The 57671-nt window shown below is 33.5% G+C and carries 45 protein-coding genes (1 of these 45 running past the window's edge); 16 read left to right on the forward strand and 29 right to left on the reverse strand.

The window, feature by feature from the left end; genetic code table 11:
• The 7 genes from ABW636_RS13325 to ABW636_RS13355 all read left to right on the forward strand — a co-directional run.
• A partial coding sequence (locus ABW636_RS13325; protein ID WP_367590528.1) for a beta strand repeat-containing protein occupies nucleotides 1-2601 on the forward strand: 2601 nt, incomplete at its 5' end.
• A 66-nt stretch (nucleotides 2602-2667) separates the two neighbouring features.
• Complete coding sequence (locus ABW636_RS13330; RefSeq protein ID WP_367590529.1) at nucleotides 2668-3324, forward strand: hypothetical protein; 657 nt, start codon at nucleotides 2668-2670, stop codon at nucleotides 3322-3324.
• A gap of 10 nt (nucleotides 3325-3334) precedes the next feature.
• Nucleotides 3335-4483, forward strand: coding sequence for a T9SS type B sorting domain-containing protein (locus tag ABW636_RS13335; protein WP_367590530.1), 1149 nt, complete (start codon nucleotides 3335-3337; stop codon nucleotides 4481-4483).
• A 144-nt stretch (nucleotides 4484-4627) separates the two neighbouring features.
• Nucleotides 4628-5080 (forward strand): T9SS type A sorting domain-containing protein, encoded by a 453-nt coding sequence (locus ABW636_RS13340; protein ID WP_367590531.1) that lies wholly within the window; start codon nucleotides 4628-4630, stop codon nucleotides 5078-5080.
• An 11-nt stretch (nucleotides 5081-5091) separates the two neighbouring features.
• Complete coding sequence (locus tag ABW636_RS13345) at nucleotides 5092-6513, forward strand: Lcl domain-containing protein (RefSeq protein ID WP_367590532.1); 1422 nt, start codon at nucleotides 5092-5094, stop codon at nucleotides 6511-6513.
• 1173 nt (nucleotides 6514-7686) lie between these two features.
• Nucleotides 7687-8031 (forward strand): hypothetical protein, encoded by a 345-nt coding sequence (locus ABW636_RS13350; protein WP_367590533.1) that lies wholly within the window; start codon nucleotides 7687-7689, stop codon nucleotides 8029-8031.
• Complete coding sequence (locus ABW636_RS13355; protein ID WP_367590534.1) at nucleotides 8032-8226, forward strand: hypothetical protein; 195 nt, start codon at nucleotides 8032-8034, stop codon at nucleotides 8224-8226.
• Between the two features lie 238 nt (nucleotides 8227-8464).
• Here ABW636_RS13355 and ABW636_RS13360 read toward each other — a convergent pair whose 3' ends face one another.
• Nucleotides 8465-8929 (reverse strand): DinB family protein, encoded by a 465-nt coding sequence (locus ABW636_RS13360; RefSeq protein WP_367590535.1) that lies wholly within the window; start codon nucleotides 8927-8929, stop codon nucleotides 8465-8467.
• Nucleotides 8930-9007: 78 nt separating this feature from the next.
• On the opposite strand from ABW636_RS13360, the gene ABW636_RS13365 reads away from it, so the two are divergent.
• Both ABW636_RS13365 and ABW636_RS13370 read left to right on the forward strand, forming a co-directional pair.
• Complete coding sequence (locus ABW636_RS13365) at nucleotides 9008-9361, forward strand: arsenate reductase family protein (RefSeq protein WP_367590536.1); 354 nt, start codon at nucleotides 9008-9010, stop codon at nucleotides 9359-9361.
• Nucleotides 9354-10250 carry a DMT family transporter gene (locus ABW636_RS13370; RefSeq protein ID WP_367590537.1) on the forward strand — a complete coding sequence of 299 codons (897 nt, stop codon included), beginning with the start codon at nucleotides 9354-9356 and terminating at the stop codon, nucleotides 10248-10250. Before ABW636_RS13365 ends, ABW636_RS13370 begins: the two co-directional genes overlap by 8 nt.
• Here ABW636_RS13370 and ABW636_RS13375 read toward each other — a convergent pair.
• Entirely contained in the window at nucleotides 10247-10798 is a 552-nt protein-coding gene (locus ABW636_RS13375) for an acyl-CoA thioesterase (RefSeq protein WP_367590538.1), read from the reverse strand. The two genes, ABW636_RS13370 and ABW636_RS13375, sit on opposite strands and share 4 nt — an antisense overlap.
• A gap of 43 nt (nucleotides 10799-10841) precedes the next feature.
• A complete protein-coding gene (locus ABW636_RS13380; RefSeq protein WP_367590540.1) occupies nucleotides 10842-11258 on the reverse strand; it encodes a T9SS type A sorting domain-containing protein in 417 nt (138 codons plus the stop codon).
• A gap of 1004 nt (nucleotides 11259-12262) precedes the next feature.
• Between ABW636_RS13380 and ABW636_RS13390 the strand changes: the two genes are divergently transcribed.
• Nucleotides 12263-12634 carry a carboxypeptidase-like regulatory domain-containing protein gene (locus ABW636_RS13390; RefSeq protein ID WP_367590643.1) on the forward strand — a complete coding sequence of 124 codons (372 nt, stop codon included), beginning with the start codon at nucleotides 12263-12265 and terminating at the stop codon, nucleotides 12632-12634.
• 426 nt (nucleotides 12635-13060) lie between these two features.
• On the opposite strand, the gene ABW636_RS13395 is transcribed toward ABW636_RS13390, so the two are convergent.
• Nucleotides 13061-14047 (reverse strand): hypothetical protein, encoded by a 987-nt coding sequence (locus ABW636_RS13395; protein ID WP_367590542.1) that lies wholly within the window; start codon nucleotides 14045-14047, stop codon nucleotides 13061-13063.
• A 440-nt stretch (nucleotides 14048-14487) separates the two neighbouring features.
• Entirely contained in the window at nucleotides 14488-15240 is a 753-nt protein-coding gene (locus ABW636_RS13400) for an ISAs1 family transposase (protein WP_367590543.1), read from the reverse strand.
• A gap of 481 nt (nucleotides 15241-15721) precedes the next feature.
• Between ABW636_RS13400 and ABW636_RS13405 the strand changes: the two genes are divergently transcribed.
• Nucleotides 15722-16723 carry a bestrophin family protein gene (locus ABW636_RS13405; protein ID WP_367590545.1) on the forward strand — a complete coding sequence of 334 codons (1002 nt, stop codon included), beginning with the start codon at nucleotides 15722-15724 and terminating at the stop codon, nucleotides 16721-16723.
• Nucleotides 16723-17688, forward strand: a complete 966-nt coding sequence (locus ABW636_RS13410) for a YheT family hydrolase (RefSeq protein WP_367590547.1) — start codon at nucleotides 16723-16725, stop codon at nucleotides 17686-17688. Before ABW636_RS13405 ends, ABW636_RS13410 begins: the two co-directional genes overlap by 1 nt.
• Before the next feature lie 43 nt (nucleotides 17689-17731).
• Here the strand turns inward: ABW636_RS13410 and ABW636_RS13415 are convergent, their stop codons facing one another.
• The 10 genes from ABW636_RS13415 to hemB all read right to left on the reverse strand — a co-directional run bounded on the left by ABW636_RS13415 (nucleotide 17732) and on the right by hemB (nucleotide 26615).
• Complete coding sequence (locus tag ABW636_RS13415; protein ID WP_367590548.1) at nucleotides 17732-18442, reverse strand: 3'-5' exonuclease; 711 nt, start codon at nucleotides 18440-18442, stop codon at nucleotides 17732-17734.
• On the reverse strand, nucleotides 18432-19592 hold the full coding sequence (locus ABW636_RS13420; RefSeq protein ID WP_367590549.1) for a serine hydrolase domain-containing protein: 1161 nt from the start codon (nucleotides 19590-19592) through the stop codon (nucleotides 18432-18434). The genes ABW636_RS13415 and ABW636_RS13420 overlap by 11 nt, the downstream gene beginning before the upstream one ends.
• Before the next feature lie 214 nt (nucleotides 19593-19806).
• Entirely contained in the window at nucleotides 19807-20571 is a 765-nt protein-coding gene (locus ABW636_RS13425; protein ID WP_367590550.1) for a LytR/AlgR family response regulator transcription factor, read from the reverse strand.
• Nucleotide 20572: 1 nt separating this feature from the next.
• Nucleotides 20573-22492: a tetratricopeptide repeat-containing sensor histidine kinase gene (locus ABW636_RS13430; protein WP_367590551.1), complete on the reverse strand. Its 1920-nt coding sequence runs from the start codon at nucleotides 22490-22492 to the stop codon at nucleotides 20573-20575.
• Nucleotides 22493-22606: 114 nt separating this feature from the next.
• Entirely contained in the window at nucleotides 22607-23089 is a 483-nt protein-coding gene (locus ABW636_RS13435; RefSeq protein WP_367590552.1) for a methylated-DNA--[protein]-cysteine S-methyltransferase, read from the reverse strand.
• On the reverse strand, nucleotides 23082-24170 hold the full coding sequence (locus ABW636_RS13440) for a CNNM domain-containing protein (protein WP_367590553.1): 1089 nt from the start codon (nucleotides 24168-24170) through the stop codon (nucleotides 23082-23084). The genes ABW636_RS13435 and ABW636_RS13440 overlap by 8 nt, the downstream gene beginning before the upstream one ends.
• Before the next feature lie 113 nt (nucleotides 24171-24283).
• A complete protein-coding gene (locus tag ABW636_RS13445) occupies nucleotides 24284-24802 on the reverse strand; it encodes a DinB family protein (protein ID WP_367590554.1) in 519 nt (172 codons plus the stop codon).
• Nucleotides 24803-24813: 11 nt separating this feature from the next.
• Nucleotides 24814-25224 (reverse strand): c-type cytochrome, encoded by a 411-nt coding sequence (locus tag ABW636_RS13450; protein ID WP_367590555.1) that lies wholly within the window; start codon nucleotides 25222-25224, stop codon nucleotides 24814-24816.
• Nucleotides 25225-25229: 5 nt separating this feature from the next.
• Nucleotides 25230-25619, reverse strand: coding sequence for a tellurite resistance TerB family protein (locus ABW636_RS13455; RefSeq protein WP_367590556.1), 390 nt, complete (start codon nucleotides 25617-25619; stop codon nucleotides 25230-25232).
• A 21-nt stretch (nucleotides 25620-25640) separates the two neighbouring features.
• The gene (hemB, locus tag ABW636_RS13460; protein WP_367590557.1) at nucleotides 25641-26615 is read right to left on the reverse strand and encodes a porphobilinogen synthase; all 975 of its coding nucleotides are present in this window, start codon (nucleotides 26613-26615) and stop codon (nucleotides 25641-25643) included.
• Between the two features lie 177 nt (nucleotides 26616-26792).
• On the opposite strand from hemB, the gene ABW636_RS13465 reads away from it, so the two are divergent.
• From ABW636_RS13465 to ABW636_RS13480, 4 genes are all read left to right on the forward strand, one after another.
• Nucleotides 26793-27683 carry an ABC transporter ATP-binding protein gene (locus ABW636_RS13465; RefSeq protein WP_367590558.1) on the forward strand — a complete coding sequence of 297 codons (891 nt, stop codon included), beginning with the start codon at nucleotides 26793-26795 and terminating at the stop codon, nucleotides 27681-27683.
• Nucleotides 27684-27862: 179 nt separating this feature from the next.
• Entirely contained in the window at nucleotides 27863-31462 is a 3600-nt protein-coding gene (locus ABW636_RS13470) for an ABC transporter permease/M1 family aminopeptidase (RefSeq protein WP_367590559.1), read from the forward strand.
• Nucleotides 31463-31625: 163 nt separating this feature from the next.
• Nucleotides 31626-33116 carry a carboxypeptidase-like regulatory domain-containing protein gene (locus ABW636_RS13475; protein ID WP_367590560.1) on the forward strand — a complete coding sequence of 497 codons (1491 nt, stop codon included), beginning with the start codon at nucleotides 31626-31628 and terminating at the stop codon, nucleotides 33114-33116.
• Between the two features lie 464 nt (nucleotides 33117-33580).
• Entirely contained in the window at nucleotides 33581-34684 is a 1104-nt protein-coding gene (locus ABW636_RS13480) for a hypothetical protein (RefSeq protein WP_367590561.1), read from the forward strand.
• Nucleotides 34685-34802: 118 nt separating this feature from the next.
• On the opposite strand, the gene ABW636_RS13485 is transcribed toward ABW636_RS13480, so the two are convergent.
• The 14 genes from ABW636_RS13485 to ABW636_RS13550 all read right to left on the reverse strand — a co-directional run.
• Nucleotides 34803-34982: a hypothetical protein gene (locus ABW636_RS13485; RefSeq protein ID WP_367590562.1), complete on the reverse strand. Its 180-nt coding sequence runs from the start codon at nucleotides 34980-34982 to the stop codon at nucleotides 34803-34805.
• 44 nt (nucleotides 34983-35026) lie between these two features.
• On the reverse strand, nucleotides 35027-35245 hold the full coding sequence (locus tag ABW636_RS13490) for an HTH domain-containing protein (RefSeq protein WP_367590563.1): 219 nt from the start codon (nucleotides 35243-35245) through the stop codon (nucleotides 35027-35029).
• A 75-nt stretch (nucleotides 35246-35320) separates the two neighbouring features.
• Nucleotides 35321-35983, reverse strand: a complete 663-nt coding sequence (locus tag ABW636_RS13495) for an ABC transporter ATP-binding protein (protein ID WP_367590564.1) — start codon at nucleotides 35981-35983, stop codon at nucleotides 35321-35323.
• Nucleotides 35984-36036: 53 nt separating this feature from the next.
• Nucleotides 36037-38544, reverse strand: coding sequence for an ABC transporter permease (locus ABW636_RS13500; RefSeq protein WP_367590565.1), 2508 nt, complete (start codon nucleotides 38542-38544; stop codon nucleotides 36037-36039).
• Between the two features lie 24 nt (nucleotides 38545-38568).
• On the reverse strand, nucleotides 38569-40956 hold the full coding sequence (locus ABW636_RS13505; RefSeq protein WP_367590566.1) for an ABC transporter permease: 2388 nt from the start codon (nucleotides 40954-40956) through the stop codon (nucleotides 38569-38571).
• A gap of 50 nt (nucleotides 40957-41006) precedes the next feature.
• The gene (locus ABW636_RS13510; protein ID WP_367590567.1) at nucleotides 41007-43424 is read right to left on the reverse strand and encodes an ABC transporter permease; all 2418 of its coding nucleotides are present in this window, start codon (nucleotides 43422-43424) and stop codon (nucleotides 41007-41009) included.
• A 69-nt stretch (nucleotides 43425-43493) separates the two neighbouring features.
• Nucleotides 43494-45917, reverse strand: coding sequence for an ABC transporter permease (locus ABW636_RS13515; protein WP_367590568.1), 2424 nt, complete (start codon nucleotides 45915-45917; stop codon nucleotides 43494-43496).
• Between the two features lie 42 nt (nucleotides 45918-45959).
• On the reverse strand, nucleotides 45960-48362 hold the full coding sequence (locus ABW636_RS13520) for an ABC transporter permease (RefSeq protein WP_367590569.1): 2403 nt from the start codon (nucleotides 48360-48362) through the stop codon (nucleotides 45960-45962).
• A gap of 54 nt (nucleotides 48363-48416) precedes the next feature.
• On the reverse strand, nucleotides 48417-50801 hold the full coding sequence (locus tag ABW636_RS13525) for an ABC transporter permease (RefSeq protein WP_367590570.1): 2385 nt from the start codon (nucleotides 50799-50801) through the stop codon (nucleotides 48417-48419).
• A 24-nt stretch (nucleotides 50802-50825) separates the two neighbouring features.
• A complete protein-coding gene (locus ABW636_RS13530; RefSeq protein WP_367590571.1) occupies nucleotides 50826-53255 on the reverse strand; it encodes an ABC transporter permease in 2430 nt (809 codons plus the stop codon).
• Nucleotides 53256-53403: 148 nt separating this feature from the next.
• Nucleotides 53404-54156, reverse strand: coding sequence for a head GIN domain-containing protein (locus tag ABW636_RS13535; protein WP_367590572.1), 753 nt, complete (start codon nucleotides 54154-54156; stop codon nucleotides 53404-53406).
• Nucleotides 54157-54185: 29 nt separating this feature from the next.
• Nucleotides 54186-54881, reverse strand: coding sequence for an ABC transporter ATP-binding protein (locus tag ABW636_RS13540; protein ID WP_367590573.1), 696 nt, complete (start codon nucleotides 54879-54881; stop codon nucleotides 54186-54188).
• Between the two features lie 260 nt (nucleotides 54882-55141).
• Nucleotides 55142-56392 carry an efflux RND transporter periplasmic adaptor subunit gene (locus ABW636_RS13545; RefSeq protein ID WP_367590575.1) on the reverse strand — a complete coding sequence of 417 codons (1251 nt, stop codon included), beginning with the start codon at nucleotides 56390-56392 and terminating at the stop codon, nucleotides 55142-55144.
• Nucleotide 56393: 1 nt separating this feature from the next.
• Nucleotides 56394-57671, reverse strand: the 3' portion of a protein-coding gene (locus tag ABW636_RS13550; protein ID WP_367590576.1) for a TolC family protein. 84 nt of this gene lie beyond the right edge of the window; 1278 of the gene's 1362 nt are visible here — the last part of the coding sequence; its start codon lies off the right edge, out of view; it ends in the stop codon at nucleotides 56394-56396.

The following is a 57671-nucleotide window of genomic DNA, read 5'->3' on the forward strand; positions in this document are numbered from 1 at the left end:
ACCCTAAATGTGACAGATGCTGGGGGTGATAAAGGTGTTGATTTGGATACTACTTTTGCTACCAATGCACAACTTACGGCTTCAGATGCAGCAGATCTGGATAAAGATGCGACTAATGAATTGAACACAGCGGTAGCACTTGACGGTACTACCCTAAATGTGACAGATGCTGGGGGTGATAAAGGTGTTGATTTGGATACTACTTTTGCTACCAATGCACAACTTACGGCATCAGATGCAGCTGATTTGGATAAAGATGCGACTAATGAATTAAACACAGCGGTAGCACTTGACGGTACTACCCTGAATGTGACAGATGCTGGGGGTGATAAAGGTGTTGATTTGGATACTACTTTTGCTACCAATGCACAGCTTACGGCATCAGACGCAGCAGATCTGGATAAAGATGCGACTAATGAATTAAATACGGCTGTTGCTCTTGACGGTACTACCCTAAATGTTACCGATGCTGGGGGTGATAAAGGTGTTGATTTGGATACTACTTTTGCTACCAATGCACAACTTACGGCTTCAGATGCAGCAGATCTGGATAAAGATGCTACTAATGAATTAAACACGGCTGTTGCGCTTGACGGTACTACCCTAAATGTGACAGATGCTGGGGGTGATAAAGGTGTTGATTTGGATACTACTTTTGCTACCAATGCACAACTTACGGCATCAGATGCAGCAGATCTGGATAAAGATGCGACTAATGAATTGAACACAGCGGTAGCACTTGACGGTACTACCCTAAATGTGACAGATGCTGGGGGTGATAAAGGTGTTGATTTGGATACTACTTTTGCTACCAATGCACAACTTACGGCTTCAGATGCAGCAGATCTGGATAAAGATGCGACTAATGAATTAAACACGGCTGTTGCGCTTGACGGTACTACCCTAAATGTGACAGATGCTGGGGGTGATAAAGGTGTTGATTTGGATACTACTTTTGCTACCAATGCACAGCTTACGGCTTCAGATGCAGCTGATTTGGATAAAGATGCGACTAATGAATTAAACACAGCGGTAGCACTTGACGGTACTACCCTGAATGTGACAGATGCTGGGGGTGATAAAGGTGTTGATTTGGATACTACTTTTGCTACCAATGCACAGCTTACGGCTTCAGATGCAGCTGATTTGGATAAAGATGCTACTAATGAATTAAACACAGCGGTAGCGCTTGACGGTACTACCCTGAATGTGACAGATGCTGGGGGTGATAAAGGAGTCGATTTGGATACTACTTTTGCTACCAATGCACAGCTTACGGCTTCAGACGCAGCTGATTTGGATAAAGATGCTACTAATGAATTAAACACGGCTGTTGCTCTTGACGGTACTACCCTAAATGTTACTGATGCTGGGGGTGATAAAGGTGTTGATTTGGATACTACTTTTGCTACCAATGCACAACTTACGGCTTCAGATGCAGCTGATCTTGATAAAGATGCGACGAATGAACATAATACTACTTTTTCTGTTTCTGGAGCAAATCTTCAAATTATTGATGGTGGTGGAACGTTATCTGTTCCTTTGACCAATTTAGATTCTGAAGTTACACAAGTGGTCACTACCGGAAATACCATAGCAACGCATAAAAGTGTTTCGGGTACATCAACAAATATTATAGAAACCATCACAGATCTTAATGATGATAACACTATTAGTGGCACCAATACCTCTTCATCTACTACTGCATTTAGAATTTTAGAATACGAAGACGAAAATGGAGCTTCAGAACAGTTTACTACTTCTATTACCGGACAAAGTTTTGATGAAAATACCGATGTGCTAACCATTTCAGAAAATAATATACTTACAGAATTTGATTTAAACCATTTAGGAGATACTTGGGCAAAACAAGGAACAATCTTATCCGCAGATCTCAGTGATACTAATATATACAAAAATGGAAATGTAGGTATAGGGGATTTTTCAGGAAATAGCATCGATGCTAACTTACATGTTGATGGAACAGGAACCCTGGTAAGAATTGGAGAAACCTCCGGCACTAAATTAGACGTCATAACTGCTGGTAACAATACTACTCTTCAGGCAACTTCTGCGGCAGGAACAGGAAACATGACAATTAGTACCGACGGAGGTGACTATATCATTAAAGGAACACCTGCCACAGAAAACGGACAGTTACAAATGCAGCCTTACCAAAATGAAAACACCGATTTTTCAACAAATAAAGTTCCCCAAGCAGGATTAGCTGTAGAAACCGATGGAGACGTTATTATGGTACCCGTTATATATGCTGCTGGTAAAATAAATGGTGACGGGTCTGTTGCATCCATTTATAATGCATCTATTACCAGAGACAATACCGGAGATTATACAGTGACATTTAGTACGCCTTTATCAAGCGCTAATTATATTATTCAGGTTTCACATCTTGATTGTGGTGGTAATTGTCCTCCAGCTGGAGGCAATAATTATGATGATCCCGGAATCTCCTATTATAATCAATCCGTAAATGGGTTTAGTGTTAATATTGGAGATAGCGATAATGGAGGTAATGCTAAGGTAGATGTTGATCTCGAGTTTATGTTTTCAGTTATTAGACTCCCAGGAATAGGTTTTTAAAACTATATCACAACAACAATGATCGTGTAATAAAAGAACATATATAAGTTAATAAACACCAAAACAATGATTAAAAAGACCCTACTTATTGCATTACTTTTTATTTCCTGGATAGTGTCCTCTCAGTTAGATCCCAATACCTTATTACGGCTACCCGTTGCTAATGATACCGATATCAATCTAACTACGCCAACTTCTGGATCTGTAGTGTACAGTTTGGATACTAACCATATATATATTTATACGGGTAGTGGCTATGAAAAAATATCTACAGGACCACAGGTATATGTGGGTTCTTTTCAAATTTCGGCTACTGGTGATCTGGATATTACTGGGTTACCGTTTCAACCTTCATCCATCATATTTACCGCTTATGCCAATATTGAATCAAGCGATATTAATGATGATAATGATGCAATTCCTGATGCTGATAATGACAATACTTTGGCTAATTCTTTTGGTAGTATGAAAGGTTATGCCAGAGATGATGGCGCTACCATTTCTGAACAGGTCATCTGTAACGGAGGTAACGGAAACTCGATCAACGATATATCTCGATATGCGTCCAGCTCACATTGTATTGGAGTGAGATACGGAAACCAAAACGGAGATCAAGTGGGATTAACGACTGCAACCTTGTCAAGTTTTAATACAGATGGGTTTACTATTAATACAGATAATTTTTCTGATGGGCTTTTGGTAATCTTTGAAGCACATCGCTAATAAAAAAACTATGAAATATGATACTTTACTTAGATTTAGCCGGATTCTAATGATCTTTTCGTTAACAGCTCATAGCCAATTTCATATAAAGGGCACTTTACATATTGCAGAAAAAGGACAATTATCATTTCATACAGATTTGATTAATAATGGAGATTTTGATGATAATTATGGAAGAACCTTTTTCTATCATGCAGATCGAGAACTAACAGTTTCAGGAAACAACAAACCTGTGTTTTATGATATGACAGTTCACGTCATAAACGATTTATATCTGGAAGTACCAGTAGGTATAACGCGATTCAAAGAGTTTATTAGCGGAAGAATACATACGCCAAGGGATATACCTACAATTTATTTAGGTTTTAAAAATGATGCCCCATACCTGGGTGAAACCAATACAGCCCATATTGATGGGTATTCATCTAATAAGGGATTACTAGACTTTACTTTTCCTATTGGAGATGAATACATGCTTCGCCCCATGAAGATCGAAGCAGGAGGATCTTTGGGAAAAGCATTAGGTGCTTATTTTTCTGAAAACCCCAATATTCCGTCTACGTTTACTCATAATTTTGACACCTCGAAACATGACCCTTCTATTGCTATAATAAGCACTTATGAGTTTTGGGATCTAAATAGCACAACAGAAACTAAGGTAACACTTACCTGGAACACCGATAGTCATATTGCCTCTATGGCTGGTGATCTTTCGCATTTGCGAGTGGTAGGATGGAGCATACAAGAACAAAAATGGGTAAATCTGGGGAATACTTCTTTTTCAGGAGACTTTACCAATGGAACACTTACCTCTTCTTCTTTTTTACCCGACAATTATGAAGTATTAACCATTGGATCGGTTTTAAAAAACGGAGATAACATTTTGGTGTATGCAGCTATGAGTCCAAATGGTGATGGTAGTAACGATACTTTAATCATTAGAGGTATCGAATCAGATCCTAATAACGAAATTACCATTTACAATTTATGGGGAGTGCAGGTATATCATAAAAAAGGATATGATAATAGCTGGACAGGAGTCTCTGAAGGTCGTGCTACCATTCCCTCTAAAAAAGATCTCCCAGCAGGAACTTACTATTATATTCTAAAACTAAGTGACCAACCCAATCAAGCAGGATATATCTATATACATAAGTGATTCTATAAGTCTGAAACAATGATAGTTAATATTTTGTATGGGGGCATTTTATAAATTACTAACTAAACCAGTACAGCTACAGACATCATCTACTTTGCGTAATTACCTAAAATACATTAATTTAGCAGTCCCAAAACATACTATATGCCCAAATTTACTTTAGGATTTTTTTTGATAATAACGTTCATAACCACCTATGCTCAGGAAGTTATATCTACTCAAGGAGACTCTTACATTAATGAAAGTGGAACTATGGACTTTACCATTGGAGAAGTTGTGATTCATACTTCCACCAATCTTACCCAGGGATTTCACCAAACGAATTGGAATTTTGTCGGCCAGGAATATCACGTTTCAAGCTTTGATGTAGTTATATTTCCTAACCCAACTGAAGATATTTTAAATATTCAAACCACTGCTTTCAAGAATGTTACTTATTCAATTTATGATGCGCTTGGCAAGCTAGTTTTACGAGATAAACTTTTTGTAGAACAAACTTCTATAGGTACGAGTCATTTATCGTCTGGATTTTATTCGTTGATATTAAGTTATGAAGAAAAACGTCTAAGAACATTTAAACTGGTTAAAGTAAAATAAACGAGATGATTATGAGAAAAGTTATACTATTATTCTTTATTATACTAACTGTTTCTTTTAGTGCATACAGTCAAACTCCAGAAGGGTTTAAATATCAAGCTGTTGTGAGAAATTCAGAAAACTTGATTCTTAATAATCAAGATGTTGGTATACGATTAACGATTCAACAAGGTGCGATTGGTGGTACGGTGGTCTATACCGAAACGTTTGCAACAACTACCAATACCTATGGATTGGTAAATCTTGATGTTGGTTCTGGCACTACCACAGATAGTTTCGCTAATGTAGATTGGTCAAACGGTCCGTATTATATTGAAACAGCGATTGATATTGAAGGAGGAACAAAATTTGTAGTAATGGGCACTAGCCAACTTATGAGTGTTCCGTATGCGCTACACTCCAAAACTGCAGAAAATGCTATTAATGACCTGGTAACTGATGCTGATGCAGATCCTACAAATGAAATCGAATTACCCACAGGAGGAACTAACGGACAGGTATTAGCAACCGACGGAAGCGGAAACTATAGCTGGGTAAATGATAACGATACAGATGATACCAATGAAATTGAATTACCCACAGGAGGAACCAACGGACAGGTATTAGCAACCGACGGAAGCGGAAATTATAACTGGGTAAACGATAATGTAAATGATAACGATACAGACGCTACCAATGAAATTGAATTACCCACAGGAGGAACTAACGGACAGGTATTGGCAACCGATGGAAGCGGAAACTATAACTGGGTAAACGATAATGTAAATGATAACGATACAGACGCTACCAATGAAATTGAATTACCCACAGGAGGAACCAACGGACAGGTATTGGCAACAGATGGAAGCGGAAACTATAGCTGGGTACATGATAATTTAGGTGTTTATACTGCCGGAACGGGAATAGCCATTAGCGGTGGTAATGTAATAAGTACCACTAATGCTTGTGGATTGTTAATAGGAGATACACATCAGGGAGGTATTATATTTTATCTTGATCCTTCGGGTTGTCATGGATTAATTAGTATGGCAACAGATCAAAGTATGGGAATCCAATGGTATAACGGAAGTAACATAGATACTTATGCCTACGGAAATGGTATTGGAAGTGGAGAGGGAAATGCCCAAGGAATACGCAGGTGGCAAGGTGAATGTACTTCTTGTTATGCAAGTGAGTTATGCCAGGACTTAGACTCGGGTGGTTTTACAGATTGGTATTTACCTTCTAGATACGAATTAAACTTAATGTATCAGAATATCGGTCAGGGAAATGCTTTAGGGCTTGGCAACGTAGGTAATTTTGCTGATTCTCCTTATTGGAGTTCTACAGAGTATGATACTAACGAAGCTTGGTTACAGATTTTTAACACTGGTTTTATTGGCAAAATACTTAAACTTAATACCTTTAATGTGCGTGCTATACGTGCTTTTTAAGAATATATAGCGCTATCCCTCGTCTTCGAATGAGTACGGTTAACAATCGGCTGTTATACCTTGTCAGATAAGTGTGATAAAATAAAAATAAGGGGTCAGTTACATTTTTTGATGTAGCTGGTTTTTTATGAGTTAAGAAAAAGCTTTTTATATGTGAATATACTACGAAGTTAAAAACTTCTTAGAGCAATGAGGTGTGTCCATAAGGTAGGTAGCATTTCACTATGGGGGGGGGGCTTGCAGAACTACTTTGATGGATTAAACAAGTACTTCGAGCAATTATTTTAATACTTGTCATCCCTTCTTGAAATACTTCGAAGCATTAATCTTATGCTTATAAGCGTTACTTTAGTACTTAAAAGTCCTAAAAAACTGGTTAGAAGCATTATTTTATGGGGTCATAACTAGTATTTTGATCCTTCGAATTACTAAAGTAACACTTCGAACTACTTTGGGTAGGGGTAATATGTATTACAATACCTCATCTTTGTATTTATATAATGTTTAGAAGTGTTACTCTATTGGTTAGCATCATTATCTTTCCTTACTTTTATATATAGCTATGCTACAAAGTTGCAAACTGTATAAAGCCATCATCAAAACTCATAAAGCAATACGGCTTTTATATTTGATCAAATTCACTAAAAATCAAATTTTTATAAATTAAGCGTAGATCGGTACAAGTCAACTACCTCGGAGCAAGCTCACGAGGCATCCAGCTGAAAAACAGTTTTTACATTTCGAGGAAAGCCTCTGAGAATTAAACTCCACAATGTGGATTAAATATTAACCTTAGTTCGATTAATCTGAAATGCGTCAGTTTGAGTGAAATTCTGTTAAGAATTTTGCCCTTCGACAGACTCAGGGTGACTAGGTTTTTTGTTCTGAAAACTTTGTCATCTTGAGCTTGCCGAAAGACCGATACAATTTTTCTCCGCTTCACTATGAAAAATCACTACCATTGACGCTTTTTATAGAATACTTGATATTAATCGAACTCGGGTTATTAAGATAAAAAAAACACCGATTTCAGGGATTTATTATTAGGGAAAATCCTCCTATTTTTTCGTGATTTACTAGTAAAAAACAGTTTATAGTTTTGGTTTTCTAAAATCAAAAGCTACTACTGTGGTAGCTTAAAGAAAAATGTTCAACTTAAATTTAAATAAAAGTATGAAAAAGCTAAAACTATTTACACCAATCGCCATGATTTTATTATTGGGCTCCTGCGAAAAAGATCAATTGAATACCAATGATGAGCCTGTAGAATCCAATGAAAATATCAAAGAAATTGATGAATTGTATTCTGCTAAATCTTCTAATCGCCCATTTTTAATTGGCCATAGCTTTCAAGGATCTCCAGGATGGGTACGTTCGGGAGATTTTAATGGAGATGGTAGAGATGATATCATTTCGCCAGGAGGACAAACCATGCATATCAAACAATCTACAGGTTCAGGATTTGTAAGCAAACAACATACAACTACTCATCGTTGGGGCGGTAGTGGTTATACCTGAATGGCAGATACTGACGGAAATGGAAAAGATGAATTAATCACTGCTATGGGTATTACCATTATAAAAAGAGAGTGTATCAAAGGAAATGAATGGTCTTATACAACATTAACTACTGAGCAGCATTGGGGCTCAACTGCCTACAATTTTGTAATGGACTACCTAGGTGATGAAAGTGATCAGACTATTGTTTTGTAGATAATTGGACCAGATGGTTATCATAATTTAGATCTTCATACATTTAATAGCCCGTTTCAATAAAAAATATGAAGATGGGTTTATCGCAAATTAATTCGCCCATAATCCCCAAAAAGTTAACAACTCACTGATGTTCGAATGCATGTGACTTCGCATGGTAAACAACAAATACAAAAAAATCCCCAAAGGTTTTCGAAACCTTTGGGGATTATATCCTAACCTATATTTTAAATACGGGTTACACTGCTTTCTTAAGTGCCAATATATAACCTAAATGAATGCCCTCATGAAAATTATTAAAATGGATGGCATCTTCTAGAGATTTTAATACAAATCCCGTACTGGTTTCATATGCATTGTAGTTTTCAAAAATACCTTTGGCAATATCTTTTTCTGTTTGGTCCAAAGTGGTAAACAACAATTCTTTTACTTTGGCCACTTCTTCTGCAGTAACCTCCCCTTCTGCTTGTGTACCTTTACGGTATTTGTCTACCATCTCGTCATCAACCATCATAGGCAATCCACTTAATTTATACGCTAATAATTGTTGTGTGACTACAATATGAGCAATGTTCCAGATCAGGTTGTTTTTAAAACCCTCTGGGACTTTATTAAGTTGGTCTAAGGTATGATTATCCAGAATTTTTTCTACTATTTTTCGGTTCACACGAGTGATTACTAATGGATCTTGCATGGCGGTCATAATTTTTAGCCAAAAATATAAGTTTTATTGAGAAAAGAATTTCCTTTGTGGTGTTTTTAACAATGTAAATACATCCTCATGAAAAAAATATATCACCTGTCTACCTGCGATACTTGTAAGCGCATCATAAAAGAGTTGCAACCTTCTTCTGATTTTATACTACAAGATATTAAAACAGAAGTTATTACCGAAGATCAAATAGAAGAAATGTATCGTTTGACAGGGAGTTATGAAGCTTTATTTAGTAAAAGAGCACGCCTATATAAAGAACGTGATCTTAAAAATAAAAATTTGTCTGAAGAGGATTATAAAAATCTAATCCTAGAGCATTACACCTTCTTAAAACGTCCTGTGATCTTTGTTAATGACCAAATTTTTGTAGGTAACAGTAAAAAAGTGGTTGAAGCAGCAAACAGTGCTATTAATGGATAAAAGAGTACTTGCACTTCTTGCCGCTCTTGGTGCCAGTTTGATTTATGCCATTAATCATACGGTTGCCAAAGGTGTTATGCCCACTTATATTAAACCCTTTGGATTTATTATGTTACGAGTAGTAGGTGCATCTCTATTGTTTTGGATAGCTTCGATTCGTGTTCCCAACCAAAAAATAGAACGAAAAGACTGGCCAAGACTATTTGTTTGCGCCATTTTTGGAATGGGTATTAATATGTTGATGTTTTTTAAGGGTTTACAACTATCTACTCCTATCAACAGTTCTGTAATGATTACCATTTCACCAATTTTGGTATTTATTTTATCGGCTATCTTTATAAAAGAAAAAATCACAGTATTAAGAACTCTTGGAATTATTCTTGGTTTTACAGGAGCTTTGGGACTTATTTTATTTGGTGCCGAAATTCGACAAGATGCACCCAATATCCCTTTGGGAAACATTATGTTTATTATTAACGCAGCATCCTATGGAGTATATCTATTGCTGGTTAAACCCCTCACCCAAAAATATCATGGAATAACGTTAATGAAATGGTTGTTCCTAATAGGAATAGTTGTCAATTTTCCGGTTACCTTTTCTGAATTTAGTGAGGTTGCATGGACCTCCCTGCCTTTTGAAGCCATTTGGAAAATGACTTTTGTAGTGGTATGTACCACTTTTCTAACCTACCTGCTTAATATATATGCTTTAAAGAGCTTAAAAGCTTCTACCCTAGCGGCCTTTATCTATTTACAACCGCTATTGGCTATTGTCTTTGCTATTACAATGAAAGCAGATTCGTTAAATCTGGTAAAAATTGTATCTGCTTTACTAGTTTTTATTGGAGTTTATCTTGTAACCAAGCCTACAAAAAAATTAGACTCCTAAATCTGATTTAGGTCAATTGGTTTTTTAGCAAATTTTCTGGTATGCTCTTTGGTCAAAACCTTGAAATCACTAGGTCGTTCTACAGCATCTAACAATTTACTTATTTCTTCTGGCAATGGGATTAATTTTCTTGTTCCAAGATCCATCCAGGCTCCCATCATCTCACATTGCGCAAAATTTCGGCCTTTATAATCATAGTAATTATGTCTAAATTCGAAGAACATTCCATCTTCACTTAGTCCAGGAATTTCTAGCGAAACTTTAACTGGTTTTCCATAAAAAACTTCCTTAAAATAATAGATATGCTCATAAAATACTACAGGCCCAATATTAAATTTGGCAAGCAGACGTTGATCAAATCCCTTCTCGGTCAAAAATGACATTCGAGTGTGCGCTGCAAACTCTATATATGCTTTGTTAGCTAAATGACGGTTGGCATCAATGTCATTCCATCTAATTTCAAAATCTTTTATGTACATTTTTTGTGATTTAGAATACAAAAGTACAAAACATTTGCTATGCGTGCATATAAAATAGTTAAACATCATTTATAAATGTTTTACTGCAACATACTTATTGTAGTGTTTTACTTTAATGTCTTACCACAATTCTTCTAAAGACTGATTGCTTCGGAAAGAAATACCCTTTTATCCAATACACACCATTTTCAAGATCTTCGACCCCAATTGATCTTGTTAAATTTGCACCAAAATAAGTTTTTTTCTTCTTTCCTCCTTTATCGTAAATCTCAAGTGCTTTAAGACCTTCAAAACCGGTTATGGTAAAGTAATCAGATACCGGATTAGGATATATCGCAAAAACTACATCTGAAGAATCCAAAAATTTAACCGTCCTCGTTAGTTCTGAAATACTTAGCTGAAAATTTTCTGATTCAGTACCAGAAATTTCATCCTGCGTGTTCATGGTTTGAGCTGTTATATTCGAAACCGCAATAATTGCTATCAGCGTTACTTTTTTACAAAACGCATAAGTGTAATTTCCCCTCATAAAAAATATGGTTTTACCGTAAAAAATTAAAATGTAAATAAACATCTTTTTTCATCAAGTATAAAAGCTTTAAACTTAAAATTTAACCTGATTTCAATAAAAGTTTATTTTATTAAATATTCATTATTTATATATGTTTTTAACGTTAAGCAGAATATCATCTTTTAATCAAAAAGTATCATCAAAGACAATAATAGTATAGAATATAACAAGCACGAAACGGCTTATATGGGGAGTGTTATTTTTATTCTATACTGTTAAGATACAAAAAAGATTACTAATAATTTATAACTCTTCTAAGTTTCTTATTTCTTACAAAAATAATCCATTTACCTAAAATAAAATATTAGTTATCATCTTATTTTTCTATTTATTGGGAAAATGCTATTTTTTAAGTTAAAATTCCATACATCTACATTTTATGGTGTCATTTTTTATTGATATTACAATAGTATCTTAACAGATTACTTCCATTTAATGCTTGATAACAACTTTTCTTAGCAAGGATTCCTTTGGAAAAAAGTATCCCTTTAACCAATATAACCCTTCCTGAAAATCTTCGACAGAAATAGATCTGGTAAGACTCTCTCCTATGTAAGAGCGTATTTTTAAGGGCGCAAATAAACATCTTTTTATCAAGTAAAAAACTTTATCTACGAAACAACAGGGCAAACACATTTAAAATCTCATTAGTTCACTTCTGTATTTTCTATTTACAAGTGCTTCCAGTTTCTTGTGAGATAATGGTTTGTTCATAGATTTATCATTTTTCAATATGCTTAATGCCGATTTGAAAATGATATTGAAGTTTTCAGCAGAATTTCCTGCTCTTTTTCTAGAGTAGTCTTCATTGAAAGATACGTCTAATATCCAATGTAATTGGTTTTCGGTAGACCAATGTTAGAGAGCTAAAAAGTACTTTATGAAAAAAAACACTCCTTTTTTTAACCTTACTTACATCCTGGTTAGGTTTTGCTCAAGAAAAATTTACGATAAGCAGATAGATAAAAGATCAATCTAATGGCAAGACGCTTTCGGGAGCATCTATTTTCTTGGAAGGCAGTTCTATCGCAACTGTAACAAACGAATATGAATTTTATTCACTAACCGCCCCTGAAGGTAATTATACCTTGATCATTTCATATCTGGGCTATAAAAACTTAGAGGAGCCTGTTGTTTTAAATAAAAATATAAAGTTCAATTCTGAACTTTTGGAAGATGCCGGGCAATTAGATCAAGTAATTATTACTGCAGAAGAATCCAAAAAAGTCGACCTACGTACTCCACAAATGAGTGTGGCAACCAAAGCTAAGCTTGTATTTACTAATGATAGACATTGTTCAAGTTTGTTTACTTCGCAACTAAAAATATTCTGAAGAAATAAACAACTCCTTTACATAACTGGAACTTGATTAACAATTACATATTAAACACCTATTATGCAATAGAAAATCTATTACATCTTTGAATTATTGCAAATACAAAAGTTACACTTGGTTTTTTAATTTAACCATAGTATTTCTGCTCAAGATAAACTGTTAAGCTAAAACTAAGAAAATCATTACATTTATGATATATCAAAGTTTCATACCGAAGTTCTAATGCATAATCTAGGTTGCATTGAGAGATCGCTTAGCTCTTGATTTAGAAACTAATCCCCAAGAGAGCACTCCTGGGGATTACCCCTAAGACGGGGGTTATAATTAAAAAAATCGTCACTTATGGAGCGGTTCCTTTATAACTTTAGACACCATAAGCATAATTACAGTAAAATCAATATAAGGTATGCTAATTGACTCCTCTTAAAATGGGTTTAGTATGGATTCTTGGGTACGTACATAAAAATTACGCATGATAGTCGCTATTCGTCCTTGAGAATCCGTGGCTCGAACACTAAATCGATATGTTCCTAAACGGCTACCACCCGATAATCCCAGCGTTTCTTGAATGTTCTCGTTTTGTCCCCATTCATATGGCGCATATCGTTCTGTTCTAATTTTGTTACCATCAATCCAAAATTCCACTTGTGTTATGGTAGCTCCCCCAAAAGAGCGTGCATCTACTTCTAGAGGTAGGAAATCATACCCTTCAATCATAAGGCTTGGAATATTAGTTGCAAAATTCACATAGAAGAACCCTAAATCTTCATTCTCAGAAGTACTGGCAAAAAGAACCGTTCTTTTAATAAATTCCTCATACTCTTCTGTAAGATTTGTAATAGGCGTGGTATGCCAATTAACTTTTCTATTAGTAAAACCGATTCGCTCTAAATTATTTACATTCATTTCCATTCCTGGTATTATGCGCAACCAAATTGTACCTTGAAGAAAATTACCACTATCTAATAAAAAATAGGAATTTCCGTCAATTGTATGCCATCGATTTACATTGGGTGTTAATCTATTAAAACCATCTAGTGGATCCGTAATTAATTGCCATCTTCCATTCGTAACAAGTCTGTATCGATCTGATTGTAATTGACCATTTCTCGGGTATGACAAAATTCCATTGCTGAATACAGGAAGCAGCAACGCTCCATTAGCAAGACGATCAATAGGAATGGATTCGTCGTTTACGTCTGTAAATATTTGAGAATACCTACTTCCCTCAATCAAGCTATTTGAATCAATTGTTACGGGATTTAATGCAGTGATCGCCCCGTTAGATTTAATTTCCTGAGCAAGCTTTTGTGAGACTTCTGCAGTATCTACTAAATCCGAATTAATTTCTTCTGTAGAACATGCCACGAACGCTAAGGCTAACCCAAATACTAAAATTCTGTTTTTCATAATTTGTGTAATTTATTTTTGGTTAAGTATGTAAAGTCTGTAAAGAAATTAAAAACTTACAGTTATTATGTTTTTTAACTTTTTATTTGTAATATTTTAACAATTTGCAATAAATAATCGATTAGAAAATAAAGCGGGTGATTATCCATAATTTTGCTATCTTCTCATGACATCCCGCACAACCACACCTGACAGTTTTATAAATTTTGAAAAACAATAAGCATCCCTATCGAATCCACCTAGTAAAGAAAACAGCTTTTAAATGAATTTCACATTATTGTTAAGTTTCGCTACAATTTCGAATGGTGTGCTTTTCCTTATTTCTAAATATCATGATTTACTGTATAGATTTTGAATACTATTTTTAGAGCACCTTCTTCTAAACTAGTGATGTAATACCTTGTTTGTGTAGTAGTCTTCTTTGTTGACTTACAGAATACTTAACTTTCAATTCTGACAAATTGCTTTAACCCTTGCCATGAATTTTTTGGATATAAGTGAGATAAGCCCCTATAAATACTGCAGGTCCTTTTTTCCACTCTTCCATGTCCTATGTCCTCTTTAACCGAAACATCATCTGGTTTTTCTAATAAAGCCGTGTCTTTTATAGCTATCTCTAACGACTTTTGGTTGCCTTTTACTGCAATAATATAATCGGCTTGATGGCTTGTAATTTCACTTACAATATCCTTTTGACAACCCATTGCATCAATAGTGAATACACTTCCTTTGACAACTAGCTTCTTTATTAATTCTGGAATTGCTGTAATTTCATTGCTTTTGTCATCTACTCGAAGTTGAACAAGGGCTATCCCTAGTTCACTTGCCCAAACTGTTAAAATATGAAGACTAATAGAATTAGGATTACTTTTTGTTGAAGCTCCTCGAATAGTTTTACCATCAATAACAATAGATTGTACTTCGTCTAAATCACACAATGAACCAATCCAATTGGAGTAACATTCTTGAAAAGCCGCAGTATCTAAAACGGTTAAAAACCTTCGAATTGTCTCTGAAGAGGGAATGCCATTATGAAATTCCACATATTTTTTAAACCATTCAAGCTCGTTTTTGGCAAATTGAACCATCAATGAATATTTTTCCAAACCGCATAAAGCACTAACTAATACAATTAGTAGAATATCATAAAATGTGTGTTGTAGGTTACCTTTGTTTGTTCGTCTAGTTTCCAATGATTGAGTCAACTACCTCGGAGCAAGTTCACGAGGCATCCAGCGGATAAAGAATTTTAACATTTCGAGGCAAGCCTCGGAGAATTAAACTCCACAATGTGGATTAAAAAATTTCGAAACAGAATACGTGTTAAATTTTGAAGACGGTTGGAAAATCATTATTCTTTTATCCTCTACAGCAATTGGAAAAAGATTCCTAAGATGGCTTTAAAATAAAACTTCTAACCAAAAGTAACAACATTTTTTAAATGTGTTTGCGCTGACAAAACAACAAATTGATTTCTCTTTAAAATGTTTCAGCTTAAATCAATATATTTTTGAAACATTAGCATAATAACCACTAAAAACCAAAAAAGTTAGTACAACCATTTATCTGGTTGTTTTATAAGGATAAATAACGATTCCAATCCTGAATAAGATGCAAAAAGATGAACATAGTTCAAAAATCAGTTATCTTTCCTATTTTTAACAAAAACAACTTATGTATATAAAACGAAATATTAGCTGGGGGCTTATTATAAGATTTGCCTGGAAAAATATTATTTTCTTCACCCTATATTCTGCAATTATTTTTTCTGTATATCACTTTTGGGGATGGAAATTTATAGATATTCCGTTTCAGCCATTATCAGTTATCGGTATCGCAGTAGCTTTTTACATGGGTTTTAAGAACAGCCAAAGTTATGATCGCTTTTGGGAAGGTCGTAAAATTTGGGGAGGTATTGTAAACTATTCTCGAACCTGGGCAAATCAAGTATTATGTTTGGTCGAAGATGATCACAAAACCAAGCAAACTCTTATTTACAGACATCTCGCATGGATTAACGCGCTTAGGATTCAGTTAAGACAACCCACTTCTTTTTCAATAAAAGAAAATAGTGCTATTGAAAAACTTTTCAAAAAACACGGAGAGCAAAATCCCGCTTGTGACGTCACCACAAAATTTGTATCTGATGAAGAATACAATGATCTTTTGCAACGAAAAAATACAGCAACTCACCTAGTAAAAAATCAAGGATTACATCTAAAAAAATTACTCGAAGAAGGTAAAATATCCGAATTCGACAAACAAACGTTTCATAGTATTCTAGAAGAATTGTATAATTTACAAGGAAAATGTGAGCGGATCAAAAACACTCCTTTTCCCAGACAATATGCCTATTTTAGTACTCTTTTTACTTGGATTTTCGTTCTTTTGCTGCCTTTTGGACTTTTAAATGTTTTTGAAAGCGAATTGCATGAATTAGGAGACGGTATACAACAATGGTTTGTTTTCTTTTTGACACCACTATCTGTTTTGATCAGTTGGGTATTTATCACCATGGAAAAAATTGGAAGCAATAGTGAAGATCCTTTTGAAGGTAGAATCAACGATGTACCCATGACAGCATTGTGTAAAACCATAGAAATTGATCTAAGAGATATGCTAAATGAAAAAGATTTACCAGAAAAAGAAAAAGCCAAGGATAATATTTTGTACTAATGCCAATACTTCGATCGACCTTTAGCCCACCATATCTCTTTAGAAATGGTCATATTTCTACGATCTACCCTAATCTGTTAAGAAAAGTAAGAGGAGTTTTGCAGGAAAGGGAGCGCGTCGAACTACAAGATGGTGATTTTATAGATCTGGATTGGAGTTATGCATCTACAAAAGAATCAAAAAAATTGGCCATCATTATTCACGGACTAGAAGGTAATGGTCAACGACAATATATTATTGGGTTGGTCAAACACCTTACTGCCAATGGTTGGAATTGCGTTGCTATAAATTTAAGAAATTGTAGTGGAGAAATAAATAGGCTTTATCGTTCTTATTACGGGGGAGCAAGCGAGGACCTAGACCTAATTGTTACTCATATCCTAAAGAACCATCCTTACAATCATATTTCATTGTGCGGGTTTAGCCTTGGAGGTAATATCTTATTAAAATATCTTGGTGAAAATCGTACCATACCTTCTCAGATCAAATCTGCAGTAGGTGTTTCTGTTCCTTGTGATCTTTATAATTCGCTATCAGAAATTAGCAAACCTCATAATTATATATACCAGCAACGGTTTTTAAAACACCTTAAAGCTAAACTATACGAACGACAGGCTCAATTTCCAGAGTATTTAAAGAAAATAGACATCAAAAAATGCTCTTCCCTTATAGATATTGATAATTTATATACTAGTAAAGCTCATGGTTTTAAAGATGCTATTGATTATTATACCCAATGCAGTTGTAAACAGTTTTTGTATGATATAAAGACTCCTACTTTAATCTTAAATGCCAAAAACGATTCTTTTTTGGGAGTACAATGTTATCCAACTATTGAAGCTGAAAAAAGTAAAACATTGTTTCTTGAGGTATCAGAATATGGTGGACATGTCGGATTTTATTTACCAAAAAACATATATTACAATGAGCAAAGGACTTTGCAATTTTTTGAAGAAGTTTATTAAACCCATTGAAATAGTTTAAAAAAACGGACTCTACAACATAAAATCACACCGATATGATTTCATCGCTTTCTAATAACGCTTCTTGTCGCAGTCTAAGAAGAATTTGAGCAACCGCTACGGTATCTTTTTCACAATACAAGATAATACGATCAATATCATTTTGATCATAAAATACTTCCCGTACCTGACTACCATCTATATCATCTTTGGGTGATGGTATTCCTAAAATACCGGTTAACAATTTTAAAGAGGTATAATGTTTATAATCTCCAAATTTCCAAAGGTCCAATGTATCCAAATGTGCTACCTCCCAAGGTTTTTTACCAAATAGATTTAGCTTTTCTGGCAATGTTATCTGATGGATAATCATCCTACGTGCGATATATGGAAAATCAAACTCTTTACCATTATGTGCGCAAAGTAAATGATTGGGCCGATTAAAATGAGTTTCGATCAAATTCTTAAAATCAATCAATAATTGTTTTTCTTCTCCATAAAACGAAGTTGTTCTAAAAGATCTTGTTCCTTTAAATGTAAAATACCCAACAGAAATGCAGACAATTTTACCAAACTCTGCCCAAATTCCTGCCCGATCATAAAATTCTTCTGGAGAAAAATCTTCTTTACGCTGATATTTTGTTTTATCTGCCCATAAATACTTCATCTCATCGGTAAGTTCCTCAAAGTCTTTATGTTCGGGAACTGTTTCGATATCTAGAAACAGTATATTTTCTAAGTTAAGTTTATGAAGCATTTTGTAGCATTTTGAACGCTTCATCAATATAAATATAGAAATCTTCTGTAAAAGGTTTTCCAGCAGTAAAATCACCTCGATGATGCCCTAACCTTACAATCATAATATTATCTTCTGGAATACAAATTACATATTGTCCCAAAATACCTCTCATGGCAAAAATTTTCTTGTTTAAATGATCCGACAACCAAAACCCATAACCGTACATTTCTCCATTTTCGAAACGAGGACGAGTTGCCATTTCTGTAAATGCTGCGGGGAGTATTTGCTTACCTTCAAACACTCCTTTGTTTTTAAACAACTGACCAAATCGAGCAAAATCTCTGGCGTTACTTGACACACAACAATATGCTTTTTCCATACCGCTATCTTCACTGTCAAGTTGCCAAATCGCTTCTTGTTCCATCCCCAAAGGTTGCCAAAAACTTTCACTCAAATATTGTGATAGTGTTTTTCCTGTTGCCTTTTCTATTACCATTCCTAACAGTTGGGTGTTACCGCTCAAATATTCATATTCTTTTCCTGGCTCTTTTATAATATCCAACCCCAATAGTATCTCTCTTATATTCGAATCATAATACGTTTTTGCAGTGATAGAAAAGGGACTGGTATAATGCTCGGTCCAATCAAGTCCCGATGACATAGATGAGAGATCTCCAACTGTAACTTTTGCCGCAAGCCCTTCTGAAAACTCTGGAAAAAAATCACTTAGAGGTTGATTTACACTCTTTATATGCCCATCCATAATTGCTTTTCCTAGCATTCCTGTAACCAAGCTTTTTGCCATAGAAAATGAATTGGTTTTAGAATCTGCACCATATCCCTCTGCATAGTTTTCGTACCAAATACTATCATTTTTAATAATCATAAAAGCAACCGTACCCATTTCTTCATTAGTCGCATTTAGCTTATCTGTAGATTGTACACTATTATATGATTTATGCAATGGCCAGGTAATAGTGGTATTACCATTTTTTATGGTTCGGTTATCAAAATGAGGATAGTCGTCTATATACGCCGAAGAATGTCCTGTCATATATACCACACGAACTCCTTTTAAGATATAATCATAATCAAATATATAAAGTCCAATTACAATCAAAAGTAGTAAGTATAGGAGTCCTTTGAGTAGTTTTTTAACAATTTTCACGGTATAATTACATTTAAATTATTAATTAACGAATGTATGAAATTAACTTATATGAACTCATATAATATAAAAACTCCTTTAGATTTTTTACCGTCATAAAGGAGTTTCAAGACTTTAGGTTACACCTGTTTTTATTAACTGTTAAATTAAAATATTAAATATGGATGAAAGCAAGTTTTGCCTAAAGACAATAAGGAAAACCAAAGAATAAATGTTAAACAATATTCATCTTTTCATAAAGCTCTCTTTTACAATTTCTTGAAACTGGTAAGGATTTTCCATTTTTCATAATTACCGATCCTCCTTGTTCTTTTAATAGAAAATCTATATGATTTAAATTTGCGATGTACGATTTATGAATTCTTAAAAAATTATAATCTTGTAATTTTGTTTCGAAGTGTTTTAAACCTTTAGAAATAACAATTTCTTCATCATCTGTCATTATAAAAGTGGTATAATTTCCGTCACTTACACAATACAAAACATCTCCTGTTTTAATCATATGCACCCCTTTACCATCGGCTATAGATATTTTTGGAGTCTCTGCTACTTTAGAATATAACTCTTTAAAGTCACTCATAAAGCTATTTTCTGAAGAAGAAGAAGAAACCTCTTTTATACGAATGGTTTTATCCACTACTTTTATAAGTTGTCTCGGATCTATAGGCTTAAGCATATAATCTATCGCATCATATTTATACCCTTTGATTGCATATTTATCATAAGCAGAAACAAAAACTATTTTAAAATCTATTTTGTCTAACTCATTAAGTATATCAAAAACAGATATGGCTCCCAATTGAATATCCATAAATATCAAATCAGGCTTTACCTTTGAGAGTAGTGAAAGAATTGATTCTCTATCATTAGCTTCTCCTATAATTTGCACTTGAGGGCAGTATGAATTTAAAAGCATTCTTATATTCTCTCTGTCCTTTTTTTCGTCATCGATAATAACACATTTAAGTAGCTGGCTCATGTTAATTCCTTTTTTGGTTAATAGGCAATGTAATTACCACTTCGGTTCCTTTTGGTGTACCTGATTCAAAAAACAAGTCATTAATACGTACACCTGCATTGTGACTCCCTATTTTATTTAAGATTCGTAAACGTTCATTAGTGTTTCTAGTGGCAATGGATAAATGAGATGAATTATTTCCTTTTTTCTTCAATTTTTCTGCTTCTTCTCTACCTATACCATTGTCTTTTATTTTACAAATAATTGTCATTTGTTCTTGTTTAAAAGACAGTTCTAACAATCCTTTTTTATTGGCATGTGAAAACCCATGAATTATTGCATTTTCAATATAAGGTTGAATCACCATGGACGGAATAGTCGGGTTTGTATTCACAATCTTTTCATCTACTAGATAAATAGCATCAAAGCTTTCTTCAAATCGCCCTTTTTCTATGTTTATATACGATTTTAATAAATCAAGTTCGTTATTAAAGCGAGTATAAATACTTTCAGAGCTTGATAAAACTTTTCGTATTAACCCAGATAATTCTGTCATATACTCTATTGCTTTTAAATTTTGATTTTTTAGAATAAAGTTTTGTAACGCGCTAAAAGAGTTAAATAGGAAATGGGAATTCATCATAGATCGTAACGATTTAAAACGATTTAAGCTTAACTCCTCATTTATTTGATGAAAACGCACCTTGTTTTTATGCTTATGATACAATAAGGTTGATAAAATAAGTGCCAAAAAGAAAGCCAATACATAACTAAATAGTTTTACCTTACCTATTTCTTCTCCTTGTTTTAGATTAACTTCTCTTAGGTTAGATAGTTTTTTTTGATTTTCGATCAAAAGTTTTCTAGCTTCTAATTTGGCAATTTTTTCTTTGACTTCCTGATTGTCTTGAGTCTCTTTTAAAGATTTTGCTTCTTTCAAAAAAGTAATACTTTTTTTATAGTCACCTAGAGCTTCATATGCTTTAGATAGATCTTCTTTTGTTCCTATAATGGCAGTGATTTGACTATATTTAATATCAAACTCTAAAGCTATTTTAAAATAATTTATAGCTTTTTCATATTTACCCATTTCATAATACAAGGCACCCATGGTATGCATAAATGCAGGATAGATTCCGTATTGTTTAAACTTATCTATTTCTTCTAAGTTTATACTCTTTTTTACTAAATAAAGTCCTTTTTGAGGCTCTCCATTTTGTAAATAAGCATACGCCATATTATTATAAACCGTAAGATTATTAACAATATTTTTATTTTTATCAAACAATTTTAGCGATTTTTTGAAGTAAAAATAGGTTGAATCAATATCTCCTAAATCTCCATAAATCCCTATCAAATTGATATATATGTTTACCATTTTTTCTGGATCGTCATTATCAACATATTTTAGCGAATTTTTAAAATCATCTTTTGCTTCTCTAAAATTCTCTATATCCTGTAGTAAACATCCTCTAGCTAACAAGAGATTATGATGTAACCTATTATCAACATCACTATTTATCATATCAAAACCCTGATTAAAAACACTCAAGGATTTTTTATAATCCCCCATTTTATGATAAATACCTCCGTATCTTTTTTTCACCTCTATCAAGCAATTAGTATCTCTAACTTTTTGACAGTAACTTTCTAGAAAAGAAAGTGTTTCTTGTGCCTTCGTATATTGTTTTAACTCTACATATTCGTATACAACCTTAATTCCTGATTTTAATAATCTCTTTTTGTCACTTCGCTTTCTTGCTAACCGAAAAGCTTTTAAATACTCGGTCTTTGCACTTGCGTCTTCGCGTAATGCGGATAAACTATCTCCTCTTTTTATATAGAGATTAATCGTATCTTTTAAGGAATATAAAACTGGAAAATCTTGTTGCTTATGCTCAATGTTCTGAGCACAATTATTGGATACAAATATCAATATCACAATACAAGTTGTGAAAAATCGGGTTCTAAAAGTGGTCATATTATTAAGACGTCTAACTTTTGAAATACCCTAACTCAAAAAATGTTAATATTATATTAACATCCCCTTATTGTACTAAAACAAAGATTGTTGTGGTGATGGTGTTTCATGATCAAGAAGCCATTTTTTGCGCCATAAACCTCCTGCATACCCTGTCAATGAGCCATCGGTTCCTATAACTCTATGACAAGGAATTACAATCCATAAAGGGTTTTTACCATTCGCACTTGCCGCCGCTCTAATACATTTAGGATCTCCCAATCTTTTTGCAATATCGAGATAAGATGCAGTTTTGGCAAAAGGAATTTTTAACAATTCGTTCCAGACTTTTTTTTGAAAATCGGTTCCTATAGGGTTTAATATCAAATCAAAATCAGTACGTTCTCCTTCAAAATACTCTTGTAATTGTATGGTAGCTTTTTTTAAACAATCCGGAATTTTTGCCGAAGGGATATCGGTCTGTTCATCATCTGTTATAGAGATACGTTGTATTCCGTTTTCATCTCCGGTTATTATGGCAATTCCTAATGGAGTTTTTACATTTACCGAGCTACTCATCAGTTTCTTTATCTTCTAGAATACCTAGTTTTCTAGCTCTTTTTTCCCAATTCTTACGTGCCAACTCTTGCATATTTGAGTCTTGATCGCTTTCATCCATAATTTCTAAGCCAAGTAAAGTTTCAATAACATCCTCCATACTTACCAAACCACTTATAGAACCATATTCATCTACTACCAATGCCATATGTTCCTTTTGCTCTACTAGTTTTTCGAATAAACTGGGCACCGCTACATTACGATCTACCACAAACATTTTTCTTCTTAGGGCGCTTAATTTTTTTGTGTGGTTATCCTCAGCCATTTCTTTGTAAACTTCATCTTTTAGCACATAGCCCGTAATATTATCTGGTGTATCTGCATAAACCGGAACTCTGGAAAATCGTAAGTTTTTATTTTCTTCGAAAAACGCAGCTATATTTTGGTTTTCTGAAGCTATTTTTAAGACACTTCTAGGAGTCATTATATCTTTGGCAAGAATATCTCTAAAGTTTAATAAGTTTTTGATCACTTTGGATTCTGACTCTTCAAAAATACCTTCTTCTTCTGCAATATCTGTCATTGCTGTAAAATCTTCACGGCTTAATACAGATCCATGATGTCCTTTACCTCCTATCAGCTTGGTAGTAAGTTGTAACAACCAAAGAATGCCCGTGTATTTTAGCGGAGCAATTAAAACAAGTAATGCTTTTGAAGTAAAATTAGCTAGTTGTTTCCAAAATTTTGCCCCAATAGTTTTTGGTATGATTTCTGAAACTACCAATATCAAAATGGTCATAATAGTCGACACGACCCCTACCATATTAATACCCATGATATCAATCTTATAAGGAAGTTGTTCTGCTTGCACACCCACCAAAATTGCTCCTACTGTATGCGCAATTGTATTAAGGGTTAAAATGGCAATCAAAGGTTTGTCTACATCCTTTTTAAGGTTTTCTAAAGTTAGCGCATAAGATTTGCCTTCTTTCTTTTTTACATTGATAAAAGTAGGAGTCACACTTAGAAGTACTGCTTCTAAAATAGAACATAAAAAAGAAAAGAAAATCGAAAGTATTGCGTAAATAATCAGTAAAGTCATTGCTACATTTTTGAAGGAACTAATTTACCATTTCTTTCTCTATAAGCCCTTAATAACATAAATTTATTTGCACCTACAAGGCTTATGAAAAAAACTTCAATCGATTTTAAGCATCACCACCCTACATACCGTGGTGGTTTTATTTCATTAAGGTTAAGATATACTATTAATTGTCCTCGATGATGTGTTACGTGATCCTGTAATAAATTTAAAATCTGTAGTCTTGATTTGCGCCCTGCAAAAAAGTCAATTTCTACTTGCAAATCATCTTTAGTACTATTTTGGACTTGGGTATATACCTTATCAAAGGCATTCTCTAACAGTTTTATGATTTCAGATTTTTTCTGAGGCACATTTTTCTTAAGTGCTTCTCTATCAAACTTTTCTTCAGAAAAATAAGTAGTTCCTAACCACAGCATATTTTGACGAATATGAAGCAATTGTTCTTTAAACATCATTTCACGTGCTGTAGGTTTAAACTCATAGTTATCTTCTGGCATTTTATCTGCTATTTCTAACAAATATTTTTTAGAATTCTTCCACTTCTCTAAAAATGCTGTTTTAACAGAAAACTGTTGTGCGCTAACTATTCCTGAAATTAAAAAAAATACAATCAATACCTTCTTAGTCATTCTTATTCCTCTTATTTATTTTTTTTACTCATTTCAGACATATATACTTCTACTGCTTGAAGTTCTTCTTCTGTAAATGTTTTGATAATTGCAAAGTTTGTTTTCATAACAGTATATGTTTCGGGATCCACAATTGGCTCAGCGTCTTGTTTTAAAAATGCAATGATATCTCCTTTTTCTTCATTATAAACTTTCATAATCTCTAAGATACTAGGACCTATAGATTTTTTATCAACCTTATGACAAGTATAACATTTTCCTTTACCATTAAAAACCGTTTTCCCCACATCAAAAGGAGATAATTGTTCTTTCTTTGTTCCAATTTTAATCTCAGGTTTTTTTTCCTTTTTACCTGATTGACAACTTAGGATTCCCAACGTAATTCCTATACAGAATATCGCTATTCTTTTGCTAAACTTCATCAATATTATTCGTTATATTTTTCTTTAATTTTTTCGATGTCGCTTTTAAATCTTTCTAGCAAATCTTTAGAAAAATTAGAGATTACTTCATTCTCCTTAATATCCTTACCCATACTTGCTTCGGCAATTTTTGTAAGTGCATAGATCATAAAATCATATTCATAATCAGGGCCATTGTCAGAAAATACTTCAATAACTTTTTTGTACAATGTCTCGATATCACTTTGGTTTTGGCTTTCGTACTCAAAAGACCATTTGATATCTTTTCCTTTGGGGTGTGCCTTTAATATTTCTTCGAGCACTTCTGACTCTTGTTGCTGGATTACGCCATCACTCATTGCAATCACATAGAGTAGTTCTCCAAATGTCTGATATAATCTATCCCTACTTATCATATGTTATTATTTTGAAATTATTTAACCTAAAAGCTTAACCACATCCTTGGCAAAATAGCTGGCAATAATATGGGCTCCTGCTCTTTTAAAAGCCATCACTTGTTCTAACATAACTGCATCATGATCTAACCACCCTTTTTCTGCTGCAGCTTTCAACATAGCATATTCTCCGCTTACTTGATACACCGCTACAGGAACATCTACAGCATCTCGAACATCTCGTACCAAATCCAGATAACACAATCCTGGTTTTACCATTACAATATCTGCACCTTCATCTATATCCATCAACGTTTCTTTAATAGCCTCTTCTCTATTGGCAAAATCCATTTGATATGTTTTCTTGTCTCCAAATCCAGGAGCAGAATCCAAAGCATCTCTAAAAGGGCCATAAAAAGCAGACGCATATTTTGCACTGTAACTCATAATCCCAGTATTTTTATAGCTTTCTTTTTCTAAAAGTTCTCTAATAGCCAAGATTCGACCATCCATCATATCACTTGGAGCAACAAAATCGGCACCTGCCTGTGCATGAGATAACGACATTTCTGCAAGCACTTTACACGTTTCATCATTAACAATATACCCATCTTGTACAATCCCGTCATGTCCATAAGAAGAATACGGGTCTAATGCCACATCGGTCATAACCAACATTTCAGGAATTGTCTCTTTGACAGTTCTAACCGCTCTTTGCATTAACCCATCGGGATTAAGAGCTTCGGTTCCTTTGTTATCCTTTAATTCATCTGGTACTTTTACAAAGAGTAAAACCGATTTTAATCCTAATGACCATATTTCTTTCACTTCTGCTTTAAGTAAGTCTAGGCTATATCTAAAATAACCTGGCATGGATGTGATTTCTTCTTTAATATTAGTACCTTCAACAACGAATAAAGGAACTAAAAAATCATTTGGAGTTATGACATGGTCTCTTACCAAAGAACGAATCGCATCATTGGTTCTAAGTCGTCTATTTCTACGAATTTGTTGCATTCTTAATCTCTAAAATTTAATAGGGGATAAAGATACTTATATATCTGGTATTCTTTGTTTCAAAAAAACCAGAACTTCTCTAAACCCATAAAAGTACTTTTCCTTAAAAAACATTTCAAACCTTGTAACAAAACCTTAACAGGTTCTACTAATCTTAAAACATTTAATTGGCAAAAAATGCTAACAATACAAAATCTCAACAAAACCTATCCTAATGGTACCCAGGCGCTAAACAATGTTAATCTAACATTGGAAAAAGGAATGTTTGGGCTTTTAGGCCCTAATGGCGCCGGAAAATCAACATTAATGCGAACTATTGCAACCTTACAATTGGCTGACTCTGGAACCATTCAGTTTGACGATATTGATGTTTTTAAACAACCCGAAGAGTTACGAAAAATTCTAGGGTATTTACCTCAGGATTTTGGAGTATATCCAAAGGTATCGGCAGAGATGATGCTTACGCATATTGCCAAGGTAAAAGGAATTGTAAATAAGCAAGAACGAAAAGGGTATGTTGCAGATTTATTAAACAAGGTAAACTTATATAAATTTAGAAACCGTAATCTAGGTGATTTTTCTGGAGGAATGAGGCAACGTTTTGGAATAGCTCAGGCACTGCTTGGGAATCCAAAATTAATTATTGTGGATGAACCTACCGCTGGATTGGATCCTTTAGAACGTAACCGTTTTCATAATTTATTAAGTGAATTAGGAGAAGATGCTGTAGTAATCTTGAGTACTCACATCGTCGACGACGTAACAAATTTGTGTCAAAACATGGCGGTGTTTAACGAAGGTAAAATCTTGGCACAAGGAAATCCTCAAGAATTGTCAGCCTCATTGACGGGTAAAGTTTTCAAAAAGCAAATTGAAAAATCAGAACTAACAGTAATCGAAAATGAATTTACTGTACTATCTAACTACCTAAGAGGAGGAAAGTTCTTTGTTAACATCCATCATGATACCAATCCAGGAGACGGATTTAACCCTGTTAACAATGATTTAGAAGATTTCTACTTCTATTGTATTAATAAAAAAGAAAATCAAGAACAGGTTTCTTTATAAAAGAAGTTACTATTTTAATAAGCTTTATTAGTTGTCAAAGTGTTTAATAATAAGTTTTACTACATTATTTACATTGTCTAAAAAAGAGTCAATAAAACAAGCCATAACAAGTTATTTATTACTTATTAAAATGAACCGTTGGTAAGTTTTATAAACATCTAAAACAATATTACAAACACATGAAAGAAATATTCTTATTTGAACTTAAATATCGACTCAAAAGACCCGCTACATGGATCTATGCAGCATTAGGGTTTACTATCGCTATTTTGATTGCAGTCTTTCAAAAATCTGTTACAGCACAATTTGTAAACAGCCCGAATAATATTATTGATGTTATTACACCAATATCTGTTATTAGTATTTTCTTTTATGCTGCCATCATGGGAGTTCCTATTTATAGAGATCAGGATCATAAAACGGCACAAACCTATTTTACATTTCCAATTACTCAAAAATCATATGTATTAGGAAGATTTTTAGGTAGTTTTACCATAGCATCTCTTGTCAATATATATATTACTCTGGGTGCAATTCTAGGTTTTTCTATTGGCGTATTTTTAGAAAGGCCCGATTATGGTGTTTATGATAGTTTTAATATAACTTCTTACCTTTTACCTTTCATCTTTATTTTAGAAATAAATGCCTTATTGGTAGGAGCTTTATTTTTTAGTTTAATGGCCTTTTTCAAAAAAATGCCAATTATTTATCTGGGTGGTATCTGTCTTTTTCTTTTATATAGTATCTCAGGGGATTTACTAAAAAGTATCGATAATCAATGGTTAAGTATTTACCTTGATCCTTTTGGAGGAAGAGCTTTTCGTTTTGTCAAAAAATATTGGTCAATTAATGAGTTAAATAACAATCAGCTCCCTATTTATGGTAAATTCCTAATTAATAGAATGCTTTGGTTAGGTTTAGGAGTCATTTTCTTTTTAATCACCTATTTTAAATTTGACTATAAAAAGTTTTTGCTTTCTGGCAAGAAAGAGAAAAAGTCAAAAGATGACAATTACATCCCTACCCCAACAAAATCAATAACTCAAGTATTTACCAATAAGACGAAATGGCAAACCTTGTTTTCTTTAAGTAAGATAGAGTTTTTATCTATTTTAAAAAGTCCCGTCTTTATTATCTTATTACTTATAGGTATTGTTTTTGCAATATTTAGTATTTATAATGTAAATGAATTATACGGTACTCCTAATCTACCATTTACCAGATATGTTGTTTCTTATGTAAATGGAATTATTTCCTTTCTATCTATAGTAATATTAGTGATTTATTCGGGAGAAGCTGTTCATAGAACACGTAATAATAGAACATTCGTCTTTTATGATGCATTGCCAATAACAAATGCCAGCTTATACTTTTCTAAAATCATATCCTTAACCGGAATTGCAATTATATTGATCTTGGCAAACATACTTATCGGTATATTATTTCAGAGTTTTAATGGGTATTTTCAGTACGATTTAGGAATGTACTTTGTATATAATTTTGTGTTGGTTTTTCCTACATTTCTGATTACAATTCTACTCGCTTTTTTTATCCATGTCATGGTCAACAATAAATTTTTGGGACATTTTATTATCATCCTACTTTATTTTGGCTTACCGATATTGGTTGCTTTGGCATTTAGAATTACTAATCCTATGTACACCTTTACAGGTACAACACCCATATTTATTAGTGATTTAAACCGATTTGGGCACTATTTGACAGGTATAAGTTGGTTAAACCTATACTGGATTCTCTGCACGGCAGTACTCATGATTATCGGTAAAATATTTTGGAATAGAGGTTTCTTTTCTTCTGCCAAAGAGAGACTTAGAATGGCCAAAGAACGGCTAACCATCAAAACGACTATTGCTTTTATTAGTTTACTTATTGCTTTTATAGCTGTTGCAGGTTATACGCATTATAATTTAGCAGTTTTAAATACTATTGTAGATGGATATACTTCTGAAAAAATAAATGCCGATGCAGAAAAAAAATATGCCAAATATATCGGTAGTGCACATCCACAGGTTACAGACCTAAAAGCGTATATCGATATTTTTCCTGAAGAACGTAATGTAAAAGCGAAAGGAGATTTCAAGATTATTAATAGTTATGACTCACCTATTGATACATTACGCTTAGAAATTGAGTATCCCGGAGCGCACACCACTTTAGAAAAAGTGATTTATAATGGTGTACATCTTACACCTGTAATGACAGATTCTATTTATAGGGTTTATTTTTATAAATTACCCAAGACAATGTTGCCACAAGAAAAGGCTAACCTAACTATCGAAGTTTTTTCTGAAACCAAAGGTTTTGCTAATCGACTAGAAACACAAGTATTAACCAATGGTTCTTTTCTAAATCATACAATTTTTCCAAGATTTCATTATAATCAAAGTATTGTAGATAATGGGGTAAGAGTAAAACATGGTTTAAAAAAGCTTGATTATCTGTTTCCGCCCAGAACAGATTCTATTGCATTAAAGAAAAATCTGTTTAATGAAGATGCCAATTATATTAATTTTGAAGCAGTCGTTAGTACTTCTGACGATCAAACTGCATTGGCTCCTGGTAAATTAATGAATCAATGGAATAAAGATGACAGGGCATACTATCATTATAAACTAGAGTCTAAAACAGATCTCTTTTTCAATGTAGTATCGGCAACATATGATGTAGAAAAATCAAGTTGGACCGCTTCAAATGGTAAAAAAGTTGACATAGAAATCTATCATTCTAAGAAACATAAAAGAAATCTTGAATACTTTATCAATGGCGTCAAAGTGGCGTTAGAATATTGTTCTAAAAACTTCTATGAATACCCAAATTCTATTATTCGAATTGTAGAATTTCCTGCACATTCGACTTTTGCACAGTCTTTTGTTACCACCATACCGTATTCTGAAGATTTTGGATTTGCTGCTAATTTTGATAAGGCCGAAGATTTTAATTATGCATTTAGGGTAACTACTCACGAAGTAGCACACCAATGGTGGGGTCATTTGGTGACTCCAAGCAAAACGTCAGGGGCCAATATTATTTCTGAAACTCTTGCAGAGTACTCTTCGCTTATGACCATGAAACATGAATATGGTGAAAACGGAATTAAAAATTTCTTAAAACACTCATTAGACAAATATTTAAGACAACGAGCTTTTAGTCTTAAACCAGAGCGCTCATTGATTAATGTAGAGATAGGACCTCATATATGGTATGAAAAAGGATCGATGGTGATGTATGAGTTACAAGATATTATAGGAGAGCATAAAATCAATACTGCGCTAAAAGAATTTTTGCACGAATACAAAAATTTTGAAAAAGGGGTGTATCCAACCTCAGAAAATCTATACGAAGCCATATTAAAAATTGCACCAGATTCTTTAAAGTATGCAGTAGAAGATGGCTTTACCAAAATTGCATTGTACGAAAACAGAGCAGTAAAAGGAGTTACCAAAGAACTAGAAGACGGTTCGTATGAAACTTCGTTTACTGTAGATTCGAAAAAAATATATTATGATGATAAAGGGAAAGAGGAACGTACTGATGATAAGACCAATTACATCGAAATAGGGGTTTTTGGTGATGATATTACAGACGAAAAAGAGGTCCCTCTAAAAAACCCATACTATCTTAAAAGAAAATGGCTAAAACCTGGTGAGAATACATTTACTGTTATAACAGCTAAAAAACCAACTAAGTTTGGCATTGATCCTTATAACAAATTAATAGATAGAAACTCTGGAGATAATCTTCAAGGCGTTGAAGATTAATCTCATGTAACAACGATCGAGAAGCGCTGTCTCGATCGTTGTTTATGATAAAATCATACAATTCAATTCTAATTGTTCTTCATCTTTATTTAGCATCTCATGCAACCATTGCAACAAAAAAGAGGTCTATTAGTATAAAGATATATCAACCAAAAAATAAATCATGTACGTTAGATTTATACTACTGTTTTTCTTCTTAGGTTTTATTACAAACGCACAGACCATATCTGGTACTGTTCTAGATAAAAAGAGTAATAAGCCTATTCCATATGCTACGATTCAATTTTCTAAAAATCAAGGAATTATTACTAACGAAGAAGGGCGATTTAGTATCACATTAGAAGACAATATCTCAGAAAGTGATTCTATTCATATCTCCTCTATGGGTTATGAAAAAATAGGAGTTTCTACCCATTCTCCTATTGATAGTATACTATATTTATCTCCCAAAGCCATAGAGCTTGGTGGTGTTTTTGTTACGAATAAAAATCTAACTGTTGATGAGGTTATAAGTAATGTAAAAGAAAGAATCTCACAAAACTATGACTTTGAGTTATCACAGGAACGATTATTTTTTAGAGAATCAGAGTTTAACACCATAAAAAAATTGAATGTTGATTTTAAAAAATCAACCATAGAAGAACTTAATAAAAAACTAATTGATAGCATTGTAGCTATTCTTCCTAAAAAATCAGCATACTATACAGAAATTTTAGGCGAATACTCTGGTGATGCAGAAAGGAGAAAGCTTCATATTAATAAAGCAGCAGAGCTATATGACAAAAACAATGCTGTGTCTATGGATGCAATGTCCAAGCGCATAGAAACTATTTTCAAAGACAATGTAAAACCAGATTCTTATCTCAAAATCAAATCGGGTTGGTTTGGCACCAAAGTACAGGTCGACTCTATCCTAGAAAGTAATGAAAATGCCGAAGGTGTAAAAGATAAGATAGAAGATCAAAAAGAAAAAAAGGAATTTCAGAAATATCGTAAATCCAAGCTAAAAAGCATTGTTTCAAGTCTTTTCTATAACGAAGATGTAAAATCCAATTTTTTAAACAAATCCAGTCGTTATACTTTTGAAATTAAGGATTATACTTATATCAATGATCAAAGCGTGTATATTGTTTCTTTTGCCCCTAAAAGAAGTGAAGATTTTAAAGGTACTATGTATATTAATACCGAAGATTTTGCAATTGTAAGAGTAGATTATAACAATGTAAAACCTCTTAAGAAATTTAAGCTCTTAGGCATTCAATATCAGGATAATTTATATCGTAATAAAGTGATTTTTACCAAAGGAGAAAATAATAAATACCATCTAAAATATCTTGAAATGTATAGAGGTGGCTTTTTTGGATTTGATCGTCCCTTAAAGGTTATAGAGAAAAACAAACATGTAAAAGGCAAGCGTAAGCAAAACGAATTATCGTTAGAGATTAATGCTGTCACTACTTATAAAAATAAATATGAAATTATTGTTTTTGACTCAAAACCATTAACCGAAGCCGATTATAAAAACAGTAAAGAAAATAAAACCATTACTCCCGAATACCTCTCTAAATACAATCCAGATTTTTGGAAAGGGTATACCATTATAGCACCTAATGCGGCTATTCGGGAATTTACTGCGGTTTCAGAACTTGAATAAATCATTGACCATATTATAAATTGCTTTTCATAATTAGTAGTAATACCATATTATCTTTGGAATTACTCAAAAAATAAACAGGGATTTTTGATTTAGACAAGAAAGAAAATCGAAGCATAGCCGTAGCTACGGTTCTATTTTATTTCGCAGTATACATTAAAAAGAACTATTAGTTATGGGAAATTTCAAAGTTGAAATGGTATAAAACTACTTATGTAACTTTTGTTAACATTAGAACTTAGTTATGAATGTTTCAAGTGCAATAAAAACTGGTATTTTCTTAATTTCAGCATAGCATCGCCATGATCATACTGATTATAAACAACTAAAAAACTGCATTTTATACATTAACACAAACAGTTTATACAGAGAAACAAACCATTCAAACAATTAACATCATCTATGCCTTAATTAATTGCTAATTTCATCATCAATATTATTTATTAACTTAAAACCGATGCAAAATGAAAAGATTAAAAATGAATTTTGGTAGCTTATTTACCGTCTTATTTCTTGCTACTCTATATGCTTGTGACAAAGATGCACTTACTGATAACCAACCAACGAACGCTCAAGAAATTGTTTCTAAACAAAACGATGTTATCTACCTTGAAAACATTTCTACTTTTCAAAAAACTCCTCTTAGAGATATTGGAATTGATCCTAGGGAAAATTCTGTGTTTGGAGATAAGTATAGTACAGAAAGAACCAATAATGTACGAAATTTTGTAGAGAATTGTGGTGATAAACTTAGAAAAAGAGGGGTACTACAAGAAGCACCTTTATTCTTTGTATACCGATCGGTAGCAGCTGGTGGCGTTGCTAGAAAACTTACAGAATTTGCCGCTAAACCTCTTCTTATAAAAGCAAAAAGTATAGATCCTTCTATTATTCTTACTGGTAGTTTAAGAAGGTTATCTGGTTTGTTACCTACCAATACATTACTAAGTAAAAGTAAAACACCAGGAATTGTAACAGGGATAGATTCGAGATACAGAGTAATAAAAGAAGATATGGAGAAATTTATTCTATATTATAATCCCAATAGAGAATTAAAATGGTTTAAATCTACAGAAACCCCTCCTAAAGAATGGAAAGTTTGTGAATTTGCAGGTAACAATAAATCAACACCTTATATTGCAGATTGGGATTTGGTAACAATTGGAGTTCAAAAATCTATTTTTAAAAATTGGAAAGGTGATAAATCTATAATGGATATAATCAATGCCGGAAAACTAGGTATTGTACCTGTTTGGATGCAAGAAGTACTTAACGATATTGGGCATTTTGACCTAAATGCCACACAACACGGATCAGAATCGCTATACTGTGGAAATGATATACGTAATGAATCTTTTTTTATAGCATCAATTAGTGGTAGACCGGGATCTGATGTAAAAAGTGAAGTAATTACTAATTGGAATGCCTTTATAAGTAAAATGAAAAAGGAAGAGGCCAATGGTTATTTTCTATATGAATTTGATCCTTTTGATGGTACTTCCAAAAAATTGAACTTATCTTCAGAAATCATAAAACTCAATAAAAAAATCAATGGTATTTTTCCTTGAAACGAAAAACTATGTTTTATGCAAGAACCTAAATGAATAAAAACAAAACTTTCTATGTTTTAATACCGATTAATCGGTATTAAAACATAGAAAATTGCATCATTTCTTATTTGAATAATCAAGACGCATTGACATAGTCAGAAGTTTCATTTATAATCCTGTAAATCGTTCTTTCTGTCACAAACAATCTTTCTGAAAGTTCTGTAACTACTGTTTTCATTTGTTTATGATGATTCTCACAAACATACTCTTGAACAAACTTTCTTCTTTTTTCTAATAATTTATGGTTTTTTCTCATTTTTTAAAATGTATTGATATACGATTTTAATCAAACAACACTAATTATTTACATTCATTATTTAAATAAAATCCAAAGTAGTATCCTACTTCTTTTTCGTAAACATAACTTTGAATTGAAAAATCGTATATAATAGGCGCATTTAATAATTTCATGGTTTTAATGGTTCTATAAATTGTATTCTTCGAGACCTCTAAGCGAAGTGCTAAAACCTCTGGAGGTCCTGTTGCCTTGATTCGAATCAGTTGGTCAATCTTTTTCATTATTTCAACAGTTTTACTCACTATTTCCATATACAATTTATAATTAGATAGATTATTCTGTTTACAATATTGTGATCATACAACGCTACCATCTAATAGGTTGATAACTCGAGAACCATACTTCATATTTTTTTCAGAATGGGTTACTTGTATAATGGTTACTCCTTCTTTATTAAGTTGGGTAAAGGTTTCCATAATTTCTTCTCCCTGTTTAGAGTTAAGGTTTCCTGTAGGTTCATCTGCAAGGATTAACTTAGGACTTGCAATAAGAGCTCTGGCAATGCCTACCAATTGTTGTTGCCCACCACTTAACTGAGAAGGAAAAAGGTCTTTTTTGCCTACAATATTAAACCGATCTAACATATCCCCTACTAGGGATTTTCTTTCAGAAGCTCCAAACTTTTTATAAAGCAAAGGCATTTCTAAATTTTCTTTTACGGTTAGTTCATCAATCAAATGATAGGATTGAAAAACAAACCCAATGTATTGTTTGTAAAGGTTGGCTCTATGTTTTTCTTTAAGGGTGTGGACAGAATCTTCTAAAAATGAATATTCTCCTTCATTAAAATCATCCAGCATACCAATCACGTTAAGTAAAGTAGATTTTCCTGATCCCGAAGGCCCCATAATAGAGATAAAATCCCCTTCATTTACCCAGAAATTTATATCTTTTAATAAGAAAATTTTCTGACCTCCCGACTGTACCCATTTTGATACATTTTTTAATTGCAATAGCATATTCTTTTGTTTTTATAATATTTTAATTTCTTTTTATTTTAAATCTAATTCGTTTATTCTGTTCTTAATTTTTTTGCAGGATTAGAGGTCGCCACTTTGACCGTCTGTAAACTTACTGTTAACAAGGTAATAGCGATAGCACTAATTGCAGCAATAATAAATATCCTAATGTCTATAGAAGCTCTATATGCAAAATTTTGAAGCCACCAGTCTACCAAAAGATAGGCCATGCAAGAGGCTAGCACCACCGCTATGACTACGAGCCTTGTAAATTCTGACGAAAACAAAATAGCCAATTGAGAAACCTTTGCACCCAAAACTTTTCTAATGCTTAACTCTTTTGTACGCTGTTCTGCCGTAAAAGCCGCTAACCCAAATAGGCCCAAACATGCGATGATTAATGCCATAAGTGTAAACACATTAAGAATTGTAGCCATTCTTTTTTCTGAAATAAACGTATTTTCGAAATCCTGATCCATGAAACTGTACTCAAACGGTACAGCGGGATCTATTGCTGCAATATCTTGTTTAACTCTATCTATTACACCCTGAAGATCATCTGGATTTTTCACCAACATTGAATTAAGTCTCATCGAGTAGTAGGACAATCCTGCACCATAATCCCACACCTTATCATTTTGATGATGGATAATCACCAACGGGGCAATTTTTTGGTGTAGACTATTTATATTAAAGTCTTTAACAACACCCAACACTTCAAATTGATCTTCACTTCCTGAAGCGATAGCTAATATTTTACCTATAGGAGAATCTGTTTTATAGGTGGTTTTGTCTCCCCATCCTAATATCTTTACAGCTTCTTCATTAAGAATAACTTTGTATTTATCATTGGATCTGGATGCATCAAAGTTCCTACCTGCAAGAAACTCAACTCCCAATAAGTCCAGATAATCTTCTTCTGTTCTTAGATTTCTAAGCTGTACTACATCATCTTTGTCCCCAATTGTTTTATATCTATCCCCCGACCAGACATTGGGAGGAAGCCCAAAGGACTTTCCTACTGCCGAGAATGCCGGATTAGACAAAAGCTTGGCTTTAAGAGTTTCTGTATCAAAGCCGATTTGTTCTATGTTATGAATTTGCAAAATGTTATCTTTTTTAAATCCGACATCTAGAGACGAGGTATACCCTAATTGTTTTTGAACAAATAACGTACAGATCACCAAAGCAATAGATATAGTAAATTGAAATACCACTAATCCATTTCGAATTCCTTTTCCTTTAAATCTTTCTCCCACCTTTCCTTTAAGGGTTTCTATAGGTTGAAACATAGAAAGATAAAAAGCTGGATAGCTACCTGAAATTAAACCAAGCATTACGATAAACATCAATATTATTCCCCAAAACGAAGGATTCGAAAAATGAGGTATCAATTCGATATTAACATCTGCAATCGTATTAAATGCTTTTAAGGAAAATTGTACTAACAAGATGGCAAGCACAGTGCCTATCAATACAAAAAGTGTTGATTCGAGAATGAACTGTTTAATCAATGATTTTCGTTTTGTTCCTAACACTTTTCTTACTCCAATTTCTTTGGCTCTTTTAGAAGATCTTGCCGTAGAGAGATTCATAAAATTGATACAAGATAATATCAAAACCAACATACCAATTGCTCCAAATATTTTTACAAAAATTGGGTTTCCTGTTGGGCCAAAGGAATGCATGGTAGGCTCGCCAGATTTATATACTTCGCTAAGTGGTTGTAGACGCAGTTCCCAAGGATTTCCAGCAGTGAACTCTTCAAAAGTCTGATTAAAAATACGTTCTGTAGTAGGAGGTGCCCATTTTGGGGGTATTTCCTGAATCTTGGCAGTTAATTCCTCTATATCTGTTCCTTCTTTTACCAACCCATAGGTCGAGAACGCAGTCCATATCCATTTCCATCCATGGGCTTCCATTCGCTCTGAAAAACTCTTTAAAGAAATCAATACTTCGAATTGAATATGAGATTTATAGGGTATATCTGCCAGCACACCTTTTATGGTATAGATTTTCCAGGAACCATCATAATCTCGCACTTCTACCGTTCTTCCAATAGGGTCTTGGTCTCCAAAATAGCGCGTGGCAGTTTTGGCCGTGACTACCATGCTATAAGGTTCTGCAAAGACCGTTTTAGGATTTCCTTTCAAAAATTCGAAAGAAAAGACATCAAAAAAGTTCTCTTCTGCTGCAAAATACTGTTCTTCTTTATATAAATTCGTTTGATCTTCATTCTCGGTTTTAACGATTTGAGTACCGCTATTAAGAATCCTCGTAACTTCTTCAAATTCTGAAGCATCCTCTCGCAATGCTACGGCTACATTAGGTCCTGTTGTCGAAGAAACTCCTTTCCAATCCTCCCAGATATTAGGTTGGTTTACTCTGTAGATACGATCTGCTTTATCATGAAATGTATCATATGTAACTTCGCTATGAATATATAATCCAATAATAAAACAAGTAGCAATCCCTATACTCAAACCCAAAATGTTAAGAATGGTAAATTGTTTTTGCCGAATTGCATTTCTCCATGCAATCATGATATAGTGTTTAAACATGGTTTCTTTTTTTTATTAGTTATTTTATTCTACCCGAAGGCTTTTTATAGGGTTTACCATTGCCGATTTAAAGGATTGTATCCCTACCGTTATACCTACAATCAAAAGCGCCAGTAAGCCTCCTAAAACCATCATCCACCATCTAATATCAATTCTATAAGCAAAAGTTTGTAGCCAATTGTTCATCAACCACCATGCTACGGGTATCGCGATACAACCGGCAATGATAACTAAGGCAATAAATTCTTTTGATAACAACAATAAGATTCTGGTGATACTAGCTCCTAATACTTTACGAACTCCAATTTCTTTAACTCGTTTTTTTGCTATTAGTGAAATAAGGCCAAACATTCCCAGACAAGAAATCAATATGGTAAAGAATGCAACAAAATTTACAGTTTTTAAAATACCTCTTAACAAATCATACTGCGCATTAGTTTTGTGTGATAACATTTCATATTCGAACGTTCTTTTTGATGGTATTTGTGCAAAATCATTTTCTAACTGCTTAAGAACTTGTTGTTCTTTTCCTTTTACAATCTTAAGCATCAAATAATTGTTATTTTTTAGTTGTTGTTTTCCTTTATAGAAATGTGCCAGAGGTTCTATGTCATTTTGCATTCCTTGATAATGAAAATCTTTGGTTACACCAACTACCTTAAAACCATCTGAAGCTTCACCCTTATTCACTAATCTCTTATTTTCAAGATCTGTCCAACCAAGTGCTTTCATAGCCTTCGCATTAATAATGATCGTGCCTATATCAATATCGCTCTGATTTTCTTTAAAATGGCGTCCTGATAGTAAAGGAATATCCAATGTTTTAAAATAATTGGCATCTGTACGTCCATGGCGAACACGAACTTCTTTGCCCGTTTCTGGATCCATAAAATTGGTATAGTTTCTATAGTAAGCAGAAGGAACAATTTGTGTAGTAGAAAAATCCTGAACAAATGGATTTGATTTTAGTTTATCCAAAATTTCAGAAAATTTGGACTCTGCAGACTCTTTATCTGTATACTCCAAATCAATTCGTGCAATACTTATATTTTCCTGCTCATACCCCAAAGGAGCATTTTTCATAAAACTAATCTGATAGTTTAATATGATGGCAGTACATATGAATAAAATGGCTAGAGAGAACTGTACAACAATAAATACATTTCTGAAAAAAAGATTTTTCCTTACTCCGTTTATTTTTCCTTTTAGTGCAATCGCGATAGGCAAAGAGATAAAACGAAGTGTTGGTAACGTTCCTACAATAAGAGTTATGAATATCCCCAGGCCTAAAAAATATAAAATCACAGGGTAATCATTTGGTATCTCGATAGCTATTTCACCAAAGTTTCCTCCAAATATTTCATTAATTTCTGGTAACAGCACCCAAGCAAATAAAAATGAAGCCACCACAAGAGAAATTAGAACTAGTAACCCATTTTCTAGACAAAACTGAAATACAATACTCTTTTTATGATCACCTAAAATCTTCTTTACTGCCAACTGTCTTGTTCTGCCATACATAACAGAAGTGTTCAAATTAATGAGGTTCACCAAAACGATTAGTAATACAAAAATGATGGTTGCAATCGCACCTTTAATAATGATCCCAGCAATCGGAATGTTATCAACTCTCACCTCTGTATATGGAACTACTTTGATTGCTTTTATATGAGAAGGTTCTGCATAATTTTGACGAACGAGATCTAATACCTGGTTTTCAAATTTTTGTACATCAGCATTTGCATTAAGACGTATCATATTGTAAGTAAATGAGTTACTCCAACCTGTATGTTCTTTAAAATTTTGATAGTCTTCTACTAACTGGGTAGATAATAGTACCCCTAAACGCAAAGAAGCATAAGAACTAATAGGCTCTAAAACACCGGCAACTTTGACACTAAGTGTGTCATTTAATACTAATTTTTTACCTACCGGATTTATTTCTCCAAAAAACTTTTTACTTACTTTATCGGTAAGCACCACATCGTATTTATTCTTTAGCGCAGTAAGATCATCTCCATATTTTAGCGGAAGTGTAAATACCTCAAAAAAGTCGGCATCTACATAAGATGTTCTTCTTTCTTGTAACTCTATATCTTGATAAGATAATAAAGGTAAATCCCAGTCAAAAAAATGAGTACCTGCCACTACATCAGGACACGAATTTTTTATCTTCTCTAACAATGGGTAGGTCGTTTGATTATAATCATGACCCGAAGTGGTAAAGGTTTTTAAGTAGTATACGTTTTCCTCTTCTTCTATAAAACCATCTGCATTATAGTATACATGCACTACAAAAACCAACGTCATGATACTGGCAAGTCCTAGAGTTAATCCAAATAGGTTTACCAATGATAACATCTTATTTTTAAGCAAATTTCTATAGGCAATCTTAAGATAATGTTTAAACATTGTTGTTGTTTTTTAATACTGAAACAAGTTCAGTGGTGATTGATGATGATTTATTCGTCTTTTAAAGCTTCTATAGGATTTCCATTGGCAGCCATAAAGCTTTGCCAACTTACAGTAAGTATTGTTATTCCTAATGCCAGTATTCCAGCCATGGCAAATATCCACCAACTAAGCTCTGTTTTTAATGCAAAATTGTTGAGCCAAGAATTCATGGCGTACCAAGCTATAGGTATGGCAATCACAAAAGCGATTACTACCCACTTTATAAAGTCTACATTTAACATTTTTAATATTTTGAATATTGAAGCTCCATTTACTTTTCTGATTCCTATTTCTTTTTTTCGTTGTATACAGGTATAAGAGGTTAATCCAAACAATCCTAGCGCCGCTATAAAAATTGCTAATGCAGTAAAAATTCTAAACGCATCTCCAAACTTATTGTCTTCTTCATATTGTGCTTCGAATTTTTGGTCTACAAAACTGTAGTTAAACGTACTTTCTGGAAATACTGATGACCAAGTATTTTTTAACTGAGCGATAATAGGTCTATAATCTGCTGTACTTTTTGCATTTAATTTTACTATCAAAAAATCCTTCGTAGGTGTATATCTCAAAATAATCGGTATAGCCGGGGATTTTAAACCAAAATGATGATATTCTTTAATTACTCCAATAATATTCCATTCACTACCCCAAAACTTTGTTTTCTTACCCACAGCCAGATTTGGATCAGTAATTCCTATTTCCTTTACAAATTTTTCATTGACAACGATATCATTACTATGCTCACTGGCGTTTTTATGAAAAGTTTCTCCTCTTAGAAACTCGATTCCCATTACATCAAAATAACTAGGGTTTACCTCATAACCATACCATACTTTTTGGTTGTCTTGAGTTCCATCTGGATAGGTAATTCCCATAAATGATGATAAACTATGAAAATCATATCCCGGATAACTATCTGCTAATGATACATTCTCTACAGTAGAAAGTTTTTTAACCTCATCCAATAAAACAGTAAAATTCTTTTTAAGAATCGAATCTGTTTTTTCTGTTAGTATTTCTCCATTAATGGCCAATACATTGTTAAGATCAGAGCCGATAGGTTGGTCTTTCATAAAACTAATTTGTTTAGTAATTACGATGGTTCCTATTAACAATACTATGGTTGCCAAAAATTGGGTAATAATCAAGCCTTTTCTTATATGCAGGCCATTGGTAGAAGTTCTTATTTTACCTTTTAGTGCTTTTGAAGGTGCATAATTGCTTAGTAATATTGCAGGATACAACCCAGCAAGTATCATCCCTAAAAGAATACTACCTAGCACCAATAATATATTTGTAATACTACTATATTCAAAGGTGGCTACTTTTCCTGTAAAAGAAGTATAAACAGGAAGTATAATCACGGTAACTATAATAGCCAAAACAAGCGATAGTACATTTAGAATAATCGATTCTAATAGAGATTGCACTATTAATTGTTGCTTTTGAGCACCAACAACTTTTCTAACTCCCACCTCTTTAGCTCTTTCTAACGATTTTGTGGTAGAAAGGTTAATGTAATTTAGTAATGATAACACCAGGATAATAATGGCAATCGCTGTCAAAAACTTTATTCGCATAATACTCCCATTCGCTTCTGATTCATAGGGTTTATTAGAATGCAAGTGTATACTTTCTATAGGTTCTATATTATGACGTTCATCAATATGGCCATCAAAATCACTTTCAATTATCTTTTTGGTAAGCGCATTTATATTCGAATTAGGAGCTACTTTTAAATATGTATAATACATATTTTGATTCCAATTAAGTGTTTTTTCTCTTTTGTCAATAGCTCCCCAACCCATCATGGTACTATATGACAACAAGTAATCGATTTTAAAATGTGAGTTTTGTGGAGTATCCTTCACAACTCCGGTAATTTTTACCAAAATAGGTTCTCGCCAAAAAATCTGGATAGTTTTTCCTATTGGATCTTCGTTACCAAAAAAAATCTTTGCAAGGCCTTCTGTTAGAACGATAGAATTAGGCTCTTTTAATGCTGTGTTTACATCCCCTTTCAAAAGTTTTGTATTAAAAACACTGAAATAACTTGGATCTGCAATACAACTATTACCAACTTCTAAAACTTTTTCATTTGACTTAAGAGTAGTTTTCTCAAGTCTATAAAAGCGTACATACTCTAATACCTCTGGAAATTCTTTTTTAAGTGTAGGGCCTGTCATATTATAGGATTGAGCATCTCCAGGCTTAAAAATATTTCCTCCCTCTAGATAGTCCATGTATACCCTATACACATTTTCTGATCCATCAAACGTATCATAGCTACGCTCAAAATTAACATACATCATGATTAGAATAAAAGAAGCTATCCCAATAGCCAATCCAAAAATGTTGATGAATGAGTATAATTTATTCTTTAAAAGATATCTGATTGCTATTTTAAAATATAAAGTATACATTTTTACGTCTTTCTTATTTTTTTACTTTTTACAATATCTTACCTCGTTAGGGGCTTCAATACAACTAGTTTATTCTGTTCGTAAACTTTTTAATGGATTGATAAATATGGCTCCTATAGATTGATAACTAATGGTTAAAATCGCTACTCCAATTGCTAATAACCCAGACCATACAAACACATCCCAACCAATAGCAATACTGTACTCAAAATCCTCTAGCCATCGATTCATAATATGCCAACCGATCGGTATCGCAATCACGATAGAGATAAGAATTAACTTTAAAAAATCAACGCTTAGCAGTTGGTATATGTTCTTAAATGAAGCACCTAATACCATACGAATACTTATTTCTTTATTGCGCTGCTCGACCATAAAGGCTGATAAGGCAAAAAGACCAAGACACGCAACCAGAATAGCAAATAGTGCAAAACTGTTAAAAATTACTCCCATTTGTTTCACATCTTCATGCATCCTAGCAAATCTTTGATTCAAAAAGCTATATCGAATTGTTTGGTTTGGAGAAAATCTAGTCCATATACTATTAATATCTGCCAAAAGCGTATCGATATCAGCCGTTTCTACTCTTAATGAAATCATTTCGGTCTCCATACCGATTACAAGAGAAAGAGGTTCTATTTTATCTTTAAGGGTTGCAAAATGAAAATCTTCGATCACTCCAATAATGGTATAAGAATACCCATTGTTAATTTTCTTCCCTACCGGATTTTTAATATTTAATTGTCGAACCATTGCTTCATTAATGATAATGGCTTGTGTACTATCAGAAGCTATGTCTCTCGAAAAATCTCTTCCTTCTTTAACTGTTATTCCAAGTGCTTTAATGTATTCATAATCTACTCTCCAAATCTGCCCTCCAGTTCCTTCTTGCTCTATAGTATTATTTTCGATTCTAAAATAATTTCCGTTTCGTTTTGTTCTGGTAACCGGAAGATAAGCACTGGCAGTAGCAGCTTTGATTTCTGAAATGCTTTTGAGTTCGTTTTTGAAAGTTTCTAATTTATTGCCTAAGGTATTTGTTCCTTCTATTGTAATTACATGATCTTTATCATATCCTAGTTTTTTATCTTGAATGTAGTCCATTTGATCTTTAATAATCAAAGTACCTATAATCAATACTACTGAAGTAGTAAATTGAAATACCACCAATGCACTACGCAGTTTTTTGCTTCTACCTCCAATGCTAAGACTTCCTTTTAGAACTTGTGCCGGTTTAAAAGCAGATAAATACATAGAAGGGTATAAACCTGCTACTACACCAATAAACAAAGAAGAAATTAAGATGATAGGGATAAACAAGGTGGTTTCCCAGGGTATCTCCAAACTTTTTGAAGCGATATTGTTAAAATAGGGTAAAAGTAACCATGCCAATAAAATCCCGATGACAAACGAAATACCGCTAAGTAGTATCGATTCTATTAAAAATTGTGTAATTAGGTTTTTTCTATATGCCCCGATGGTTTTGCGTAATCCCACTTCTTTGGCCCTATTTGCAGACTTTGCTGTAGAAAGGTTAATAAAATTAATACATGCCAATATTAATATAAATATCGCAATGGCTCCAAAAAGCCAAACAAATCGAATATCACTATGATGTAATGCATCCACCAAAACGTCATTTTTTAAATGTATATCTTTTACATTCTGTAGTGAAAACTTCATGGTATTTAATGCTTTCATGAATTCTGCGCTACGATTCTTAAACGTGGGGAGATAAATGGTTTCCTTGATTTCTGAAAGCTTTTTCTTTACTTCGCTAAAATCGGTACCTGAGCGAAAAAGTACATAAGTATGATAATTATGGCTGGTCCACGATGTTTGCTCTCCACGAAAGAACTCGACATCTTTTAGTGTCAGTAAAAACTCAAACTGAAAATGAGAATTCGCCGGCAAATCTTCTATTACACCTCCTACTGTATAAGGATCTTTTGTATTATTATTAAAAATCAATGTTTTTCCCAGTGCATTCCCTTCTGGAAAATATTTATCGGCCTTTCGCTTTGTTATTACAATTGATTTTGGAGTGGTAAGTGCATTTTTTATGTCTCCACTATACATTTTAAAATCCAGAATTTCTAACAATTCCTGATCGACAAATGCAAATCCATCATCATATAAATTCTCTGTAGACTCGCTTGATCTAATTTCTTTACCGCCAGTACCATGAAGTTCACTTATCAACAGTCTTCCCGATTTTTCTATTTCGGGTATTTTTGCTTTTAAAGTGGCTGCAAATGGCGCCGGCATATGGATCCCTCCTATTGGTTTACCATCCAGTATTCCTTGTTTTCCTATACGGTATATATCCTCTGCCCGATCATAATGTGCGTCATAACTTAATTCGTCTTTTATGTATAAAGAAATGAGTAAACATGCCATGATCCCGACAGCAAACCCGCCGATTTTGATCATAGTAAACATCTTATCCTTTTCAATGCTTCTCCAGGCGATTTTTAGATGATTTTTAAACATATCTTTATTTTTTTGGCACCAAATTTTGATGCAGTTATTGTTTTATTCTGTTCGTAAACTTTTTACAGGGTTTTGCACTGCTGCTTTAAACGCATAAAAACTAACCGTTAGTAAAGCGACTACCAGAGCAATAACGCCCGATGCTATAAATACCCACCAATTTATCGCTATCCTATAGGCATACACTTCTAACCATTTATTCATAGCATACCAAGAGAATGGAGTTGCTATCACAACAGCTATTAATATAAGTCTAACAAAATCTTTTGATAAGAGTTTCACTATACTTGTAGCTTCTGCTCCCAACACTTTTCTAATTCCTATTTCTTTGGTTCTCTGCACCGCACTATAAGTTGCTAACCCTAACAGTCCTAAGCAAGCAATTAAAATAGACAGGCAAGAAAACAAGGTAAAGAGTGTTTTAAATCGTATATCTGCTACATATTGCTCCTTAAAAGATTGATCTAAAAAGCCATATAAAAATGGTCTATGAGGTACTGTAGAGGACCAAAGTGTATTAATTTGTGAAATAGTCGATTGTAGATTCTGGGATTGTACTTTGAGCGTAAGATATCTGCTACTCCAGGGTTCAAATCTCAATGCCATTGGTTCTACCGTTTGATGTAAGGATCTAAAATTAAAATCCTTTACAACTCCTATTACCTTTCCTTCCTTTCCCCATTGTGTAAAACGTTTTCCTACAACTTCTGAAGGGTTTGCATACCCATATAATTTCAAAGCTGCTTCATTTACAACCATTGCAGCACTTGTATCTGTAGGAAAATCTCGTGAATAAGGCCTCCCTGCCGCCATTTCGATTCCAAAATGAGGAATAAAATCAACGTCAACCTCAAATAGAGAAAGTGTTTGCATACTCAATTCTCCTTCTGGAGTTTCTATTTCTGTACCTGCACCAGGATAATATCCTCCTGGTACACTACGTGATGCTGATACAGAACTTACCGAGGGATGTGTTAACAATGTATTCTTTATTGCATCTAATTTGCTGAGCACTTGTTCATCATAATTAAAATCAATAACCAACATCTGTTCTTGGTCAAAACCTAAGTTTTTATTAGTCAAATAATCTAATTGATAGTATACAATTGCAGTACTTGCAATCAATGCTATAGAAAGACTAAACTGAAATATTACCAAACCTCTCCTAAGATTTGCACCTTTTGGAGAAGTTCTAAAAACACCTTTAAGTACACTAATGGGTCTAAAACCTGATAGAATCATTGCAGGATAACTACCAGCTAATACTCCTGTTATAATCACAGTAATTATGTATAACACCATTGTAGTTCCTTTAAAAACATCGGTATAACCAAAGTTCTTTCCTGTAATTTCACTCATCCAGGGAAGGCATACTAATACAATACCTATAGCAAATATTGAAGCGAAAACAACCAGAAATAATGACTCTCCCAAAAACTGATATATCAACCCTCTTTTCTCTGCTCCAATTACTTTTCGTATACCCACTTCTTTCGCTCTTTCCATAGAACGAGCCGTAGCAAGATTCATAAAATTGATACAAGCAATAATTAAAATAAAGAAACCTATAATTGCGAAAATGTAAATATTAGAAAGATTACCGGTTACCCCTGGTTGTCGTCCAACATTAGAATTTAGATACGCATCTTTTATAGATTCAAAAGAAATAGTATAATAGTCACCTTCATCTAATTCTGCATTCTTCTTTATAAAACCAGGCATTTTTGCTTGAAAATCATTGACATTAAAATTTTGAGAAGCTAAAAAATAGGTGTAAAAATCTACATACCCCCACCATTCAAAAATCTGAGGTCTGCTTTGGCGAAAAGACTCCATAGACATTAAAACGTCGAAATTAAAATGAGAATTAGAAGGTATATCTTTCATAACTCCAGTAACCGTATACGTTCCTTCACTTGCCCTACCTCCAGTTCTGCCACCTTCTATGGTTTTTCCAATGGGGTTTTCGTTACCAAAATATTTTTTAGCCATTCGTTCTGTTAGGACTATAGAATAAGGAGCTTCTAAGGCTGTTTTAGGGTTCCCCGATATTAGCGGCCAGCTAAAAACATCAAATACGGCAGCATCTACAAAAAAACAGTTGTTTTCCTGAAAAACGCGATCCTTATATGTAAGCAAAATATCTGCCCTACCCGAAAATTGTACCGTTTCTACAACTTCAGAAAAATCGGATTTTAATGCAGATCCTACTGGTCCATTTCCCCATATTTGACTTGCATTTCCATCTGGTTTAAAATGATGTACAACTCTATATATTCTATCCTTGTTTTCATGATAATTATCATAAGAAAGCTCGTTTTGTATGTACATCATAATCATTAAAAAACAAGCCATTCCAATGGTTAGCCCACCAATATTAATAGCAGAGTATCCTTTCTTTTTTACAAGGTTTCTCCATGCTATTTTGATATAATTTCTAAACATAAATCTTTATTTTTTGATGGTTAAAAACACCTTTTTTACTATTGCGTTTTTTTACTATTCGGTTCTTAAACTTTTAATAGGATTTGCTAATGAGGCTCTGATTGCCTGATAACTTATGGTCACCAAAGTGATCACAATAAGCCCACCAATAGCCATTGCAAAAATCCACCAATCGATCGCAATCCTGTATTTATAATTTTCTAACCAATTATTCATAAAATACCACGCCAAAGGAGACCCTATCACCGCCGCTACCATAATAAGCTTGAAGAAATCCCTAGTTACCAGTAGTAATATATCGCTAACATTTCCTCCCAACACTTTGCGTATTCCAATCTCTCTGGTTTTCTGAGCCAGAAAAAAGGAAAGTAATCCATATAATCCCAAACAACTTATAAAAATGGCCAAGGCCGAAAACAGCTTTGCCATTTTTAAAAAACGTTGCTCTTCTTCATACTGCTGTGCTACAAAAAAATCGAGAAAATCAAATTCATAAATATATTTTGGAAACACTTCTTTCCATAAACCTTCAATTCCTTCTAGCGTGATGTGCGCATTTTTGGATTGAATCTTAATCGCTAATTGATAATAGGCTTCAGTATAAGGAGCGATGAATATTGGTGTCATATCCTGATGAAAATTCTTATCATGAAAATTAGCAACTACACCCACAATTGTTGCTTTTATACGAGCCCCATTTGCAATCAGCTGTTTTCCTAATAACTCTTCAGAATTAGTCAATCCTAATTTTTGAGCCAACTTTTCATTAACCACTATCTCTGATATAGAGTCTGTCTGTTTAAAATTGCGCCCAGCTACCAGATTTAAATCAAAGGTTTCTATATAATCTTTATCTCCTAACTTTGCAGAGATAGAAAACTCTTCGTCCTCTGGTCTGGTATCATATCTCATACTGGTACTCCAATTATTACTCGATGCGCCAGGGCTAGAAATACACGCTGTAATTTTTTGTACGCCCGATAGATTATTAATACGTTCCTTTAATCCTTCTAGGTTTATCATATCAATTTCTTCTGGAATCTCGACCATTACAATAGATTCTGTATCAAATCCCAAATCAGAATTCACGGCAAAATCAATTTGTTTACTCACTACAACCGTTGCTATAATAAGCACTATTGAAATCGCAAATTGGGAGATTACCAAAACCTTTCTGGTAAATTTGCCTCCAGTATCTTTTTGAGTTAACTTTCCTTTTAAAGCCAGTATTGGTGCTATTCTCGCTAACAAAATCCCTGGATAGCTACCCGCAAAAAATGAAATACCAATTAAGAGTATCACTATAAAAGTTACTAGTTTTACATTTAGAGCAGAGGTTATAGAAAGCTGTAAATCAAACACCTCATTAAATGATGGTAATGCTACAATTGCAATGGTTACACCTAATATCATTGCAAAAAAACTGATGATGCTTGTTTCTGAAATAAACTGCCAAAAAAGATGCTGTTTAAAACTACCTAGTACTTTTCGAATTCCGATTTCTTTAGAACGGGTAAATGCTTGCGCTGTAGAAATATTAATAAAATTAATACAGGCTATCGCAATTAAAAAGAAACCTATCAAGCCAAAAATCCAAAGTAAACTTGCATCGATTCCTCCATATTTTTCGTTTAGATGGATATCGGCTAATGGTTGTAATTTATAACGATGTACATTTTTACTTCTTGGGCGATGTTTGTTTACCAATTCTATTAATGTACGTTCGATCTCTGAAACATTCTGATTAGGATTAAGCAAAGTAAAACACATTAAGCTACTATCGATACCTCCCCAGGATTCATTATAGACAAAGTCACTAAAACTTTTTAACGTCTCGAAAGAAGGGAATACATCTCCCTGAACTACTGTAGTTGTTGGCAAGTCTTTTAATACACCTATTATCTCTATAGTTTCTGTATTATCCAAAACAAACATTTCGCCCAAAGCACTCGTATCACCAAACATTTTTACAGCAAAACTTTTGGTTATATATGCCGTGTTAGGTTCTTCGAGGTTTCTATTGTCAAGTTTTTCTATTAATGGAAAATTTAGTATTTCGAAAAATGCTGGTTCTACAAAAGCAATGTATTCTCTAAATCTTTTTGTTAGATTTTCTTCGGTACCGTTAACTTGCCAGTTATCTCTGCTATAAATTCTAGCAACTTTTTCTGCAAAATCATAATCATTTCTAAAGCTCTTTGGAAAACCTGGCGGTATACTAGGATCATAGCCAATTTCGTCGCGATGTTCCTCGGTTACTACTCGATAGATTCGATCAGAATTAGTATGAAATGTATCAAACTGCGAATGATGATCTATAAACAAGAATATTAATATCGCACATCCAAAACCAAGTGCTAGCCCTAAAACATTGATCGACGCAAACACTTTTCGCTTACAAAGGTTTCTCCAGGCTATTTTTAAATGATTTTTAAACATAACTATTCATTTTTTGATGATGATCTATTCTGTTCGTAAGCTTTTTACTGGATTGGCCGTTGCTGCTTTAAGCGCTTGCACACCTACTGTTAACAGGGTAATGATTATTGTGATTCCACCAGCTACAAGAAACACCCACCAATTAATTGAAACCCTATAGGCAAATCCCTCCAACCAATTTTCTAAATAATAATATGTTATAGGAGATGCAATGATCAATGCAATGCCGATTAACTTTACAAAATCCTTTGCCAGCATATTAACAACAGTAGTTACACTAGCTCCTAATACTTTTCTAATTCCTATCTCTTTTTTCTTTTGCTCGGCCATAAACGAGATTAATCCAAATAGTCCCAAACAACTTATTAAAATTGCTAACCCCGTAAAAACCATCGATATTTGGCTTAATCGTTTTTCTTCTTCAAACAATTTTCTTACCTCGTTGTCTACAAAAGTGTATTTAAAAGGAACTGTGGGATTGACAGATTTCCAGGTTTTTTCCAAACTGGTTAGCAAGGTTTTAAAATCCTTGGTATCTGTTTTAACAATCACCCAATCTGGTGTATTTTCATGAAAAAGCATCATGGGCGTAATCGCCTCTTTTAAAGACTTAAAGTGATAATCAGCTACTACTCCTACAATTTCATACTCTGTAGTTTCTCCTTCATAGGTTTGCAATAACCTGGAAGCTAACGCATTATCCAAATCAATATTGAAAGCATCTAGAGTAGCCTTATTTACTACGATCTGCGTACTATCATTTGCTCGTAAATCTCGTCCCTTAAGTAATTTGGTTTCTACCGTATTAAAATAATTGTCACTAACCCCATTATACTGTACCAAGGTAAGTTTTGAAGGATCTCCTCCTGGTAAATACATCGCTATGTCTCCTAATACATGCTCTGACGGGTAATGATTACTACCTGAAACTTCTTTAATTCCGGTTATGGATTCGATTTGAGGTCGCAATGCTTCAAAATTCCTTCTAGCATCATTGGTTCCCATATGGATAGCGATCACATTTTCTTTGGTATACCCAAGGTTTTTGTTTTGCGAATATGCTATTTGTTGATTCACAATCATTACTGTTGTAATTAAACCAATGGTAACTACAAATTGAAAAATCACTAACGCTCTACGAAAATTTCCACTACCAGAGGAAACATTCATAGCACCTTTAAGTACTTTTACAGGTTTTACAGAAGATAAAATTAATGCAGGATAGACCCCTGCAAATAAACCACTCACAACACTTAATGCAAGCATCGGTAAGACAATCTTGGTATCAAACAATTCTAAATAATGAACATTTCCATTAGTAAGTAAATTCACAAAAGGCAGTACCAAAACTGTTATAGGAAAACTAATCAATAATGCCAAAAATGATAGTAATACAGATTCTCCTAAAAACTGGCGAATCAATACTCCTTTATTTGCACCTACTGTTTTACGCACTCCTATTTCTTTGGCTCGTTTATTAGCTCTAGCGGTGCTTAAATTGATAAAATTAACGCATGCCGTTAACTGGATAAATAATGCCAGGATTAATAATAAATATAGGTATTGAATATTGGAAACGGTGTCAATTTGATTACCTATCCCTTTAGAATACAAGTGGATATCTTTAACTTTTTGTAGAAACAATTCTTTAGAAAACCCCGCTTCATCCAAGTTTTTTGCCCCTCTGGTTTGTATAAATGAAGATAACTTTCCTTCCAATTCTTTACTATTAGATCCAGATAACAGCTTGACATAACTATGTACAAAATTCTGGGTAGCAAAGTTCTGTTCGTTTCTTACAAACTCTCCCAAACCAGGCGAATTCATAGTCAGTACATAATTAGGATTCAAATGTGATTTTACAGAATTTTCATCAAAAACCCCTGTAACTTTTAAGATCATCTGGTCCTCGCCACCTCCCAAAACCAGGTTTTTGTTGAGTGCACTTTCTGCTCCGAATAATTTATGGGCTAATTTAGAAGAGAGTACGATGGTATTGGGTTGCTTTAAAGCACCGATACCATTTCCTTCCTTAAATGAGTAATTAAATAACTCGAAAAAAGTAGCATCTGCAACATACCCTCGAGATTCGTAATAACGATCGTTTTTTCCTTGTACGCCTAACACTCCTTCATTACCCTCTCCAAAATATACTACTCTACATGCTTCTATTACTTCTGGAAAATCTTCTTTTAGAGCAAAAGCAATAGGTGGTGAACTGGTAGCTGCATTAAGACTGGCCCCTGTATCAATATTGCTTTTGATAACAGTTCTTATTCTATAAAGCGACTCTGCATCGTTATGATGAACATCATATCCAAATTGTGCTAATACGTATACAAGAATACTTAAACAGCAAACCGTACCTGCTGTTAGACCAAGTAGATTAATCCCAGTCTGAAGTTTATTCTTGAGTAAACTTCTTAATGCTATTTTTATATAATTTTTAAACATAACTGTTCTTTTCTTGATTTAGAAAAATTGATTGATTGAATGAACCTCGTACCATTTCCAAATTGAATTCACCCAATAAAACTGTATCTTTTCATCTTAGACAAAAATGTCTTGTTTTCTTATGAGCAAATTCAAGATGGGATTGGTATTAATCTATTTTTTGAATGGTGGCTTCTCCTATAATGATTCCTTTCTGTACAGAAGGGTTTCCATTATATACTACAGTGGCTTCTCCAAATGCGCTTACTTTAAGCTTCTCTGATACATGTACTCTAAAATTCGCTTCGCCATAGGCAGTGATCTTGGTATTTTGATTAGTCATACCCATTGTATTGATCTCTCCTTCACCATACACTGTATATTTTTGACGCTCTACTTTTCCTTTTAGGATTTCTAAATTCCCTTCACCATACATTGTTACAAACAAAGAATTTACGGTAATGGAATTCATGGTAACCTTTGGTTCTCCATACACTTTTAATTTAAAATCCTCTTGTTGTATTGGGCTTTCACATGTGATAATTTCTTCACCTCTTATAGAAAGCTCCTTAAGTTGTGTATATGTAACCGTTGCTGTCATCATGGTTCCTTTATAAATTGGTTTCTTTTGTTTCCAACCATTTTCATGATATCCTTTTTTAGTTTTGGTAACCATTTTAGCACCATCAAGGTATATATGGAGTGTTTTCCCTGACACTTCGATGTTAATTTTTTCTTCAGGTAAACGAGCACTATCTATAGAAATCGCTTCCTTATTTCCTTCTTTAAAAGTTACTTCGATATGAGGGCTTACAATTACTTTATCAAAATGTGATAACGCAGTGGTATTTGATTGTCCATAGACAAAATTCATAAAGAATAATAAAATTGCTAGTGCCAGATGGTATACATATTTGAACATGATGTTAATTTTTTAAGTGATTTTAGTGTTTACGCATTTACACCAAAAGGTTTATTTTGACTTTCGGTTACAATTTGGCCATCAAACAGATTTATCACTCTATGCGCATAATGTGAATCTCTGTCTGAGTGGGTTACCATAATGATGGTCGTTCCTTCCTGATTAAGTTCTGTAAGCAGGTTCATTACTTCTATTCCGTTCTTAGAATCTAGGTTTCCTGTAGGCTCATCGGCCAAAATAAGTTTCGGATTAGTAACCACTGCCCTTGCAATAGCCACTCGTTGTTGTTGTCCTCCTGATAATTGCTGCGGAAAATGCTTTTCTCTATGTGCAATTTTCATACGCTCGAGTACTTGTTTTACTTTATACTCGCGCTCACTTTTTTTCATATTAAGATAGATAAGTGGTAACTCTACATTTTCAAAAACTGTTAACTCATCAATAAGGTTAAAGCTTTGAAATACGAATCCCAGGTTTCCTTTTCGCACTTTGGTTCGTTGGTTTTCTTTTAACCCACCAACTTCTTGATTAGCAAAATGGTAAGATCCTTCATTAGGATTATCTAACATCCCAATGATGTTTAACAAAGTTGATTTACCACATCCCGATGGTCCCATTATGGCCACAAACTCTCCTTCTTCAACTTTTAAATTAACATTATTTAATGCTAGTGTTTCTACCTCTTCGGTTCTAAAACTCTTTTTTAAGTTCTTGATCTGTATCATTTTTTGATTGTTTATTTTCTATACTATTCTCTCTTCCTTAAAACTATCTTTATAAATTTTATTTTGCAGCTTTTTAAGCATACAAATAGTACGTTTGTTTTTTTTATACTGAGTTCAATATAGTACCAAATAAACCTGTTGTATTTCCTCTCCCTCTGGGAGAGGATTAAGGTGAGGGTAATTACTAAAGAAAACCCTCATCCTAACCTTCTCCCAGAGGGAGAAGGAATTAATTAAGCTTAAAATCGAACTCATTCATGCTACTTCAATATAATTTTTTCTGCATCTCCAAAACTATCATAACTAGAAGTAATTACTTTTTCACCAGCTTCTAATCCTTCTATCAATTCATAATATCTAGAGTTTTGTTTCCCAATTCGAATCGGTCTTTTCCATGCCACTTCACCTGCTGCGTCTACTACAAAAATCCATTGCCCACCTGTACTCTGAAAAAAGCTTCCTCTGGGTAATAAAACAGCATCGTTAGAGGCACCTAATTGTAGCTTTATATTATAACTCTGTCCTGCACGAATAGTTTCTGGTTTTTGATCTGTAAAAACCAAATCTACTTTAAACCTACCATTACGTACTTCTGGGTATACTTTGCGAAGACGCAACTCATATTCTTTACCATTACGCTCTAGTATAGCGGTTAGATCTCTTTTTACACGATCAATGTAATGCTCATCGATTTCAGCTTCTATTTTATAATCTGTTAATACGTTGATTTGCCCAATTCGCTGACCTTGTTGTATACTTTGTCCTATTTCTGCATCCAAAAATCCTAACTGCCCATCGGCTGGTGCTCTTACATTTAAATGGTCGATACGTTCATACACCATCGATAATGTTTTTTTCATACGAGCAAGATCTGCGTCTAACTCATTTAGCGAAGTGTTACGTAACATATCATCCTGCTCTGTTTGTAATTTGATAATGTCGTATTGTTTTTTTGAAAGTTCATAGTTTTCTTTAGAAGTAAGATACTCTTCTTTAGATATTAACTCATCGTCATATAATGCTTTATTTTGTTCGTAATTACGTTTTAGTTTTTGTAACTCGTATTTAGAACTTACCAAATCTTTTCTTCCTTCTACTTGTCTCGAATCGAATGTAAGTTTGGTCGACCGCAAATCATTTTGCTTTAATGCTAAGTTATTCTCACTAGCCAAAATTTGTTCATACAGCGATCTATTCTCTAATTTTAATATAATATCTCCCTTTTTTACCATGGTACCTTCTTCGATCAGTTTTTCTGTCACTCGTCCTCCTTCATAGGCATCCATATAAATAGTACTTATAGGCGCAACTGCACCATTAATGGTAATATAATCATCAAACTTACCATAGGACACCGTCGCAATCGATACTTTGTCTTTTTCGGTTCTAAAAGTGGCAGCCGAATTACCAAACATCATTTTCCAACCTGTGAAAAATAGTAATATACCTATAGCAATATATCCATAATGTTTAGGCCTTAATCCCTTTTTCTTTTCAATTTTTATGTCCATTTTATTGTGCGCTATTTATATTAAAAACTGGTAAACCTTTATAAAAATCAAGTGTGCTTTTGTTTACCATTAATCGTAATTGTACCTGTAAGTTTTCGTTTCTGGCATTTGCCAAGAGGTTTTTTGACTGGTTAAGCTCTATGGTACTAATCAACCCTTTTTCATATTTTTTTTGTGCAATATCAAAGGTTAACACCTGTGCTTCCATTCTTTGCGAACTTTGTTGGTATTCACTTTTTAAAGCATTTGATTCCTGTACTAATTGTTGTATTAGCTGATACATCTGCTGTTTTTGTACAGCAAGTGCATTATCGGCTCTCATCATCGCTACTTTTTGTTGTTTGATACGAGATCTGTTCGACCAACCATTACTAATCGGGATATTAAGAGAAACCCCTACATATCGTGATGCATTATCTGTGATTTGATTTTTAAAAGAAATCACTTCTCCCGTATCACCACTCACATTGGTTTCAAAATACCCGGTTTGATATCCTGCATATAAAGACAATGATGGAAATAAACCTCCTCTTGCAATTGCCAGTTGTTTTTTCGACGCTGCTACCTTTAGTTCTTCTGCTTTTATCATCGGTACAAAATCCTTGGCTGCATTAAAAATAGCCTTCTGGTCTTGCAAATAATTTTCTTCATCCTCTGCTACACTTACCAATCCAGGAACTATTATAATCGCATCTGTTTCATTTAAATTCATTTCTTGCATCAGTTTAAGTTTTGCACTGGTAACATTATTTTCGCTTTGCGTCACTAATAATTGATCTGCCAACAAAGCCGATTCTGCCTCGTACAAATCTGCTTTTGCTTTTTGTCCCAACTCTACTTGCCTTTTTACCAGGTTATAATTGTTTTGAGAAACTTGTACCTGCTCTTTTGAGTTGCTTAAAAGCCCTTCCATAAACCTGATATCATAAAAAGCAGCCATTACTCGAAATGCCAATAGATATTTTTGATGCGTTATTTCTTCATTGGTGGCCTGATACAAAAACTTAGAAGCCTTGATCCCATTTACTTTTTGAAATCCTCTAAACAAATCAATTTCTGCATTCAATCTATAATTATTAGAAAAGAAATCGGTATTTACAATGCTATTATTATTAGGATCGACCGATCGTCCATATCTAATATTGTAATCAGAAAATGCGTTAAGAGTTGGCAACATATTTCTAATAGATTGTCTATAGGTTTCTTTATTTGATTCCTGATTATACTTAAAATCATTAAGTTGTAAATTATGTGCTATGGCATAGGCAATACAATCATC

Source organism: Aquimarina discodermiae (assembly GCF_040786235.1).
In the GTDB taxonomy this organism is placed as follows: domain Bacteria; phylum Bacteroidota; class Bacteroidia; order Flavobacteriales; family Flavobacteriaceae; genus Aquimarina.

Bases quoted from the DNA above. Each gene is read 5' to 3' on its own strand.
- ABW636_RS13450 (WP_367590555.1), bottom strand. From the start codon at position 25,224: ATGAAGTTTAGCAAAAGAATAGCGATATTCTGTATAGGAATTACGTTG.
- ABW636_RS13500 (WP_367590565.1), bottom strand. From the start codon at position 38,544: ATGTTTAAACACTATATCATGATTGCATGGAGAAATGCAATTCGGCAA.
- ABW636_RS13340 (WP_367590531.1), top strand. From the start codon at position 4,628: ATGCCCAAATTTACTTTAGGATTTTTTTTGATAATAACGTTCATAACC.
- ABW636_RS13410 (WP_367590547.1), top strand. From the start codon at position 16,723: ATGCCAATACTTCGATCGACCTTTAGCCCACCATATCTCTTTAGAAAT.
- ABW636_RS13360 (WP_367590535.1), bottom strand. From the start codon at position 8,929: ATGACCGCCATGCAAGATCCATTAGTAATCACTCGTGTGAACCGAAAA.
- ABW636_RS13515 (WP_367590568.1), bottom strand. From the start codon at position 45,917: ATGTTTAAAAATCATCTAAAAATCGCCTGGAGAAGCATTGAAAAGGAT.
- ABW636_RS13445 (WP_367590554.1), bottom strand. From the start codon at position 24,802: ATGACTAAGAAGGTATTGATTGTATTTTTTTTAATTTCAGGAATAGTT.
- ABW636_RS13505 (WP_367590566.1), bottom strand. From the start codon at position 40,956: ATGTTTAAACATTATCTTAAGATTGCCTATAGAAATTTGCTTAAAAAT.
- ABW636_RS13330 (WP_367590529.1), top strand. From the start codon at position 2,668: ATGATTAAAAAGACCCTACTTATTGCATTACTTTTTATTTCCTGGATA.
- ABW636_RS13545 (WP_367590575.1), bottom strand. From the start codon at position 56,392: ATGGACATAAAAATTGAAAAGAAAAAGGGATTAAGGCCTAAACATTAT.
- ABW636_RS13375 (WP_367590538.1), bottom strand. From the start codon at position 10,798: ATGATGTTTAACTATTTTATATGCACGCATAGCAAATGTTTTGTACTT.
- ABW636_RS13395 (WP_367590542.1), bottom strand. From the start codon at position 14,047: ATGAAAAACAGAATTTTAGTATTTGGGTTAGCCTTAGCGTTCGTGGCA.
- ABW636_RS13495 (WP_367590564.1), bottom strand. From the start codon at position 35,983: ATGCTATTGCAATTAAAAAATGTATCAAAATGGGTACAGTCGGGAGGT.
- ABW636_RS13380 (WP_367590540.1), bottom strand. From the start codon at position 11,258: ATGAGGGGAAATTACACTTATGCGTTTTGTAAAAAAGTAACGCTGATA.
- ABW636_RS13465 (WP_367590558.1), top strand. From the start codon at position 26,793: ATGCTAACAATACAAAATCTCAACAAAACCTATCCTAATGGTACCCAG.
- hemB (WP_367590557.1), bottom strand. From the start codon at position 26,615: ATGCAACAAATTCGTAGAAATAGACGACTTAGAACCAATGATGCGATT.
- ABW636_RS13475 (WP_367590560.1), top strand. From the start codon at position 31,626: ATGTACGTTAGATTTATACTACTGTTTTTCTTCTTAGGTTTTATTACA.
- ABW636_RS13345 (WP_367590532.1), top strand. From the start codon at position 5,092: ATGAGAAAAGTTATACTATTATTCTTTATTATACTAACTGTTTCTTTT.
- ABW636_RS13525 (WP_367590570.1), bottom strand. From the start codon at position 50,801: ATGTTTAAAAATCATTTAAAAATAGCCTGGAGAAACCTTTGTAAGCGA.
- ABW636_RS13435 (WP_367590552.1), bottom strand. From the start codon at position 23,089: ATGAGTAGCTCGGTAAATGTAAAAACTCCATTAGGAATTGCCATAATA.
- ABW636_RS13510 (WP_367590567.1), bottom strand. From the start codon at position 43,424: ATGTATACTTTATATTTTAAAATAGCAATCAGATATCTTTTAAAGAAT.
- ABW636_RS13520 (WP_367590569.1), bottom strand. From the start codon at position 48,362: ATGTTTAGAAATTATATCAAAATAGCATGGAGAAACCTTGTAAAAAAG.
- ABW636_RS13440 (WP_367590553.1), bottom strand. From the start codon at position 24,170: ATGACTTTACTGATTATTTACGCAATACTTTCGATTTTCTTTTCTTTT.
- ABW636_RS13350 (WP_367590533.1), top strand. From the start codon at position 7,687: ATGAAAAAGCTAAAACTATTTACACCAATCGCCATGATTTTATTATTG.
- ABW636_RS13535 (WP_367590572.1), bottom strand. From the start codon at position 54,156: ATGTTCAAATATGTATACCATCTGGCACTAGCAATTTTATTATTCTTT.
- ABW636_RS13415 (WP_367590548.1), bottom strand. From the start codon at position 18,442: ATGCTTCATAAACTTAACTTAGAAAATATACTGTTTCTAGATATCGAA.
- ABW636_RS13530 (WP_367590571.1), bottom strand. From the start codon at position 53,255: ATGTTTAAAAATTATATAAAAATAGCATTAAGAAGTTTACTCAAGAAT.
- ABW636_RS13470 (WP_367590559.1), top strand. From the start codon at position 27,863: ATGAAAGAAATATTCTTATTTGAACTTAAATATCGACTCAAAAGACCC.
- ABW636_RS13370 (WP_367590537.1), top strand. From the start codon at position 9,354: ATGGATAAAAGAGTACTTGCACTTCTTGCCGCTCTTGGTGCCAGTTTG.
- ABW636_RS13485 (WP_367590562.1), bottom strand. From the start codon at position 34,982: ATGAGAAAAAACCATAAATTATTAGAAAAAAGAAGAAAGTTTGTTCAA.
- ABW636_RS13405 (WP_367590545.1), top strand. From the start codon at position 15,722: ATGTATATAAAACGAAATATTAGCTGGGGGCTTATTATAAGATTTGCC.
- ABW636_RS13425 (WP_367590550.1), bottom strand. From the start codon at position 20,571: ATGAGCCAGCTACTTAAATGTGTTATTATCGATGACGAAAAAAAGGAC.
- ABW636_RS13365 (WP_367590536.1), top strand. From the start codon at position 9,008: ATGAAAAAAATATATCACCTGTCTACCTGCGATACTTGTAAGCGCATC.
- ABW636_RS13540 (WP_367590573.1), bottom strand. From the start codon at position 54,881: ATGATACAGATCAAGAACTTAAAAAAGAGTTTTAGAACCGAAGAGGTA.
- ABW636_RS13355 (WP_367590534.1), top strand. From the start codon at position 8,032: ATGGCAGATACTGACGGAAATGGAAAAGATGAATTAATCACTGCTATG.
- ABW636_RS13480 (WP_367590561.1), top strand. From the start codon at position 33,581: ATGAAAAGATTAAAAATGAATTTTGGTAGCTTATTTACCGTCTTATTT.
- ABW636_RS13455 (WP_367590556.1), bottom strand. From the start codon at position 25,619: ATGATAAGTAGGGATAGATTATATCAGACATTTGGAGAACTACTCTAT.
- ABW636_RS13335 (WP_367590530.1), top strand. From the start codon at position 3,335: ATGAAATATGATACTTTACTTAGATTTAGCCGGATTCTAATGATCTTT.
- ABW636_RS13490 (WP_367590563.1), bottom strand. From the start codon at position 35,245: ATGAAAAAGATTGACCAACTGATTCGAATCAAGGCAACAGGACCTCCA.